This window comes from Acidobacteriota bacterium (genome assembly GCA_016712445.1).
In the GTDB taxonomy this organism is placed as follows: Bacteria; Pseudomonadota; Alphaproteobacteria; order Caulobacterales; family Hyphomonadaceae; genus Hyphomonas.
The window spans coordinates 1-55,926 of sequence record JADJRB010000003.1 but is presented as its reverse complement, the minus strand read 5'-3'; the positions used below and the strand labels follow the sequence as shown (position 1 = coordinate 55,926).

The following is a 55,926-nucleotide window of genomic DNA, read 5'->3' as shown; positions in this document are numbered from 1 at the left end:
GGTCGTGCCGGCTGGCCGCTACGTCCGCTATTACACGGCTGCCGCCGACGTGATCCATTCGTGGACCATCCCGGCATTCGCCGTGAAGACCGATGCGGTGCCGGGCCGCCTCAACGAAGGCTGGTTCCTCGTTGAAGAGCCGGGCATCTATTACGGCCAATGCTCGGAGCTGTGCGGCATCGATCACGCTTTCATGCCGATCGAAGTCCGCGTCGTGCCGCAGGCTCAATTCGACCGTTGGGCCGAGCTGATGAAGGCCGGCGACTTTGACGCCGCCGCAGCCTCCGTGCTGACGATCGCCTCGCTCGACGGCGAGACCCAACTCGCGTCCACCCACTGATTTCACGAAGAAGAGTACGACCGATGCCCATGGATGAAATCGCCCTCGATCACGGCCACGACGCACACGACCACAAACCAGGCTTCATCTCGCGCTGGTTCTTCTCCACGAACCACAAGGATATCGGGACGCTCTACCTGGTGTTCGCGCTGGTCGCCGGTATCGTCGGCTACTCGCTGTCCGGCCTGATCCGCTGGGAACTGGCAGAGCCGGGCATCGGCCCGATGCTGTGGATCCAGACCAACATCTTCGGCCTCTCGGGCGATGCCGCGATCACCCATGCCAAGCACTTCTACAACGTCGTGATCTCGTACCACGGCCTCGTCATGATCTTCTTCATGGTGATGCCGGCGCTGATTGGCGGATTCGGCAACTGGTTCGTGCCGCTGATGATCGGCGCGCCGGACATGGCGTTCCCGCGCATGAACAACATCTCCTACTGGCTGACGGTTGTTGCGTTCATCCTCGCCTGCTTCTCGATGACGGTTCCGGGCGGTCCCGGCGGTAACGGGTTCGGCGGCGGCTGGACGATCTATCCGCCGCTGTCTTCGGCCACTGGTCACCCCGGCCCGTCGATGGACCTGCTGATCCTGTCTCTGCACACTGCCGGTCTCGCCTCGATCCTTGGCGCCATCAACTTCATCGTCACCATCCTCAACATGCGCGCACCGGGCATGACGCTGCACAAGATGCCGCTGTTCGCCTGGTCGATGCTGGTGACCGCGGTGCTGCTGCTGCTCGCCCTGCCGGTGCTCGCCGGCGCGCTGACCATGCTTCTCACCGACCGCAACTTCGGTTCGCACTTCTTCATCGCCAACGGCGGCGGCGACCCGGTCATGTTCCAGCACCTGTTCTGGTTCTTCGGCCACCCCGAAGTTTACATCATGATCCTGCCGGCCTTCGGCATCATCAGCCACATCGTCTCGACCTTCTCCAAGAAACCGATCTTCGGCTATCTCGGAATGGCCTATGCCATGGTGTCGATCGGCGTTATCGGTTTCGTCGTGTGGGCGCACCACATGTACACCGTCGGCATGAACGTCGACCTGAAGGCTTATTTCGTGGCCGCCACGATGGTGATCGCGGTGCCGACCGGCATCAAGATCTTCTCCTGGATCGCGACGATGTGGGGTGGATCGATCGACTTCAAGGTGCCGATGCTCTGGGCGATCGGCTTCATCTTCCTGTTCACCGTCGGCGGAGTCACGGGCGTCGTGCTCGCCAACGCCGGTATCGACCACTCGCTGCACGACACCTACTACGTGGTTGCCCACTTCCACTACGTGCTGTCGCTCGGCGCCGTGTTCGGTCTTTTTGCGGGCTGGTACTACTGGTTCGAGAAGATGTTCGGCGTGAAGTACAACGGCTTCCTCGCCGGCCTGCACTTCTGGCTGATGTTCGTCGGGTCGAACGTCCTGTTCTTCCCGCAGCACTTCCTTGGCCTGCAAGGCATGCCGCGCCGCTACATCGACTACAATGATGGTTTCGCCCTGTGGCACAACATCTCGTCTATCGGCTACGCGATCACGCTCGTCGGTACGCTGGTGTTCTTCCTCTCGATCGCCGAAGCCGCGATCCGTCGCCGCAAGGCCACGGTCGATGCACACGGCCACGGCAACCCGTGGGGTGAAGGCGCTACCACGCTCGAGTGGACCCTGCCGTCTCCGCCGCCGTTCCACCAGTACAACGAGCTGCCGGTCGTCACGACCAAGGGCGGTCACTGACCTGTTCCCGGCCGCTCCGGGCCGGACAAGACTTGAAACTCCGGGGCGGCCCTCACGCGACAAGCGTGTGGGCCGTTTCGACTAGGAAAGTCAGAGAAAAGATACGATGACCGAGGCAATCGCGCCTTCCCAGAAACGTCACGCCACTGCGGCGGACTACCTGAACCTGATGAAGCCCCGCATCATGATGCTGGTGGTGTTCACGGGGTTTGCCGGTCTAGTGGCCGCGTCCAGCATGACCGGCATTGCCATGCACCCGGCCATGGCGGCGATCGCGACGCTCGCAGTCGCGCTCGGCTCGGGCGCCGCGGGCGCGATCAACATGTGGTACGATTCCGACATCGACTCGGTGATGGCCCGCACCGCAACCCGCCCGATCCCGTCCGGCGCCGTGCCGCGTGAGGAAGCCCTCGCGATGGGCCTGATCATGTCCGGCGTGTCGGTGATGCTGATGTGGCTCGCCTCCAACTGGCTCGCCGCCACGCTGCTGGCTTTCTCGATCTTCTACTACGGCGTCATCTACACGATGTGGCTGAAGCGGGCGACGCCGCAGAATATCGTCATCGGCGGCGGGGCAGGGGCGTTCCCGCCGGTCATCGGCTGGGCGGCCGTGACCGGCAACATGCCGCTCGACGCCTGGATCCTCTTCGCCATCATCTTCTTCTGGACGCCGCCGCATTTCTGGGCGCTGTCACTGCTCGCCCACAAGGAATACGCCAAGGTGTCCGTGCCGATGCTGCCGGTGACGCACGGGGCGAAGGCAACGCGCGCGCAGATCCTGATCTATACGCTGGTGCTGGTGCCCGTGACGCTGCTGCCGCTCTGGACCGGTCTCGGCGGCTGGATCTACGCCGCCGCCGCCGCCGGTCTGGGCGCGGTCTTCCTTGCCTACGCCGCACGCCTCGTCCGCTCGCAGGCCGGGGATGACGGCGCGCCGGGCGCCGACATGAAACTTGCCAAGACGACTTTCGTCTTCTCAATCTTCTACCTGTTCGCCCTGTTCGGCGCCGTGCTCGCCGAACACGGCGCAGGTCTCTACTTTCCGCTGACCGGAGCCTGAGATGGCCAACCCGCCCGAACCCGCCCCCCAGCCGCTCGACGCCGAAGCCCTGAAAGCCCGCAAGCGCCGCAACCTGTGGCTCGGCTTGGCGCTGGGCGCGTTCGTCCTGCTCGTCATGGTCACCACGATCATTCGCCTCGCTACCGGCGACGGCATCGCGGAGCGCATGTAATGGCCGTTTCCAACCGTCTGATCGCGGGCATCGCCGCTGCGGGCGTCGCCGGCATGCTCGGGCTCGCCTTCGCGGCAGAGCCGCTCTACGCCGGATTCTGCCAGGTAACCGGCTTTGGCGGCACAACGCGTATCGCCACCAAAGGCCCGTCGGAAATCCTCGAGAAAACAGTGGATGTCCGCTTCGACGCCAACGTCGCGGATGCGCCGCTGCTGTTCCGGCCGCTGCAGGCGGTCCAGACGGTCAAGATCGGCCAGCACGGGCTCGCCTTCTACGAGGTAACCAACCCGACCGACGCCGAAGTGCGCGTGATCGCCAGCTACAACGTCACCCCGCACTATGCCGGGCCGTACTTCAACAAGCTGGAGTGTTTCTGCTTTTCCGAGCGCGTGATCGCGCCGGGCGAAACGCGCAAGCTGCCGGTGGTGTATTTCGTGTCGCCAGACATGATCGAGGACCATGTGGCGGCGCAGCTCGAGACGATCACCCTCAGCTACACTTTCTTTGACAGTTCGGCGTATTCAGGCCCCCGTAACCAGACGGTGGCAGAGGGTGCGGCGAATTCGGCATCACCCGGCTGAATCAGTTGCATCGTGGCCGGGGCGCACGTTAAACAGCCCCAAAGTTCAGGGATTCCATAGGGGATTTGACACTCATGTCCGGCGGCGAAGTCAAACACGACTACCACCTTGTAAACCCATCGCCCTGGCCGCTGATCGGCTCGATGGCGGTGCTCACGCTTGCGATTGGCGCGGTAACCTACATGAAAGGCCTGTTCGGCCTCGCAGAAGGCACCTGGTGGCTGATGGCCGTCGGCTTCGCGATGGTGTTCTGGACGATGTTTGGCTGGTGGGCCACCGTCGTGAAGGAAGGCCGCACCGGCGACCACACGCCCGTCGTGGAGATCGGCCTGCGCTACGGCATGCTGCTCTTCATCGCTTCCGAGATCATGTTCTTCGTTGCCTGGTTCTGGAGCTTCTTCGAATTTGCTATTTTCTGGGATGCCCGCACGGGTCACACTTGGGACGCGCTGAACCCGCTGTTCCAGGAAGGTCTGGACCAGTTCAAGCAGTTCCCGCCGTCAGGTGTCGTGACTTTTGACCCCTTCCACCTTCCGCTGATGAACACCCTCGTCCTGCTGCTGTCGGGCACCACGGTAACCTGGGCGCACCACGCGCTGCAGCACGGCGACATGAAGGGCGCCAAGCTCGGCCTGTTCATCACCATCCTGCTCGGCCTTGCCTTCACCGCCCTTCAGGCGCTGGAGTACAGCCATGCCGGTTTCGCGTTCGACACCGACGTCTACAGCTCAGCCTTCTTCATGGCGACCGGCTTCCACGGCGCCCACGTCATCATCGGCACGATCTTCCTGACCGTCTGCCTTATCCGCATGTATGCTGGCAACCTGACGCCGAAGAAGCACCTCGGCTTCGAATTCGCCGCCTGGTACTGGCACTTCGTGGACGTGGTGTGGCTGTTCCTCTTCGCGTTCGTCTACGTCACGCCTTACCTCGCCTTCGAAGCGGGCAAGTAAGCGGACAGGCTCTGCGATCCGATTGAAAGCCCGCCGGTGCGACAAGCCTCCGGCGGGCTTTTTTCTTCCCGAAGGAGACTGCCTCCATGACCTTCAAGCCTTATCCGGTGCTGACCCTGTTCTCGGCAGTGTGCGTGGTGATCCTGGTGATGTTCGGGAACTGGCAGTGGACGCGCTACACCGACAAGATGGCGGCGCGCGACGCGCCTCCGGAATGGGCAACCCTGTCCGGCTCGCTCACACCCGGCACCGTGCGCCAGGTCTATTCACTGACCGATGGCAGCGCCGCCTGGCGCGACGTGGTCCTTGTCGACATGGGCGACACCGCCGCCTTCGTCTCGCAGACACTGCACTACGGCATGGAGCCCCCGGCGCCGACCGAGATCACGCGCCCGCAATTCTTCTCCGCCCGCGGCATCTGGCACGATGCGAAACATCGCAACACTTTCTCGTCGCCTGACGAGCCGGAGAAGGGCCTGTTCCAGGCGTTCGACCCGGCCGCGCTTGCCGCGACGCTCGAACCCGAACTCGCCGCGAAGGTCGAGGACCGGATCTTCGAGCCGGAGACCCTGCTGCGCACCGACACGCCGATGCCGGAAGCGGTCGACAACCCGTTCATGCGGCCGGAGATGGACGACCGCCTGCCGCCCGAGCGCCATTTCGGCTATGCGCTGACCTGGTGGGGCCTCGCCATCGGCCTCGTCGGTGTGTATCTCGCCCTGCATCACCAGCGCGGACGCCTGCGCTTCAAGCCAACGGATACCCCGTGAAGTACATCTCCACCCGCGGCCAAGCGCCTGAAACCGGTTTCGCCGAAGCCTGCCTTGCCGGACTCGCGCCGGACGGCGGACTGTATGTTCCGAAGGAATGGCCCCAGATCGCGCCGGCCAAGCCGGGCGAGTCTTATACGGACGTGGCTGCGCGCATACTGTCCGCTTTCGCGGGCGATGCGATCCCGGCCGATGCCGTGCGCCAGATCTGCCGCGAAGCTTATGCCGGCTTCGCGCACCAGTCGGTCGCCCCGCTCACCCAGTGGGGGCCGGACAGCTGGCTGATGGAACTGCATCACGGCCCGACGCTGGCATTCAAGGACGTCGCCATGCAGCTGATCGGGAGGCTGTACGACTACCTGCTCGGCCAATCGGGCGAGAGACTGACCGTGGTCTGTGCCACGTCCGGCGACACAGGCGGCGCGGCTGCAGCGGCCTTCGCCGGGTCGGCGCAGGCGCGCCTCGTCATCCTGCACCCCGAAGGCCGCATCTCGCCGGTCCAGCGCCTGTTCATGACGACCACAGGCGCGCCCAACATCCTCAACATCGCCACCAGCGGCGACTTTGACGACGCGCAGGCGATCGTGAAGCAGCTGTTTGCGGACAAGGACTTCGCGCGGACAGTCAGCCTCTCGGGTGTCAATTCGATCAACTGGGCCCGCATCGCGGCGCAGTCGGTGTATTACGCCACCAGCCAGGCGCAACTGCGCGGCGCGCCGGTCCGCTATGTCGTGCCGAGCGGCAACATGGGCGACGCGCTCGCGGGCTATGTCGCGGCGCGCTGTGGCTTGCTGCCGGGCGGGTTCGAAGCCGTCTGCGCCGTCAACGAGAATGATGCCCTGGCGCGCCTCTTCGATTCCGGTCGCATGACCCGCAAGGCCGCCGTCGCGACGCCGAGCCCGGCGATGGACATTTCCGTGCCGTCGAACTTCGAGCGCATCCTGTTTGAAGTCACCGGCCGTGACGCCGACGCCGTTCGGGCGACTTACGCCGCCTACGCACAATCGGGCGATACGGCCCTGCCGGACGGCGCGCCGTCGCGGCTCGGCTGTTCTGGACTGTCAGCTGCGACCATCAACAATGGCGACACGCTGGCAGAGATGGAACGCTTCCGCACCGAAACCGGCTGGCTGATCTGTCCGCATACGGCGGTTGGCACCGCGCTGGCCCGCCGCCTTGCACGCAAGGATGCGGTCACGGTCGTCCTCGCGACCGCAGCGGCATCGAAATTCCCGGAAACCGTACAGCAGGCAACTGGCCAGGACGCGCCGCTGCCGGTGCGCTGCGCCGCTTTGAGCGCGCGCGGCGAAGTCTACGAACGCATGCCATCCGACCTGGGCGCGGTGCGCAGCCGCATCCTCGCCTTCGCGGATTGAGCAGGCCGGATGAGCGTTCCGCTCGACACCGTGATCGTCTCTCCGAGGCTCGTGCTGACGGCGGCCCGGCGGGCGGACTATGCCGATTGGGCGAAAGTGCGCGGCGACAGCCGGGCCTATATCGAGCCATGGGAGCCGAGCTGGCCGCTGGATGCGCTGTCGCGGCGCGACTGGAGCCGCCGCCTTTCGGCCTGGACCGCTGCCTGGCGCGCCGGGACCGCCTATGTCTTCCTTATCCGCCGCCAGAGCGACGAGGCGCTGGTCGGCGGACTGTCCTTCACCCATGTCCGGCCGTGGCCGGCGGAGAGCGCCAGTCTTGGTTACTGGCAGGGCGCCGCCTTCGAAGGGCAGGGCTACATGCGCGAAGCGGTGCAAGCGGCGTGCGACTGGGCGTTCGGCGAGCTGGGCCTGGCGCGCATCGAGGCCGGCATCGTGCCCGAGAATGCGCGCTCGCGCCGCGTGCTGGAAGGCACAGGATTTGCTGAAGAAGGGCGCGCCGCCGCCTACCTCGAGATTGCAGGCACACGGCGCGACCACATCCTTTTCGGTCTCGTCAGGCCGCAACCAGACCGCTAGGTATCCTGCCCATGGCACTTGCGAAACCCACTGAGGCTCAGGGCAGCTGGATCTGGCGCCCGGAACCGGGCCGCCTCGAGATCGAGGCGCCGTCCGGCACGCCATTGTCCGATCTGGGCGGCGTGTGGTCGCTGGATGCACTGGACAAGATGCTGGAAGGCCTCAGCCGAGGCCGGCTTGGCCGCGCCCTCGCCACGGGGGAAGGTTCGGTCCTGTGTCCGCTGCGCCTGTCTACCGGGCAGGACGTTCACCTCGCAGGCATGTTTACCAGCGAAGTTGAAGCGCGCGGCATCTTGATGACCGGCGAGAAATTTCCGGAGATTGATCCCTCCGAACTCAAGCCCGGCCCGGACCTCGTGCCTGTCTACCAGCCTATCATTTCCCTGCGCGATGGCCGCGTCGTCGGCTTTGAAGCGCTCGCCCGCTGGACCGGCCCCGCCCACACGGCGCCGCCGAGCCGCTGGGAGGACCAGGCGCTCGCCTCCAACATGCTGATCCGCGCCGCCGAGACGCTGGCCGACCTGCGCCGCGAAGCGAAGCGCGACGATCTTTTCATGCACGTGAACCTTACCGCGCGCGAGCTGACCAAGAGCACCATTCCGGCGCTGATCGATGCGCTGACGACGAGCTACCAGTTGCCCGAACGCGCCATCCGCATCGAGCTGACCGAACAGGCGGCGCTGCGCGACGAGACGAAGACGCTCGCCTCCGCGATGGCGCTGAAAGCCGTCGGCGCGGGCCTTGTGCTCGATGATTTCGGCACCGGCCATTCCTCCTTCGCCTGGCTCGCGGACCTGCCCTTCGACAGCCTGAAGATCGACCACGGGCTCACGGCAAAGCTCGGGCAGGCGCGCACCGACACCATCCTTTCGACCATCACGCTGCTCGCCAGCCGCCTCGGCATGTCGACGACGGCCGAGGGCGTGGAAAAGCGTGAGGACGCCGCGCGGCTGCGTGCGCTCGGCTTCGACAATGCGCAGGGTTTTGCCTTCTCGAAAGGCGTCGACGCGAAGGCAGCGCTGAAGTTCCTGAAGGGCTGACGCTCAGGCGAAGTCGTCGAGGCTGCGCTCCATGAACACCATCATCGGGCGCATCCGCTCCGGATAGTCGATGAACGGCTCGACGATGCGGAAGCCGAACGTCTTGTAGAGCCCGATGGCTTCGACCATGTCGCGCGTCGTGTCGAGCCGCATCCGTGTGAAGCCGTCGCGGGCGGCGGTCTCCATCAGCGAGGTGCAGAGCTTGCGGCCGAGGCCCCGGCCATTGGCAGTCGAGCGCACGAACAGGCGCTTCATTTCGCACGTGGACGGATCAACCCGCTTGTAGGCAACGCCGCCGAGAATCTCCAAGGCGTCCTCGGCCAGCAACATGCGGCCATTGGGCGGGCCATAGAGGCCGCTCAGGTTGAGCAGTTCGGCGTCCAGGCCCTGATGGCTGAACGCCATCTCGACAAGCCAGGGCTCATTCTTGTAGCGCTCGCGGCACCAGGCAACATATTCGGAGATGAGGCCGCCAAACGCGGCGATGTCGAGCGTCGTAGTCGCTTCATGAATGGACAGCGTGGACGGTTTCATGCGTTTCCCGTTCCCGGTTGCAGGCGTGAGAGATCGACACCGAGCCGCGTCATGGCGTGGCGCCATTTGTGTTCGAATGCCTCGCCGAACACGAGGTCGGAATCCGGTTCGCAGACCAGCCAGGCATTCTCCGCGAGCTCGCTTTCCAGCTGCCCGGCACCCCAGCCGGCATAGCCAAGCGCGAAGATCGACTGGCGCGGCGCCGACATCGACGCGACCATGCCGAGAATGTCTTTCGTTGCCGTCATGCAGATGTCGCCGTCGACTTCCATCGTGGCGCCGTCGCAGATCACATCATCCGTGTGCAGCACAAATCCGCGCTCGGTCGCGACCGGCCCGCCTTCCAGCACGGGCACGCCCCGCAGGGAAATCTCCATGCGGATGCCCATCTGTTCCATCAGGTCCTGAAGGTCGATGCCCTCCACCGGCTTGTTCAGCACGATCCCCATCGCAAACTCGGGCGTATGCGCGCAGAGCAGGATGACCGACCGCTCGAAGCGCGTGTCGCCGATGCCGGGCAGGGCAATCAGGAGCTTGCCGGTGAGGTCGTTCTCGACTTGCATGCTGGTCTCCGACCGCGAGGCTGGGCCAGCCGGGAAGCGATTGCAAGTGAAAATCCGGTGCGGGCTCTTGTGCACCGCAACCTGCCAATGCCTTGCGGGCGGGGGCACTCCGGCCTATCTCCGGCGGGCAAACAAGGAGACTGCCAGATGACGATCAAAGTCGGCGACAAGCTGCCCGAAGCAACCTTCATGGAAATGACGGCCGATGGCCCGAAACCCGTCACCACGGCGCAGGTGTTCGGCGGCAAGACCGTCGCGCTGTTCGCCGTGCCGGGCGCCTACACGCCGACCTGTTCTGCCCGCCACCTGCCTGGCTTCGTCGACAAGGCCGGCGAATTCAAATCGAAAGGCGTCGACGACATCGTCTGCACTTCGGTCAACGACGTGTTCGTGATGGGCGCCTGGGGCAAGTCTTCCCACGCCGACGAGGCCGTCCGCATGCTGGCCGATGGCAACGGGGCCTTCGCGCAGGCCCTCGGCCTTGAGCTCGACGCGTCCGGTTTCGGCATGGGCAAGCGCTCGCAGCGCTACTCCATGCTCGTGAAAGACGGCGTCGTGGCCGAGCTGAACGTCGAGCAGGGCGGTGAATTCAAGGTTTCGGCGGCCGACTACCTGCTCGGCCAGCTTTGAATCCCGGCCGTTAACGACTCTTAACCGAATTCCGTAATGATCGGCCTGCTCGGGGTATGGGCAGGCCGATTTTTATTGAATAACGGCAAATCCCTCCCAAATAACTGCTAGAGTAACTGTGGAGAGGGAACTCAATGGACATCGTCGCAGCCGCCTTCGTGCTGATATTTGCCGTGGTCGTCATCGGTCTGTTCAGCGCGCTGAAATTCGTGCCCCAGGGCTATAACTGGACCGTCGAGCGCTTCGGGCGCTACACCAAGACCCTGTCGCCCGGCCCACACGTCGTGAACCCGATCATCGACCGCATCGGGCGCAAGATGAACATGATGGAGACGGTGCTGGAAGTGCCCCAGCAGGAAGTGATCACGCGCGACAACGCAATGGTCTCCTGCGATGCGATTGTCTTCATCCAGGTGATCGACGCGGTGCAGGCCGCCTATGAGGTCAACAACCTCATCCACGCCATCTCGAACCTCTCGATGACCAACATCCGTACCGTGGTCGGCTCGATGGACCTCGACCAGGTCCTGTCGAACCGCGACGAGATCAACGCCCGCCTCCTCGGCACCATCGACGCGGCGACGCATCCGTGGGGCGTGAAGGTCACCCGGATCGAGATCAAGGACCTGACCCCGCCGGCCGACATCACCGAAGCAATGGCCCGTCAGATGAAGGCCGAGCGCCTGAAGCGCGCCGAGATCCTCACCGCCGAGGGTGAGAAGCAATCGGCGATCCTCAAGGCCGAGGGCCAGAAACAGTCGCAGATCCTGCAAGCCGAAGGTCGCCGCGAAGCCGCCTTCCGCGATGCCGAAGCGCGCGAACGTGAAGCCGAGGCCGAGGCAAAGGCAACCGCCATGGTGTCGGAGGCCATCGCCCGCGGCGACGTCAACGCCATCAACTACTTCCTGGGCCAGGCCTATGTGGCCGCTTTCGAGAAGCTGGCCACGTCGCCGCAACAGCGCACGGTCATCATCCCGGCCGAGTTCTCGTCGATCCTCGGCACCATCGAAGGCATCCGCGGCCTCACCGAGGGCGCCAAGCAGAGCAACACGCCGCGCCCGCCGGCCGGCGCCGTTCCGCCCACGACGCGTAGCTGATCCGATCATCTGCCTGCTGAAGGAGGCATCTCATGGAACAACTGCTTTCCCAAGTCACCTGGTGGCACTGGCTCGTGCTCGCCCTGATCCTGTTCGGGATCGAGATGGTCGCCGGCACATTCGACCTGCTGATGGCCTCGATTGCGGCGGCGCTGACGGCAGCCTTCGCAGCATTTGCCCCGGAATCTGCCACCGCCTGGCAGGTCCAGTGCGTGGTGTTCGCCGTCGCCTGCGTGGGGCTGATCGTTATCAGTCGCTACGTGTTTCCCGGCATGCGCAGGGTCTCGCCGGAGCACCCGACGCTCAACAAGCGTATGACACAACTGGTTGGCCAGCGCGGGGAGGTCACGCGTGATCTCGTCGACGGCAATGGCCAGGTGAAGATCGGCGACACGGTCTGGGGCGCCGAGCCGGTGGACGCATCAGCGACGCTGGTGGTCGGCGACAAGATCATCGTCGACTCGACCCGCTCCAACACGGCGGTTGTCCGCAAGGCCTGACGCGTTACTCCGTCCCCGGACGGCCCGGCTGTTTCGGGTCGTGCTTGGGGGCGGGGGCGAGGCGCATCACTTCAGTCTGGAAGCGCTCATCGTCGCCCGCAACGAGATAGGGCAGCGCCTTGCAGATGGCGTCGCTGAGCGGCACGAACCATTCAAGGTCCGCCTTCGAAAAGTCTGACAGCACGTATGGCATCACCAGCGACTTGTCGCCGGGATGGCCGACACCGACCCGCACGCGGCGAACATCGGCGCCCAGGTGCGCGATGGCCGAACGGATGCCGTTATTGCCCGAATGCCCGCCGCCGCGTTTGACCCGCACGCGGCCGGGCGCCAGATCGATCTCGTCATGCAGCACGGTCACCGCCTCGGCGCCGACCTTGTAGAAGGTGCAGGCCTTCGACATGGCGATGCCCGACTCGTTGTAATAAGTCTGCGGCTTCAGCAGCAGAACCTTCTGGCGCCCGCCCGGCGTATCCACCGCACCTTCGGAAATTTCGGAATCGAACTTCGCCCGCCACGGGCCGAACCCATGCGCCGCGTGGATCCGGTCCAGCAGCAGGAAGCCGGCATTGTGCCGGTTCTTCGCATACTTCGTACCCGGATTTCCCTGTCCGGCGAGGATCAGCATGGCGCTCGGGTCCTTCGTTCACTGCCCCCGGAATCAAAGAGGCCGCCCGCTTGTGACGGGCGGCCTCCTGATTGTCCAGAACGGATCACTTCTTCGGGGCGGGCTTCGCCGGAGCGGCGCCTTTTGCCGGAGCGGCGGCTGCGCCTGCAGCCGGGGCTTTCGCCTTGGCAGCCGGCACCGCATCAGCCGACGGCGCGGCTGCGGGCTCTTCCTCGGTCTTGCCACCGCGACCAGCGATCGTGGCGATCGTGAAGTCGCGGTCGGTGATGGCCGGGGAGGCGTCCTTCGGCAGTTTGATGTTCGAGATCTTGACGTTGTCGCCGACTTCGAGCGCCGAGATGTCGGCTTCGATGGATTCCGGGATGTGGCCAGCCGGAACGTTCAGCTCGACCGTGTGGCGCACGACGTTGAGCGTGCCGCCCTTCTTGATACCCGGGCAGAGATCCGCGCCCTTGAAGTGGACCGGAACCTCGACCTTGATGATCTGGTCGGGCTCGACGCGGCGCAGGTCAACGTGCCACGGCTGGTCGCTCACCGGGTGCATCTGGATGCCCTGCGGGATAACCAGTTGCTTTTCCCCCTTGTGGATCAGGGTGGCGGTGGTGTTGAGGAACTTGCCGGTTTCGATGGCTTTCACCACTTCCGGCTTGCGCAGGTTGATGGCGACCGGGGCGAGATCGCCGCCGTAAAGGACGCCGGGCACGAAGCCCTGGCGGCGTGCCTCACGGGCGCCGCCGGTGCCCACGCGCTCACGCACGTCGACGTTGAAAGTGATCTTGCTCTTGGACATGTGTTTTCCTTTCGCCCTGGACCGTGCCTTCTCTGAGGAAGGTCGGAACCTGACAGGTACGGCCTCGCGCCGTCCTTTCTGAACGGCGGCGTATAGGGCAGCGGGGAAAATCTGGCAAGGGCCGCTTGCCGGTGGTGAGGCGGGCCTGTTCCACGCTCCGCTGAATATTGTATTGCGATAAATCAACATATCGTATAACGATAAATTCCAAGTATCGAATCTAGGGCTCAGGTATGATCAGACACGCGGCCCGCTTTCCATTGATCGCCGTCGCTGCGCTTCCCTTGCTGGCCGGTATTGCTCATGCCGACAATCTGAAAGCCTTGCCGGGCTCGCCGCTCTGGATGCACCTTGGCGCCGACGCCTTGCTGTACGCGCACATCGGCGGCGGCGCGCTTGGCCTCCTGTCCGGCGCGGTCGCTGTCGCCGCGCCAAAAGGCAAGGCGCTGCACCGCGCTGCCGGCGGCGTGTTCTTTCTCTCGATGTTGGTCACCTATGCCATCGGGGCGGGCGTCGCGCCGTTCCTCGAAACCGGGCAGCGTCCGAATTTCGTTGCCGGTGTGATGGCGCTCTACCTTCTGGTCACCGGCTGGATGACGGCCCGCCAACGCGTCGAGACACGGGCCGGCGCCGCCCAGTATGCCGGTCTGGCAATCGCGCTCGCGCTCATCGCCGCCGGCGCAACGTTCGCCTGGATGGGATCGCAAAGTGACACCGGCACGATCGACGGATCGCCGCCGCAGGCCTTCTACCTCTTCATGATTGCCGGCACCTTTGCGGCTGCGGGCGAGCTGCATGTCATCCTGAGAGGCGCAATCCGCGGCGCGGCCCGCACGGCGCGGCACCTCTGGCGGATGTGCTTCTCGATGTTCATCGCCTCGGGCTCGCTGTTCTTCGGCCAGCCGCAAGTGTTTCCGCAATGGTTCCACGACACGACCCTGCCGCTATGGCTCGGCGTTGCACCGGTTCTGGCGATGCTCGCCTGGCTGGTGATCGTCCGTATGCCGCGCAGGCGGCGCGTGGCCGCTACCGCCTGAAGCAGTCCGCCGCGCGTTGCATCCAGCGGATCACCTCGTCCTTCTGTTCCAGCGGTGACTTGCCGTTGCGCACGAGGATCAGGTCCAGCTCCGGCACCAGCACGGTGTATTGGCCCTCGTATCCGTTGGCCGAGAAACTGCCCGGGCCGGCAAGGCCGAGCCACCAATGCGCACCATATCCGAAGGCCTCAGTGGCCGGCACCGGGGTTGGGGTGCGGGCATAGTCAACCCAGCCTTCCGGCAGGATCCGCCGGCCGTCCCAAACGCCGTCCCTCATGTAGAGCAGGCCGAAGCGGGCAAAGTCCCGCGCCGTGCAGTAGCAGAACGACGAGCCTATGAACGTGCCCGCCGCATCGAACTTGGGCGCCGCCGACGACATGCCCAGCGGCTCGAAGAGTTCGCGGAACATGAACGACCGGAAGTCGTCGCCCGCCGCGCCGAGCGCGCGCGCGGCGCACCGCGCCACGATGTTGGTTGTCCCGCTGGCATAGCTCCAGTGCGTATCCGGCGTATGCGCCAGAGGCAGGCTGGCGGCATAGGCGGCAACATCGTCTTTGCCGGAGCCGAACAGCATCTCGATCACGTCCGACACACCGGCATCCACATAGTCCTCGGAGAACTTGAGACCGCTAGACATGCGCAGCAGCTGGTCGAGCGTGATGTGGCGGCGCGGATCGTCCGTGCCCTGCCATTCTGGCACATCCGCCGGCGCATGGATATTCAGCTTGCCCTCGCGCACCAGAATGCCGACCAGGGCCTGCGTCATGCTCTTTGCCTTTGACCAGGACGGATGCGTGCTGGTCTCGCCGAAACCGCGCCAATAGCGTTCCGCCACGATCTTTCCGCCCTGCACGGCGAGAAATGCGTGCGTCTCGCCAAGGCTCTCCGGGCCGGGGTCGCTGAAGGCAAAATCCAGCATCGGTTGCAGCCGGGCGCTGACCGCTGCAGTCAGCGGCGCTTCCGGCCAGACCAGCGTTGGCCATGAAACGCCTCTCGGTTGCGGCGGCAGCGCCAGCAGGGCGCTCACAGCTTGTAGACCTTCGACGCCGTGCCGCTGAACAGGGCGGTCTTCTCAGCTTCAGAATAGCCGGCGGCGATTTTCTTCAAGCCGTTCCACAGTGTGCGATAGCTGATCGAGAGCCGGTCGACCGGGAAATTGCTCTCGAACATGCAGCGCTGCGCGCCGAACACCTTGATCGCGTGATGGTACCAGGGCGCCTGCGCGTCGGCGAATTCGTCCGAGGTCGGAGGTTTGTCGCGCCCGGCCCAGCCGAAGCCGTTGTCGGGCATCGCCAGCCCGCCAAGCTTGGCATGGACGTTCTTGTTCTCGGCGACGGCGGCGATGTCATCCTTCCACTTCGCAAAGATCTCCGCGCGCTTGCCGGCATACTTTCCAACGCCAAGCGGCGTGCCGAAATGGTCGATGATCATCGTGGTCTGGGGCACGGCCTTGGCCAGCGCCGCATAGTCCGGGATCTGGTGATGGTAGATCCATGTATCGAAGGTCAGGCCTCGCTCGCCCAGCCGGGCAACTCCGCGCCGGAAATCCGGATCGGCAAACAGGCCGGCCGGCGCCCGGCCGGGGATGAGCAACGGCACACCCGTATCCGGCTCGAACGAGCCGGCATGCCGGATGCCCCGGAACAGACCCTTGGCTGCCGTCGTGTGTGCGTCGAGGATGGTGTCCAGATCGTCCCGGCGCAGGTCCGCATGCGCCACCAGCGCCGCGATCTGTGCCTTGCCCGGAGACTTCGCCGCTTTCGCGGAGGCCGCCGCAATGAACTCCGTCTCGCCGACGGGCTTCATGTGTTCCGGACCGTCGGCCCGGTAGGACGATCCGCATTCCATGAACACGGTCTTCGTCACATTGTGCCCGTCCTCGGTGTCCGACCACAGCTCCTCAAGGTCATAGGAAAGGTGCGGCTTCGGCCAGAGATGGTGGTGCGGGTCGACAATCTCGCGCGCCGGATCGATGACGTCCTCGCGCACCTGGCTCAGCCACTCCGTATTGTTGAACACCGCTTCCTCCTCGCTGCTTTTCTCGCGCCACTCTGGCAGGGCGGAAGGCGGCAGCGCAAGGATGGCAAGGTTGTCATTCTCCGCTTTCCTTCGCCCGTGAAGCCGGTAAGGTGCGCCCCAAAACAGAGGGCAGGGAGCGCCAGATGACCGAAAGAACCGAGACACCGGACCGGAAAGGTTACTGGCCGGCGGTGATCCGCCTCACGCTGACGCTGCTGGCCATCTGGTTTCTCGTCTCCTTCGGCGCCGGGATCATCTTCCGCGCCTTCCTCGACCAGTTCCAGATTGGCGGTGCGCCGCTCGGTTTCTGGTTCGCCCAGAATGGCGCGATCTATGTCTTCGTGGCGCTGATCTTCTACTACTGCGCCGCTATGAACCGGCTCGAGAAGAAATTCGGGATCGAGGGCTGAGCGATGGACTGGACGATCTTCTGGGTTGTCGCGACCTTCGCGACCTATATCGGCATCGCGATCTGGGCCCGCGCCGGCTCGACCAACGACTTCTACGTCGCTGGCCACGGCGTTCACCCCGTGGTCAATGGCATGGCGACCGCCGCCGACTGGATGAGCGCGGCCTCCTTCCTCTCGATGGCCGGCCTGATAGCCGGCATGGGATATGGCGGCTCGGTCTACCTGATGGGCTGGACCGGCGGCTATGTCCTGCTGGCGCTGCTGCTCGCCCCGTTCCTGCGCGAATTCGGCAAGTTTACCGTGCCTGACTTTGTCGGCGACCGGTATTACTCGGACGCCGCGCGCCTTGTCGCCGTGATCTGCGCGCTGTTCGTCTCGTTCACCTACATCGCCGGCCAGATGTCCGGCGTGGGCATTGCCTTCTCGCGCTTCCTCGGCGTCGATTTCAACACCGGCATCTTCGCCGGCATGGGCATCGTCTTCGTCTACGCCGTGCTCGGCGGCATGAAGGGCGTCACCTACACCCAGGTTGCCCAATACGTCGTGCTGATCTTCGCTTACACCGTGCCCGCGATCTTCATCTCGCTGATGCTGACCGGCAATCCGGTCCCCCAGCTGGGCTTCCTGTCCAACATCAAGGGCGAGGATGTCTCGATGCTGCAGAAACTCGACCAGACCGTCCGCGACCTCGGATTCACCAGCTACCTCTCGTCCACCAAGACGAACTTCGACATCTTCTGCATCACCGCCGCGCTGATGTTCGGCACCGCCGGCCTGCCGCATGTCATCATCCGTTTCTTCACGGTGCCGAGCGTGCGCGACGCGCGCCTCTCTGCTGGCTGGGCGCTGGTCTTCATCGCGCTGCTTTACACGGTCGCCCCGGCGGTCGCCTCGTTCGCGCGCCTGAACATCATCCAGTCCGTCAACGAGACCACCTATGTTCCGCCTGCGGAGCATGACGCTGCAAGCGCTGCGCTGGCCGAGGCGGGCGAAACGCCAAGCCCCGCCTGGTTCGCGAACTGGGAGACCACCGGCCTCGTCGCCTTCGACGACCTGAACGGCGACGGCAAGATGCAGATCCGCGGGCCCGCCGCCCCGGACGGGCTCGCCAACGAAGTCACCGTCAACAACGACATCTACGTGCTCGCCAACCCCGAGATCGCGCAGCTGCCGGACTGGGTGATCGGCCTCGTTGTCGCGGGCGGGCTCGCCGCAGCCCTGTCGACGGCAGCCGGTCTCCTGATGGTCATCTCCTCCGCGATCAGCCACGATCTTTGCCGGCGCACCTTCTTCAAGGACATGTCCGACAAGGCCGAGCTGCGCGTCGCGCGCCTGGCCGCCGCCGGCGCCGTGGTCGCCGCCGGCTTCATGGGCATCTTCTCGGCGCAGATGGCTTTCGTCGCACAGGTCGTCGCCTTTGCTTTCGGTCTGGCAGCGGCCTCGCTGTTCCCGGCGATCCTGCTGGGCATCTTCTGGAAGCGCATGAACCGGGAAGGCGCGATTGCATCGATGCTGGCCGGCCTCATCCCGACCTTCGCCTATATCTGGCACTTCAAGATCGGCGCCGGAAAGGCGGCAACGGCGCAGGACTGGTTCCTCGGCGTCTCGCCCGAGGGCATCGGTTTCGTGTTCATGCTTGGCGCGATCCTCGTCGGTGTTGTGGTTTCCCTCGCGACAAAGGCGCCGCCGCAGGACATTCAGGATCTGGTCGAGGACATCCGGATTCCGGGCAAGCGCGAACGCCATGGCATTGCAGACTCCGGCATGGCCCCGGTAGACTAGGGCCAGCAAAACAAGTCAGGCGCCTTCCATGACCGACACGTCGAAAACCTATCCCGTTCCCGAAGCCTTTGCCGCAGCGGCCAATCTCACGCCGGAGAAATACCGGGAGATGTACGCCGCCTCGATCGCCGATCCCGAAGCCTTCTGGGGCGAGCAGGGCAAGCGGCTGGACTGGATGACACCCTACACCAAAGTCAAGGACGTCTCCTGGGAGACCGGCGACCTGCACGTGCGCTGGTACCATGACGGCGTGCTCAACGTGTCCGCCAACTGCCTCGACCGCCACCTCGAAAAGCGCGGCGACAAGGCCGCGATGATCTGGGAAGGCGACGCCCCCGGCGAGACCTACACGATTACGTACCGGCAGATGCACACCGCCGTCTGCAAGTTTGCCAACGTGCTGAAGGAACTCGGCGTCAAGAAAGGCGACCGCGTCACCATCTACATGCCGATGATCCTCGAGGCGGCCTACGCCATGCTCGCCTGCGCGCGCGTTGGCGCAGTGCACTCGGTCGTCTTCGGCGGCTTCTCGCCGGACGCGCTCGCCGGCCGCATCACCGACTGCGCCTCCGAAGTGCTGATCACCGCCGACGAGGGCCTGCGCGGCGGCAAGACCGTGCCGCTGAAGGCAAACGCCGACCGCGCGGCCGAGATTGCCGGTGGCATGGTCAAGAAGATGCTCGTCGTCCAGCGCACCGGCGCCGACGTGAACATGAAGGAAGGGCGCGACCACTGGCTGCATGAGATCGGCGCCAATGTTTCCGCCGACTGCCCGCCCGAGCCGATGAATGCCGAAGACCCGCTGTTTATCCTCTACACGTCCGGTTCGACCGGAAAGCCTAAAGGCGTGCTGCACACGACCGGCGGCTATCTCGTCTGGGCCTCTATGACGCATGAATACGTCTTCGACCTGAAGGAAAACGACGTGTTCTGGTGCTCGGCGGATGTCGGCTGGGTCACCGGCCACACCTATATCGTGTACGGACCATTGGCCAACGGCGCGACCAGCCTGATGTTCGAAGGCGTGCCGACCTATCCGGATGCCAGCCGCTTCTGGAAAGTCTGCGACCATCACAAGGTCACCATCTTCTACACCGCCCCGACCGCCATCCGCGCCCTGATGCGCGAAGGCGAAGGCCCGGTGAAGAAAACCCGGCGCACCTCGATTCGTCTCCTCGGTACAGTCGGCGAGCCGATCAACCCGGAAGCGTGGGAATGGTATTTCCATGTCGTCGGCGAGGGCCGGTGCCCCATCGTCGATACCTGGTGGCAGACCGAAACCGGCGGCACGCTGATAGTGCCCCTGCCGAACACCACAGTCATGAAACCCGGCGCCGGATCGCATCCATTCTTCGGCGTGAAGCCGATGCTGGTCGATGCCGAGGGCAAGGAACTGCACGGCGCAGCCGACGGCAACCTCTTGATCACCGACAGCTGGCCCGGCCAGATGCGCACCGTGTACGGAGACCACCAGCGCTTCATCGACACCTATTTCACAGCCTATCCCGGCTACTACTTCACCGGCGATGGCTGCCGGCGCGACGAGGATGGCTTCTACTGGATCACGGGCCGCGTCGACGATGTGATCAACGTCTCCGGTCACCGGATGGGCACCGCCGAAGTCGAAAGCGCCCTCGTCAGCCACGACGCCGTCGCTGAGGCGGCGGTCGTCGGCTATCCGCACGACATCAAGGGGCAGGGCATCTACGCCTACGTTACCCTCGTCGCCGGATGCGAAGCGAACGACGCTCTGCGCAAGAACCTGGTCCAGCACGTCCGCAATGAAATCGGCCCGATCGCGTCGCCGGACCTGATCCAGTTCGCCCCCGGCCTGCCGAAAACCCGCTCGGGCAAGATCATGCGCCGCATCCTGCGCAAGATCGCGGAGAACGAGTTCAGCGCGCTTGGCGACACGTCAACGTTGGCCGATCCCGAAGTTGTCACCGACCTGATCGAGAACCGGCAGAACCGCTAGACCGCTGGCAGGTCGACCGTGAACTTCGCGCCGCCGTCTGGCTTGTTCTCCGCCCAGACCTTGCCGCGGTGCGTGGCGATGATCTGTTTCACGATGGAGAGGCCGAGGCCGGAGTTGTTGCCGAAAGCTGTGCCCTTGGGACGGTCCGTGTAGAAACGGTTGAAGATCGTCTCCAGCTTGTCCGGCGGGATGCCGGGGCCGGAATCCTCCACCGTCAGGCGCGCGATGGTGCGGGGGCCTTCGTTGGTCTGGTCAAGGCGCACTTCCACGGTGGTGCTCGCTGGCGAGAAGGAGCGCGCATTGTCGATCAGGTTGCGCAGCACCTGGCCCAGCGGCCCCTCGCGGCCGCGCACGATCAGGCGCGCCCCCATGGTCGCATCGGTGAAGGACACATGCACCGCCGTCTCGCTGTCGCCGATGCCTTCATAGGTGCGCACGACGTCGCGCACGAAGCGGGCAATGTCGATCTGTTCGCTGGGCAAGCGTGTCATCTCGGCTTCAAGGCGCGAGGCATTCGAGATGTCCGTGATCAGACGGTCGAGCCGCTTCACGTCGGAAGTGATCACCTGGCGCAGGCGAGTGGCCGCGTCCGGATCCTTCACGCGCTCCAGCGTCTCCACCGCCGAGCGGATGGAGGTCAGCGGGTTCTTCAACTCGTGCGCCACGTCGGCGGCGAATTGCTCGTTCGCCTCGATGCGCTCCAGCAGGGCGTCGGTCATGCTCTGGATCGAGGAAGCAAGGTCGCCGATCTCGTCGGTGCGCTGCGTCAGGACAGGCACGTCGATCCGGTCAGAGGCGCCGGACTTGATACGGTCTGCCGCCAGTGCGAGACGTCGCAGCGGGCGGGCGATACCCAGCGTCAGCATCACGGACGTGATGAACGCCATCAGCACTGCGACGCCAATGAAGGGCACCAGCGCCACCCGTTCGGCGCGGATGATCTCGTCGATATCGCTTGCCTCAAGCACCAGCACGCCGACGACCGCCGACACGCGCTGCACCGGCATCGACACCGAGATGACCCGGTTGCCCCGGTCGGAGAAGCGCTGGCTGGCGGCCTGACCACCGAGGGCGGCAATCTCGAACTCTTCCTCGAAACTCTGCGTGCGGAGCGCTTCCGAACTGCGCCGCGGGGAGAAGAAGTCGAACGCATCGCTTGACCATTCCGACAGGTCGCGTCCGGTGCGCGCCAGCCAGCCGGGTTCGCTGAGCGGGGGCAGGGCGGTGACGTCCACCCGTTCTGAAAGGTAATAGCTGTCACCGATCAGTTCGCCGTCCGGCGTGAAGATGCGCGCGCGCACGCGCTCGGGCAGGTTCAGGCGCTGCAGCGTCTGGCGCGCGGCGTCTGCATTGAGGCCCGGCTCCGGGGTCGTGGCGTCATCGGACAGGAGGCTCGAGAAGATTTGCGCCTGCGCTTCGAGGTCCTGCTTCTTCGAGGCGACGAAGCCCGCGCGCATTTCGTTCAGCACCATTGCGCCAATGATCAGGATCGCAAGGCCGGCGAGGTTCGAGGCAAAGATCAGCCGCGCAATGCGCGAGCCGAGGATGGTGGGATTGCGCCGCGTGGCACGCCGGCGGGGGGCTTTCGGTTCTGCCATGGCCCTGTCCCCCCGTCCGGTCGCCGCGCCTCAGGCGTCGGCAGCGACGCGCATCGTCACGATGCGGTCGGGGTTGCGAGGCGGCTCGCCTTTCGCCAGCGCGTCGATGGCATCCATGCCTTCGGTCACCTTGCCCCACACGGTGTACTGGCGGTTGAGGAACGAGGCGTCGCCAAAGCAGATGAAGAACTGGCTGTTGGCCGAATGCGGCTGGTTGGTGCGGGCCATCGAGCAGACGCCGCGCACGTGCGGCTCGGCGTTGAACTCGGCCTTGAGGTTCGGATATTTCGAGCCGCCCGTGCCGGTGCCGTGCGGGCAGCCGGTCTGCGCCATGAAGCCGTCGATCACGCGGTGGAACAGGATGCCGTCATAAAACCCCTCACGCGCGAGTTCCTTGATGCGCTTGACGTGTTCCGGCGCGAGGTCCGGGCGCAGCTCGATCGTCACCTTCCCCTTCGAGGTCTCCAGCAACAGCGTGTTTTCGAGATCAGACATCCGGTAACTCCTTCGTTTCTTTCTGTAATGTAGGGATCAGGCCCTTGGCTATTCAATCACGGGTCTGGCGGCAAGCTTGGCCTGCATGTATTGTCCCGCCTGCAACAAGGCAGGAGCGGGCCGTATTGGCAGAGATTGTGGGCAATTGTCTGGCGGTCGTCCTCGGCGCCACAAGTGTGCTCTACCTGCTCTGGGCGGCAGGGCTTACCTTTCCGTTTGCCAACGAACAGTCGCTCGCCCGCTCCCTGATCGGCCGGCGCGGCATCACCCGCATCCCCTCGCGGGCCACGTTTGTCTATCTCGCCGTCCTCTTCCTCGTGGCGGCCACTGCGGCGTTCATGCTCGGCGGCTTCAGCGAGCATGTGCCCCGCGCCAAGCCGTTCCTGGCGCCCGTCGGCCTGCTGCTGACGCTGGTTTTCCTCGGCCGGGGCGTCGCCGGCGTGCTGCCGGCGTTCGAGCGCGCGGCGCCTGAACAGCCTTATCTCTCGCTGAACCGGCGCATCTATTCGCCGCTCTGCGTGCTTGCGGGCCTCGCTTTCCTGTTCCTCACGGTGGCGCTTCCCAACTGGACCTGGCGCTTCAGCCAGCTGTTTGGCTGAGCCGTTCCGGAAACATCGCCAGCCAGTCTTCAGCCGTCTGCCCGTCATCGCCGGGCGCCTGCATCATCGCACGGAAATTCCAGTGGTTGAGCCGCGTGTCTATCTTTGAATCGGCGGCGGCAAAGGCGCGCGGAATGCCGCCGCCGGTGAGGAAGCCCGCAGCTTTCACGAGATCCGAGCGGTCGTAGGACGCTGGGCTCGCATCGACATGCAACACCAGCGCGGCGGAAGGGGGCCGGCCGTCGCGCGCCGTGATGCGCGAGACGGGCTTGGCCACGGGGTCGGCGCCGATCAGGAACAGGGCGGCGTCCACCACCCGCGCCGCTTTCAGCACCGTGTCGGCGCCCCAGCTGTGGCCGATCAGGGCAACCGGATGCCCGTGCGCCGACAAGTCCCGTGCAAGCCATCCGGCCGCCGTGATCTTCCAGTGGGGCAGGTAGTGTACATCGCGCCGTCCGCGCATCTTTTCACGGCGCAGTTCGGCATAGGAAAGAACGAGGCGGGAGCTCTCATCTCCCGCCCCGCCGATGTAGATCTCCGAGGGAAGGCTATTCCGTATAACGGTAGCCGACGCCGTAGAGCGTTTCGATGGCATCGAACTCGTCCGTCACTTCCCGGAATTTCTTGCGCAGGCGCTTGATGTGGCTGTCGATCGTGCGGTCGTCGACATAGATCTGGTCGTCGTAAGCGGCGTCCATCAGCTGGTCGCGGCTCTTCACATAGCCGGGGCGCGAGGCGAGGGCCTGCAGGATCAGGAACTCGGTCACCGTCAGGCGCACGGTCTTGCCGTCCCACGTGCAGGCGTGGCGGTTCGGGTCGAGCACCAGCTTGCCGCGCACGATCGGCTTGGAGTCGCCTTCCTCGGGGCCGGCCACACCGCCGCGGGCGCGCCGCAGCACGGCCTTCACGCGCTCGGCCAGCAGCCGGTTGGAGCAGGGTTTGCGCACGAAATCGTCGGCGCCGATGTTGAAGCCGATCACTTCGTCGATCTCTTCATCCTTCGAGGTCAGGAAGATCACCGGCAGCTCGGAAGTCTGGCGCAGGCGGCGCAGCAGTTCCATCCCGTCCATCTTCGGCATCTTCACGTCGAGGATGGCGATGTCCGGCGGCGACTCGGTGAGGGCAGGCAAGGCAGCTTCGCCGTCATGATAGGTGCGCACCTGGTAGCCTTCGGCTTCGAAAAACATCTTGAGCGAAGCCACGATGTTCTCGTCGTCGTCCACCAGTGCCAAAGTCGTCATTGCCTTGTCCTTCTCCGCGAGCCGGCAGGATGTGGTCGCTTCGGCCCGATTTGCAAAAGGTTCAATCACAGCTCGGTTCATTTCAAAAGCCCTCCAATGGTGGAGCTTCAACAAAATCAACGGAGTGCGGCGGGCATTTGCGCGGATTGAGGCGCTCTTGCGATTCATTGCGGCGGATTGCGCCGCAAGTGTGAAGGGTGGGGCGAGTCCGGGCGGCCGGATTTGTCGCGCAAGTTTGGGCTTCTGCAACCAAATCTGTCCCGCCTTGAGATTTTCAGCGTGTCATCCTGGCGACAGCCGGGCGCCGGAACACCTTGCACGACTTGAATTTACGGGTCCCGGCCTTCTCCGGCATGACAAGGACCTGCAGATTTTTGCGCCTTTCCAATCCGGCCGGGTCCTCACCGGGGTTATTCTCCTGCCATGCGTGAGGCGAAGGAGGTGGAAGCCAGCCCTCACGCGGGTCCGGCGGCGGCGGGAAATTCCGTGGCCGTTGGAAGCGGATGGGATGACGTGCCTCGCGGCCGCGGGGACACTGACTACCCCTCATACACCACGACACGTCCCCGGACCTATGGGCACCGCCCATCCGCAGGACCCGAAACTGACCCAAAACCGGAAGGCAACCGCCTGTCCGGCTTTCGGTGTTCTCTTCGGCGCCCCCGGCGCCTGTTGGCTCAATGCGCGGCTGCCCACGTCTTTGCCGCCTTCGCGTCCACCACCAGCGGCACCGACAGCTTCAGCGCCGGGCCATCGGCGCTGGCCATCGTGTCCTGAGCGACCTTGATCAGGGCCGGCGCTTCCTTCTCGGGGCATTCGAAGATCAGCTCGTCATGCACCTGCAGCAGCATGCGACCCGTCAGCCCCGCCTCGACCAGCGCTTGCGGCATGCGGATCATCGCGCGCTTGATGATGTCGGCGGCGGTGCCCTGCAACGGCGCGTTGATGGCCTGGCGTTCGGCGAAGGCGCGCGACGGCCCCTTTGCCTTCATGTCCGGCAGGTTGATCTTGCGGCCGAAAGCCGTGCGCACATAGCCGGTTTCGTGGGCGAAGGCCTTGGTTTCGTCCATGTACTGACGAATGCCGGGAAAGCGTTTGAAGTATTCCTTGATATAAGCGGCCGCTTCAGCTTGCGGGATGCCGAGCTGGCGGGCGAGGCCAAAGCCCGAGATACCGTAGATGATGCCGAAATTGATCGCCTTCGCTTGCCGGCGCACCATCGGGTCCATGCCTTCCACCGGCACGCCGAACATTTCACTGGCAGTCATCGCGTGAATGTCGAGGCCGTCCTTGAAGGCCTTCTTCAGCGCCGGGATGTCCGCCATATGGGCGAGAATGCGAAGCTCGATCTGCGAATAGTCGGCAGAGACGAGCACGTTGCCCTCCTCGGCAATGAAGGCTTCGCGGATCTTGCGGCCTTCTTCCGTCCGTACCGGGATGTTCTGGAGGTTCGGGTCGGTCGAGGCGAGCCGGCCGGTCTGCGCGCCGGCCATCATGTAGCTCGTATGCACCCGGCCGGTATCCTTCTTGATCGCCGCCTGCAGCGCTTCGGTATAGGTCGAGCGCAGTTTCGACAGCATCCGCCAGTCGACAATCGTGCGGGGCAGGGCATGACCCTCGGCCGCGAGACCCTCCAGCACGTCTGCGTCCGTCACCCAGGCGCCAGTCTTGGTCTTCTTGCCGCCCGGAATGTTCATTTCGTCAAACAGGATTTCGCCGAGCTGTTTGGGCGAGCCGATATTGAATTCGCGCCCCGCCTGCTCGTAGGCCTGCGCTTCGAGGCCGGCCATACGCTGCGAGAAATCGGCCGAGAGTCGAGACAGCAGGTCCCGGTCCACCTTCACGCCTGCCTGTTCCATCGCCGCCAGCACGGGCACCAGCGGGCGCTCCAGCGTCTCGTAAACGGTCGTCACTTCCTCTGTTCGAAGGCGCGGCTTCAGGACCTGCCAAAGGCGCAGCGTGACATCGGCGTCCTCGGCGGCGTATTCGGTCGCCTTGTCGAGCGCCACCTGCGCGAAGGTCTTCTGTGTCTTGCCGCTGCCGGCGACATCCTTGAAGGCGATCGTCTTGTGGCCAAGGTAGCGTTCGGACAATTCGTCCATGCCGTGCGAGTGTACGCCGGCGTTCAGCGCGAACGAGATCAGCATCGTATCGTCGATGGGGGCAACGTTCACCTTGTGCCGGGCGAACACGCTGAGATCGTACTTTATGTTCTGGCCGATCTTCAGCGTGGCTGGATCTTCCAGCATCGGCTTCAGCGCCTTGATCGCATCGGCCATCCGGATCTGGCGCGGCGGGTCGGCGCCGAACATGTCGCCGTCACCCTTCGCATCCGGATCGACATGCGCCAGCGGAATGTAGCAGGCCTCGCCCGGCGCCAGTGCGAGCGAGACGCCGACCAATCCTCCGCCTACGGAATCCAGCGCGTCGGTCTCGGTGTCGACGGCCACCCAGCCCTGCGTCATCGCGCGGGCGACCCAGTCTTCCAGTGTCTTCAGGTCGCGGATGCAGACATAAGCGGCCCGGTCGATGGCGGCGGCTTCCGGCGGCGCAGCTTCGAGGGCGCCTTCCTTCTCCATTTGCTCGCGCACCCGGCGGGTGATCGTGCGGAACTCCATTTCCTCAAGGAAGGGAAGCAGGATTTTCGGGTCCGGATCCTGCACCGCCAGGTCTTCCAGCGATATCTCGACCGGCACATCATCTTTCAGCGTCACGAGCCGCTTCGAGATCAGCACCTGTTCGGCGAAGGTCTGCAGCGTTTCGCGGCGCTTCGGCTGCTTGATCTCGCCCGCGCGCTCCAGCAGCGCTTCGACGGTGCCGTATTCGGAGAGCAGCTGCGCTGCGGTCTTGATGCCGATGCCGGGCGCGCCCGGCACGTTGTCCACGCTGTCGCCCGCGAGTGACTGCACGTCCACAACCAGTTCCGGACCGACTCCGAATTTCTCGATCACGTCCTCGCGCCCGAGCAGCTTGTTCTTCATCGGATCGAGCATCAGCACCTTGTCGGAGACGAGCTGCATCAGGTCCTTGTCCGACGAGACGATGGTGACCCGCGCGCCTTTGGCTTCGGCCTGGCGGGCATAGGTGGCGATCAGGTCGTCGGCCTCGTAGCCATTGAGTTCCACCGCATGGGCCGCAAAGGCAATCGAGGCCTGCCGGACGAGAGGAAATTGCGGCACAAGTTCTTCCGGTGTCTCTGCGCGGTTCGCCTTGTAGGCGGGAAAGAAGTCATTGCGGAACGTCTTGGCCGAAGCGTCGAAGATGCACGCAAAATGCGTCGGCCGCTCAGCGCCCTTGAGGTCTTCCAGCAGCTTGAACAGCATGTTGCAGAAACCCGAGACCGCCCCGATCGGCAGGCCATCGGACTGACGCGTCAGCGGGGGCAGGGCATGGAACGCGCGGAAGATGTAGGCGCTCGCATCAATCAGGTAGAGATGGCTCTTGTCGTTGACTGGGGCCGTGGCCATGGGCGATTCCTCTGTGCTGCAGAGGGGTTTAGCTTCATCCCTGCGAGAAATCACCCTTTGCCACGTTACGTCGATTTATCGATTCGGCATATTCCGGCCCGGGCGAAATGTGGTAGCTTTGTGGCATGCAACGTGACCTCGCCTTCGATGAAGCCGTGGCCCTAGCTCCGCCGGTGCAGAAGCCCGCGCTCAAGGCGCCCTGGCATCTCTACCTGATCGGTACGCTCGCCGTGCTGTGGAATGCCGTCGGAGTCTTCGATTTCCTCGCCACGGCGACGCAGTTCCCGCCCTATATGGAGCGGTTCCCCGAAGCTGCGCGCCAGTATTGGGAAACCCAGCCGGTCTGGGTCTTCGGTGTCTGGGCGATGTCGGTGTTTGCGTCGCTGATCGGGTCGATCCTGATCATCCGCCGCGAGGCCCTCGCCGTGCGTGTGCTGGCAGTGGCCACCACAACGACCATATTCGCGATGGCGCTGAGCTATGCCCGCCCGGCGCCGGACGGCGATGCCACACGCGTGTTCGCCGTGTGCATCATCGTCGTGTCGCTGCTGATCCTGAACTACGCCTACCATCAGGCCAAACGCGGCGTGCTGCGCTGACCTCTCTTCTTCTGCGAGGCCGATTGGAGACGCGCGTGAAGCGGCGTAGTCTTCTCGCAAACGGGACGGGAGGCCCCAATGACTGACGATACCAACGCACCGGCGAAGCCCGGCTGGCATTTCTGGCCGGTCGGCATCCTCGGATCGCTCTGGAATGCATTCGGCTGTTTCGACTTCACCATGACGGCCACGCGCAACGAAGCCTACCTCAAGCCCTATCCGCCGGAACTCCTGCAGTACTGGTTCAACATGCCGTGGTGGACCTGGGGCATCTGGGCGGTGGGCGTGTTCGGCGGCCTTGCAGGCACGGCGGCGCTGCTGATGCGGAAGTCGGCGGCGGTCACCCTGCTGGCGGCTTCGTTCCTTGCGGCGCTGTTCAGCATGATCATCGGCGCAACGGCGACCGATGCACCGAAGATGGAAGGCGCCGAAATCATGCCTTTGGTCATCATCGGCATCGCGTTCCTGCTGCTCGCGTATGCCTATTGGCAAAACCGGCGCGGTGTCTTGCGCTGACGGCATTTCGCTCTAGCGTTCCTCCCAACGAAACCGGGAGGACGCCATGACGAACGAGATGAACAAGACCTGGGTGCTGCGCAAGCGCCCCGTGGGCGACCTGAAGGAAGGCGATCTCGAACTCGTGGAGAGCCCGCTCGTGCCGCTGGCCGATGGCGAGGTGCGCGCGAAGACGATCTACCTCTCGCTCGATCCGACCAACCGGATCTGGATGAGCGACATGGATGCCTACCTGCCGCCGGTGCAGATCGGCGACCCGATGCGTGGCGGCGGACTGAGCATCGTCACGGAGAGCCGCTTCGACGGCCTCGCGCCGGGTGACATCGTGAACACCGGCCTTGCGGGCTGGGCGATCTACAACACGCTGCCGGGCGCCTCGCTCGCCAAGTTGCCCCGCCTGCCGGGCGTGCCGCTCACCGCCTATATGGGCCCGCTCGGCGCCACCGGCATGACGGCGTATTTCGGGCTGATGGATATTGCCAAGCCGAAGGCAGGAGAGACGGTTGTCGTCTCCGCAGCGGCCGGCGCGGTCGGCTCGATGGTCGGGCAGATCGCCAAGATCCAGGGCTGCCGCGTCGTCGGCATTGCCGGCGGGGCGGAGAAGTGCCGCTGGCTGACAGAGGTCGCAGGCTTCGATGCCGCGATCGATTACAAGAGCGAGGATGTCGGCAAGGCGCTCGACAAGCATTGCCCGAACGGCATCGACATCAACTTCGAGAATGTCGGCGGCAAGATCATGGACGCCGTAATGGCGCGCCTGAACGATTTCTCGCGCATGCCGCTTTGCGGCCTGATCTCGACCTATAACGACACGGCGCCGGCGCCTGGGCCGTACAACTTTGCCAACCTGCTGATGCGGCGCACGCTGGTGAAGGGCTTCATCGTGATCGACTATTTCCCGCGCTTCCCGGAAGGCATCCAGCAGATGGCGATGTGGCTGATGGAGGGGAAACTGAAGTTCGAGACGGACATTGTCGACGGCTTCGAGAAGGCGCCCTCGAGCCTCTCGCGCCTGTTCGAGGGCAAGAACCTGGGCAAACTGGTCGTGAAGGTCAGCGACGAACCCGCCTGAGCACGGTTCAGGTTGCGTTCAGGCGCTGGGGCCACACAATAACTCCAAGGGAATCGGGGTCTTGCGGGGTGCTGGGATGATGAAACTTGTGGGCGCGAAGGCGCGACTTCTGCTTGCGGGCGCAGGGGCCTTGGCGCTGGCGGGATGCGAGACGGCGGACCTCGAGGCGTTTGCCGCCGGGCTCGACATAGCGGCGGAAGAACTCTCCATCACCATGACGATGACGCCCCAGTATGGCTGCGACTACAACACCAATGGCTACCTCGTCTGCGACGATACCGGCGATGGCTATGCCGACCGGTACGGCGATCCGGCCTGGGATTATGTTCCGGCCTACTATTCGGGCCCGCCCGTGCGCATCAACGACTACGGCGAGGCTTACCAGTATGAAGGCGGCTGTGACTGCTGGCGGCGGGAGCCGTCGCTGGACACGTATCCCGAGTGAAGCGGTCAACGGCGTCCGCCGTCTTGCGCCCGGCGGGGCGGCCTGATCTTATGAAGGCCGTGTAACGGGTTCCCGGGGAGTCGCCGATGCGGTTGCCACGTCTGTTGGTTACAGTCCTTGCCCTGGCGATCAGCTGGGCTGGCCCGGCGATGGCTGAGGAGGGCGCGCCCGAGGCCGGCTTTGGCAACTGGGCAGTTGGCATCCTCGCGGCCGACTGGCGCGACAGCCAGGGCAAGCCGATCGAAGCATTCGAAAATGCGCGCGTGGCCCTGACGACGGCATTCGAATCGGTCGGGTTCAGGGCGGAGAACATCGCCGCCCTTTCCCTGCGCCCGAACGCGACGAACGGCCGGGCGCTTGCGTCCGACATCGCCTTTGCCTCGATCGCCGCCAAGGCCAAGACCGCACAGGATGGCTGCCTGCTGTATTTCACCTCGCATGGCTCGCCCGACGGCATGGTGCTCGGCCGCGAAGGCCTGCTGCCACCCGCGCGGCTCAATTCGCTGGTCGATCAATGGTGCGGCGAGCGGCCGACCGTGGTCGTGGTGTCGGCCTGCTATTCCGGGGTGTTCGTGCCGGCCTTGTCGCGGGCGAACCGGATGGTGCTGACCGCCGCACGGCCGGACCGGTCATCCTTCGGCTGCCATGCCGACGCCGACTATCCTTACTTCGATGCCTGCATCCTGGAATCGCTGCCGGCAGCAGACGACTTCGTGGACCTTGCCAGCCGGACACGCCGGTGCGTGGCCTGGCGTGAGTATCAGGAGGGGCTGGCGCCCGCATCGGAGCCGCAGGTCGAAGTTGGCGCGGATGTCGAAGACCTTTTCATCTTCCAGAACTTCGAACACGCGCCGCCCTGAGGCGGTTGCTCAGCCTGCGGACAGAGCTGCGAAGGCTGCGGAGAGGTCCGCCTTCAAGTCGCTGACGGCTTCAAGGCCGATATGGAACCGCAGGAGCGGGCCCGCTCGCTTTTCGGTCCAGCTGCCTTTCATGCGGGTCAGCTGCTGGTCGCACGGGATCACCAGACTTTCGAAGCCGCCCCACGAGAAGCCCAGGCCGAAGAGGGATAGCGCGGCGAAGAAGCGTTCCATCCCGCCTTCGCGTACGGGATTGAGAATTACCCCGAACAGGCCGTTGGAGCCAGTAAAGTCGCGCTTCCAGACGTCATGGCCGGGGCTGGAAGGCAGGGCGGGGTGCAGCACAACGGCGACTTCCGGACGGGCCGCGAGCCAGTGTGCCATTTCCAACCCGGCCGCCTCATGCGCGCGCAGACGGGTCGCAAGCGTGCGCAGGCCGCGCACCGCCAGGTAGGCATCATCCGGCGCCAGGCCGATGCCCCATTCCTCTGCGGTGGCGAGGACCTTGCCGGCGAGCGCGCTGTCATTTGTCATCACTGCGCCGCCGAAGGCGTCGGCATGGCCAACGGCATATTTGGTCAGCGCCTGCACACAGAGGTCAGCGCCCAGCGCCAGTGGCTGGTGCAACAGGCCGGCGCCCCAGGTATTGTCGCAGATCGTCCGTATGCCCCGTTTCCGGGCAGCGGCGATGATGGCGGGTGTGTCGGACACCTCGAACGTGAGCGAGCCGGGCGACTCGATGAAGATGGCTTTCGTTTCCGGTTTCAGCAGCGCTTCGATCCCGGCGCCGATGAGCGGATCATAACGGTCGGCCGACACGCCGGTCTCGCGCAGGCGGCGCTCGCAGAAGCGAGCGGTGGGGCCGTAGGCGCTGTCGGGGAACAGGACATGGTCGCCGGCAGAGACGCAGGTGGTGATCGCCAACGCGCAGGCCTGCAAGCCGTTGGAGGCGAGCTTGGCATGGCGGGCGCCCTCGAGCGAACACATTGCCGCTTCGAGTTCGCGGTGAACCGTCAGGCCCATCCGGCCATAGGTTGGCTTGACGCCGTAGAGGCCGGCTTCGTCGCGGAAGACCACGGTCGAGGCGCGCTCGACCGGCGGGTTGACGGTTACCCGGTCCAGCCGGCCCGCGCGCGTGTGGATCAGGCGCGTTTCGGGCGCGGTGTCGTCCTTGCTCATGCGTCGGCCGTGGCGACCGGGCGCGAGGGATCGGAGGCCCATTCCGTCCACGAACCGTCATAGACGGCGACGTCCCAGTTGCCGAGGCGCGCAAGCGCAAGCGCCGTGATGGCGGCGGTGACACCGGAGCCGCAGGTCGTCACGGTGGGCGACAGCGGGTCCTTGAACAGCCGCTTGAGGTCGCCGGCCGGTTTCATGTGGCCGGTCTCGGTGACGAGCAGGCTGCCGGGCACGTTGACGCTGCCCGGAATGTGGCCCGAGCGCAGGCCGGCGCGCGGCTCGGGCATGCGCCCGAAGAAGCGCCCGTCTGGCCGGGCATCGATGATAGTGGTACGGGCGGAGCCGACGAGGCCTTCCAGCGCCTTGGCATCCATCACGAGGTCGGTGCGCACGCGCGGCGTGAAGTGGCGTTCGCTGGTGATCGGCGGCATGTCGTCGATCTCGCCGCCTTCCTCGACCCAGGCGTTCAGGCCGCCATCGAGGACGTGGACGTCCTTGTGGCCCATGACGCGGAACATCCACCAGACGCGGGCAGAGGCGAAGAAATTGTTCTGGTCATAGACGATGATGCGGTTGCCATCGCCCAAGCCGAGCCGGCGCACGCGCGATGAGAACTTCACGGCGTCCGGCAACATGTGCGGCAGGTGCGAGGAGGTGTCGGCGATATCGTCGATATCGAAATAGACGGCCTTCGGGATATGGCCGCGCATCCAGGCCTGACGGCCGGTTTCCGGGGGATTGGTGAAGGGCGCGAAGAAGGTGGCGTCCACGACGCGCACGTCGGGGGCTTCGATATTCTTGATCAGCCAGCTGGCGCTTACGAGGGGATCACCGGTTTCCATACGCCTATTTCTCCATCCAGGACGGCACGGGCAAGCCCTTACTGCGAAGGAATTCGGGATTGTAGAGCTTTGACTGGTAGCGGTTGCCGTAGTCGCACAGGATCGTCACGATTGTGTGGCCGGGGCCGAGATCCTGCGCGAGGCGCATGGCGCCGGCCACGTTGACGCCGGACGAGCCGCCGAGGCAGAGGCCTTCCTGCTCGACGAGGTCGAACAATACCTTCAGCGCCTCGTCGTCATTGATGCGCCAGGCCTTGTCCACCTCGATGCCTTCGAGGTTTGCGGTGATGCGGCCCTGGCCAATCCCTTCGGTGATCGAGGTGCCTTCGGCCTTTAGCTCGCCGTGGGTGTAATATTCGTAAAGCGCTGCCCCGCCGGGGTCGGCGAGGCCGATGCTGATCTTCTTGTTCTTTTCCTTCAACGCCAGCGAAATGCCGCCGAGCGTTCCGCCGGAGCCGACCGCGCAGATGAAGCCATCGAGCTTGCCGCCGGTCTGTGTCCAGATTTCCTGACCGGTCGTTTCGCAATGGGCGCGGCGGTTGGCCTGGTTGTCGAACTGGTTCGCCCAGATCGCGCCGTTCGGTTCGCTGGCGGCCAATTCCTCGGCCAGGCGCCCGGAATAGCGCACGTAGTTGTTCGGGTTCGCGTAGGGCAGGGCGTCGACCTCGATCAGTTCGGCGCCGAGAAGCCGGATCGCATCCTTCTTCTCCTGGCTCTGGGTGCGCGGCATCACGATAACGACGCGGTAGCCGAGCGCCTTGCCCACGAGGGCGAGGCCGATGCCGGTATTGCCGGCGGTGCCTTCGACAATCGTGCCGCCGGGTTTGAGCAGGCCGGCCGCCTCCGCCTCGCGCACAATCCCCAGTGCCGGGCGGTCCTTGACCGACTGGCCGGGGTTCAGGAACTCGCACTTGCCGAGGATTTCGCAGCCTGTCGCCTCAGAGGCGCCCTTCAGGCGCAGGAGCGGCGTATTGCCGATCAGGTCGACGATCGAGGCGTGGGCGGTCATACGGGGGCGTTCCTGTCGCAATTCGGGATTGGCCAGACTTAAGGGCCGCCGGCGCCGGCGGCAACGGCTGCACCCCGAAATGATCCAACCTGCGTCTCGCGCGTATAGCTGGCACGATCCTGTTTGCCCCGGAGACCGCCATGTCCTTCAAGCACGCCGTCTTGTCCCTCGCCCTGCTGGCCGCCGGCGCCGCGCCCTCGCTTGCCGAAACAACCGCCCGCTGGACACCCAAATCGGGCGATGTGGTCCGTTTCAACGTGCTCCGCGAGGGCAAGCCCTTCGGCAGCCACACCGTGAAGTTTTCGAAGGACGCGGACGGGAACCTGACGGCGCAGACCGATGTGTCGCTGAAGGCGGGCCTCGGGCCGGTAACGCTGTTCCGGTACACGCTGGACGCGACCGAGACCTGGGTCGATGGCAAGCTCGTGGCGGTCACTGGCGCCGTCAATGACGATGGCAAGAAGCGTTCGGTGAAGGCGGTGCGCAAGGGCGCCGGGCTGGCGGTTGACGGGACGGACTTCAAGGGTACGGCGCCCGCAGGCATCATCCCGGCGAGCCACTGGAACTTTGCCCAGACCAGGGCCGGCAAGCTTCTGTCCACCGAAGATGGCGAGATCCTGGACGTCAAGGTGTCAGAGATCGGCCGTGAACAGATTAATGCCGGCGGCCAGAAGATCGAAGCAAACCACTACCGGCTCGACTCCGCGATCGATGTCGACCTTTGGTATGATGACGAAGGTCGCTGGGTGAAACTCGCTTTCGAGGCGCGCGGACAAGAGATCGAGTACGTGCTCGACAAACTTTACTGACCGGCACGTCTGGCAAACAGAGTGTAAACGCAATCACTCGAATTCGCGCAGGCGCGCATCCCTGAATTTTACGCGAGGCTGCTACTTTTGGTCTCTGAGAGCCTGCTCCAGCAGGCCGGAGATGTTCGAATGGATAAGCCGCCTGCGCGTTTCGCCGCTGCCTGGTCGTTTGGCCAGTACTTCCGCGATGTTCCTGTGCCGGCGAAGTACCGTGCGAGCCTGCTGTCGAAGCAGCTGAACTCGGTTGGCCGCATGGTTTTCATCATGCTCCTGTCGAACTTGCTGAACGTTGCCGTCGTGCTGCAATCGTTCCGCTCATCTCAGGTCGGCAGTGTGCTGACGATCTGGGGGTTCTGCGTCGTGTTTTTCACCGGGCTCGCGCTGCTGCGGCATATCCGGGCGCGCAATGCCATCCAGCCGGCCCGGCCGTCGGCGCAGCATGTGGATTCGGTGACGCGGGGCTCGCTTATCTTCGGCCTGTTCTGGGCGGTTGTGCCCTTGCTGGTGGTCCATGCCGTCGACCCGCGCGGCCAGATGGTCATCGGCATCGTCATGGCCGGCATGATGTTCGGCGGCGCGTTCCTGCTGTCTCGCCTGCCGGCGGCAGCCATGTCCTTCATCCTGCCGGTGGGCCTCGGCCTGATTGTGTCGATGCAGCTGCAAGGCGACTCGGCGCACCAGTTCATTTCCGTGCTGACGATCGTTTACATGAGCGTGCTGACGCTCGCCTTGCGCGGCGCGCATGTGCAGTTCGTGGAGCAGCACCTCAGCGAAGCGGCGGTGCAGGAACAGACGCAGCTGATAGGCCTGCTCCTGCGCGACTTCGAGGAGAGCACATCCGACTGGCTCTGGCAGACGAACGCGGACGGTGTGCTCGAAGATATTCCGCTGGCCCTCAGCGGCGGATCCGAGCAGGCGGGCTGCATGACCATCGGCGCGGGTCTCGCGGGCCTGTTCGAACCTGGCGACACCCGCAAGAAGCTCGAGCAGGCGCTGGCGCGCCACCACGGTTTTCGCGACATCGTTCTCAAGGTGGTGGGCAAAAAGGATGAGGAATGCTGGGTATCGCTGACCGGCAAGCCGATCTTCGAGGGGCCGGAATTCCGCGGCTTCCGAGGCGTGGCGGCTGATATCACCCAGTCCAAGCAGATCGAAGACCGCATGGCCTACATGGCCCACTATGATGCGCTGACCGGCCTGCCCAACCGGGTGACGATGCAGGAGCATCTCGAGAAGACGATGCGCAAGCCGGTGCAGCCCAACACGGTGCGCGCGCTTCTCTGGCTCGATCTCGACAATTTCAAATGGGTCAACGACACGCTCGGCCATCCGGCTGGCGATGAGTTGCTGCGCCAGGTGGCGGGGCGGATCGATGCGCTGTTGGAGCGCGGCGACATGGTCGCGCGCCTCGGCGGTGATGAATTTGCGCTGATCATCGAGCGCCCGGCCGGCGGCGCCCTGGAGGCCTTCTTCAACCGCCTGACCGAGCACATGCGCCGGCCTTACAATATCTGGGGCTCGACGGCCCATTGTTCGGCCTCGTTCGGCGTGCGCGTATTCGATGCGATCACGACCGACCCGCGCGAAGTTCTCAAACACGCAGACCTTGCGCTGTACGATGCGAAGCGAACGGGCAAGGCGCAGTGGTGCATGTTCACGTCCAAGCTCGAGGCGAACGCCCAGGCGCGCGCGCAGATCGAGAACGAGCTCGAGCGCGCCATCGACAACAATGAGCTGCGTGTGTTTTTCCAGCCGCTTGTCGATGCGTCGTCGCGTTCGATCATCGGGGTCGAGACGCTGCTGCGCTGGCAGCATCCGGTCAGGGGCCTTGTCTATCCGGACGAGTTCATCGAGCTTGCCGAAGACAATGGCCTGATCACGCGTATGGGTGAATGGGTGATCCGTGCGGCGCTGGAAGAAGCAGCGCGCCTGCCTGAGCATATCAAGGTAGCCGTCAATATCTCGCCGCTGCAGATCCACTCGGCGACGCTGATCTCGACCATCGTCAACGCATTGGCTGCAAACAATATCTCACCGAACCGGTTCGAGCTGGAAATCACCGAGTCGGTGCTGATGACCGACACCGAATTCACGCTGCGCCGCCTTCACCAGATCAAGGATCTGGGTGTGCGCATCTCTCTGGATGATTTCGGCACCGGCTACTCGTCGCTCAGCTACTTGCGCGCATTCCCGTTCGACAAGATCAAGATCGACAAGAGCTTCGTGAAGGACATCGAGTCGCGTCCGGAAAGCCGGGCGATCACGATGGCCACGCTCACTCTCGCGAAATCGCTTGGCATGCGGTGCACGGCGGAAGGCGTCGAGACGCTCTACCAGGCGGACTTCCTGCGCGACCATGGCTGTGATGAACTGCAGGGCTTCTTCATCAGCCGGGCTCAGCCGCTCGAATTCCTCACCCACGTGGTGCCGGTGCATGCGCGCGGTGAGAACGGCGAAATCATCTTCGCGGCCGAGGAAGAGCCGGACGATGCGAACGTCGTGCCGTTCAGCGGAGAAAAGCGCGCCTGACCGGGGTCAGGGCGTCGCCTCTTCTTCGTCCGGTTGAGGGGCAGGGTCAGCAGGCGCCGGCTTGGCCTTCTTGCGGCCGAACAACCCACCGAGCGCGTCCTTGGCCGCCTGTTCGGCGGCGTCTTCCAGCTGCTCTTCGGTTGATTTTGGCGACGTGGTTTCGGCGGGTGTCTCCGTTCCGGTTCCGGCCGGCGTGCCCGTGGCGGTTTTCGGCGGCACGCCGATGATTCCGCCGACGATGCCGCTGACATTGTCACCTGCCTTGCCGGTGATGCCGTCCACCAGCTTGCCCTTAAGTTCGGCCTCAAGCGCCGCCTGGACGCCCGAGAAGTCCGGCGTGACCTTGAGCTGGTTCCAGCTGCCCGACAGGCGCACCGGCACCGGGATGCCGTTCAGCTGAACCACGGCGCCCTGGCCCTGGCCTTTCTTGTCGATGGCGGTAGCGAGACGTAGGTCGAGTTTCTGCCCGCCGATGTCGATGTTGCCGGTGCCGTCGATGCCGAGAGCCGGGCTGATCAGCTTCATCAGGTTCACGTTGGCGACGCCGTTCTGGATTTTCAGCACACTGTCGAACTTGGTGAAATCTGTCTCCGCCGTCGGCGAGAGCACGCTGCGGAAATCCAGGTTGTTCAGCTTGCCGGTGGTGAAGGCGGTCTGCAGCGACTGGGCACTGCGCACGAGTTGCGTGACGTTGAGGCCTTTCAACGCGCCTTCGCTTAGGTTGGTTGAAACTTCCCCGTTCAGGCCGTGCATCAGGGCGTCAAGCGAGTCGCCGCGCGCGCTCGCCTCCACCTTGAACGCGCCGGTGCCCGCCAGCTTGTCGAAGCCGGCGAGCGTGCCGAGCAGGTTCGACATCGCGACGCTGTCGCCATTCATCGCGAAAGAGACCGCCGGCACCGCCGACGAGGCATCCACGGTCATCCGGCCGTCCCAGTTGCCACCGAAGGCCTTGAACTTCGAGAGATCGGCATTGAGCTTGCCGTCCGTTAGGTTCGCCGTCAGCGCCGCGTCGGTCAGCTTCACGCTGCCGAGCGTGATCTGCGAGGTAGTGATCTGCAGGTCAGCGTTCGCGGCCGAGAGGCCGGCGAGGTCCAGCTTGTCCTTGCTCCAGGCTTCCATCGGTTTGGCAGCCTGCGGTTTCTGGTCGGCAGGGGCGAGGAAGGGCGACAGGTCCAGTGAGCCCATGTTGAGCTTGCCGGTGAGGCGCGGCTTCTCGCCGGTCAAGTCGATGCCGGCTGTGCCCTTGGCGGTGATCTGGTCGAGCTTCAGGTCGAGCGCCGAGAGGGCAATGTTGGTGAACGAGCCGCTGACATCGCTGGTTGCCGCGAAGGTCTGCAGGGTCGAGCCCGGTGCCATTTCGATTTCAGCGGCGGCGAGCAGGTCGCGCAGCTTGTCACTCGAGGCGTTCAGCTTGCCTTTGAAGGCGCCGGGTTCGGCCAGCGCGACTTCACCCGTATAGGCGGCCTCGAGCAGGTCGCCCGTGTGCTTGAAGTCGATGGCAGTGAGCTTGAGGGCGTCCGCGGCGCCGGCGATGTTGCCGGTGAACGACACTTTTTCGAGGGCGCTCGCGGCGGGAAGGTCGAACTTCATCTGCTGCGCCAGCTCGCCAGCTTTCGGCGTGTCGAAGGTCAGCTTCCCCGCGAGCTGCGGCGCGGCGCCGAGTGCGACCTTGCCGGTGTAGTTTGCATTGATCAGCTGGCCCTTGATGCGCAGCTTCTCGAATGACAGGTCGGGCTCGGCGAGCTTGCCGCTGACCTTGCCTTCCACATCCAGCGCGCCGAGCGGTGCGACGTTCAGGGGCAGTTCGAGCGCGGCGAACTTCGTCAGGGCGTCAATCTTCGGGGCATCGAAGGTGAAGGCACCGTCGATGACCGGTTCGGGGCCCATCTTGATCGTGCCGGTGAAGCCGGTCTTGGCGAGGTCGGACGTCTGGGCAAACCGTTTCACGTTGACGGACAGCGCATCGAAGGTGCCTGCAACGTCGCCTTCCGCGTTGATCTTGCCGAGCTTCTTGAGGTCGAACGGGACTTCGATGTTGGCATAGTCGAGCAGGGAGCTGACTTCCTCCGAGCTGACATTGAACGTGCCATCCAGCGACGGCGTGGTGCCGAGCGTGATAGCGCCGTCATAGCGAGCCTTGATGAAGGCGGTGCCGAGGGTTGCGTCCAGCGTGGCAGGCTTGCCTGTGGTCGCCGCGTCGAGCGAGTCCAGGTTGGCCGCGATGTCGAACCGCTGGCCCTGGAACAGTCCATCGGCGTTCAGCTTGAACGGCTCATCGAGGGCGGTCATCGCTGCGGTCAGATCGAGCTCGCGCAGTTCGTAGCGCGCGCCGGTCTCGTCATCCTGATAGGTCAGGCTGGCATTCTCGAGGCGCACATGCTCGACCGCGCCGTTGAAGCCGCCGCCTTCGCCGGTTCCGCCTTCAGCCGGTTTCTTTTCCTCGAGCACCCAGTTGGTGGTGCCGTCGGCCTTTTTCTGCAGCGAGACCGAGGCGTCGACGAAGGCGAGTTCGTGCACTTCCACGCGCTGGCCGAACAGCAGCGGCGCCCACTTCACGGCGCCGCGCAGTTCGCCGGCTTCGATCATGTAAGGGCCGTCGAATCCGTCAGGGTTGGCGACCTTCATGCCGCCGACGCTGGCCGCAATCCGGGGGAACAGGGACAGGTGAACGTCGCCGTCCAGCGTGACCTTGCGCTGCAGCGCTTCGCCGGCGGCGCGCTCAATCTGGGTGCGATAGACGGATTTCGGAATCAGGAACGGAACGGTCAGCACGCCACCGATCAGGATGACAAAAATTCCGCCTGCAATCAGGGCGATGCGTTTCATGGTTCGAATCCCTCTTTGGGTCTCGCTATCACATGGTTAGACAGTATGTCGCTTGAATGGCAGCTGAAGGGCAATTGGCAGGAAAATGGCCTTTTCGGGGGTACTGCAAGGCGCCCGACAGGACCGCTTGACCCGGCAGGGCGGGGCGATTAGAGAGGCGCTTCGCTCGCAAGGGCGGCCAGCAAAATGCGCGGGTGTAGCTCAGTCGGTTAGAGTGCCGGCCTGTCACGCCGGAGGTCGCGGGTTCGAGCCCCGTCACTCGCGCCATTCCTTTCGGAATGAAATCCTCCTAAGTCCTTGAAAATTAAGAACTTAGGGCGCTGTTAAGGAGCGTTTTTGGGTTCGACGCCGCTTGTTGCACTACAGTTTGCACTACGGATTGCATACTTTTTGCACTACAATTCGCGATGAAACAGAATGGTCTTGGATTAAGATATCTAAAGTCGCGCGGTGGCTGGTGGCATTACCAGAGACGCGTGCCGAGCCGCTTCGAAGGCGTTGATAACCGGGGTCTGATTCAGGTCGCCCTGCGAACCCAGTCACTCGAGATAGCGATGATGCGGCGGGACGCGCTTGCAGAGGCTGATGCTGCCTTGTGGAATGCGCGCAGTCTTGAATTGTCAGGCGGTAACCGGCAGCAGTCGAGTTGGCGCGCGGGCGACCAAAGATACCGCGGCGCTGTTGCCCGGGCCCTTGCTCAGGGCTTCGTTTACAGACCAGTGGAGGAGATTGCGGCGCTCCCGGATGTCGAAGAGATTGTCGCCCGCCTGAAAGCCGCCGATTTCGGCAATGCGCCGACCCTGGCTAAGACTGAAGCCTTGCTCGGGGGCGTTCCGGCGCCCGCAGACAAGACCACAGTTTCGGAAGCCTTCGAACTCTATGTTTCAAAAATCGCGTTTGACGATCAGTACAACAAATCACAGGCCCAACGCGAAGCCTGGGAAAAGACAAAGCGCACATCGATCGAATACTTTATCGCCCATGCCGGTGATATCCCACTGAAGGAGATCAGCCGGGAAGTGGCGACCAGCTACCGCGACTGGTGGCAATCGCGGATGCTGCCGCAGAATGACGGCTCCAAGCCAGCGACGCCAAACACCGCGAACCGGCATGTGGGCAATATCCGATCCCTCTATCAGCGCTACTTCAAATATCGCGGCGCGGATGACGTTGAAGATCCGTTCCGGGGTTTCTTCTTTGCGGGCAAATCCACCGTGAAACGCGCTTCGTTCAGCGATGACTTCGTGCGTTCGAAAATCCTCGCCCCCGGCGTCTTCGATGGCCTTCGCCTGGAGCTGCGCGTCATCATCCATCTTCTGATTGAAACCGGCGCACGGCTCAGCGAGATTGTGAACCTGCGACCCCAGGATATTCGGCTTGAGCACGATATCCCGCACATATTCATCCGAGCGGAACAGAACCGGGAGCTCAAGACGGATGACTCTGAACGTGAAATTCCGCTCGTTGGCGTCGCTCTCCCCGCCATGCAGCTCTGCCCTAAGGGCTTCGACCATTACTATGATCGTAGTACATTGGTCTCTGCCAACCTCTTAAAGGCATTCAAGCAGCGACATCTTTTTCCAACAACCGACCACGTCATTTATTCCCTGCGACATTCCTTTGAAGACCGAATGCTCGAAGGCGGGTTGGACTATGGGCTTCGCTGCGCGCTTATGGGACACAAGAACAACCGGCCCGAATACGGGCAAGGTGGCTCGCTGGCGTATCGGAAGGAACAGCTCCTGAGGATCGCACACCCGTTTGATCCGCTCGTATTTGCGAATTCCAGCGCATGGAAGCGATAGGAATGTCGGGAACGCTCCGGTTTGGCCATAGCTGCCCTCTCCAGAGCTTCACGCATCCTCGCCGAGTTTGCGCTTAGTCCAGCTTCAGGAAGTACCGGGTGGATTTGAGTTCCCCCTCGCGGACGAGCGCACCTTTGGCGACCATGTCGGCAAGGTCGCGCGTTGCGGTTGCTGTCGGGGCTCCCGTGATGGTCATGTAATTTTTCGCGCTGAGGCCGCCCTTGAAGCCGTCAATTCCTTCCGCGAACATGCGCAGCAACGCTTTCTCCTGCCTGGTGTTCAGCTGCCCTGCGAGGCGGTCGAAGAGGCGGGCCTTGCCCAGCATGAATTCGACCTGACTCAGGCTTCGGTCCTGTGCCTCGAGCGCGATGTCCGCAAACCAGCTCAGCCACCGATCCGCGTTCAAGGTTGCGCTCGCCAGCTCCAGTTCGCGGTAGTACGCCTTGCGGTGGCGCAGCAGGGCGCCGGCCAGAGATGTAAAGACGGGCCGCTGCCTTCCTTGGGCGAGCGCCTTTTCCGAGATGGCACGTCCGATCCGGCCATTCCCGTCTTCGTACGGATGGATGCACTCAAACCAGAGATGCGCAAGACCGGATCGCTCGATCGGAAGCAGCGGCGCAGCGCCTGTCGGCGCCGTCTGGTTAAACCAGTCGATGAACGCTGCCATATGGCCAGGGACGGCGCTGGAGGGAGGCGCTTCATAGTGAACCTTTGGCGCATAGGAAGCGCCCGATATGATCTGCATCGGTTCTTCGTGCTGGCGGTAGCCGCCGACACTCTTCAGGTCAGTGCGACCGGTCAGCATCTTCCTGTGCCAGCGATGAAGCATTTCGTCCGAGAGCGGTTCACCTGTTGTCTGTAGAAGATCGACCATCATGTCCGCGATCCCGCTTTCGGCGGGGCGGGCGGATGTTCGGGCGGCCTTCAGACCGAGGGCGCGCTGGATAGAGGACTGCACACTTGCCCGGTCCAGCGTTTCCCCCTCGATCTGGGACGTATCGATCGCTTCCAGGCTCATTACCGATATACCGAGCTCGATCCTGTCTTCATCGGAAATATGACGGGATGTGCCGATCAGTAGGCCTGCCTGCTCGAGAAAACGGGCCTCGCGGGCAGCGAGTTTCTGGCGGTCCCGAATGAAGTCCGGCCAGTCGCGAAGCTGCCAGTTCCAGTTCATGATCGATAAGGTCCCATTTTTTAGATCACATTATTCGGCAAAAGTGATTAATAAAAGGGTGTTTTATCGATCATTTCCTCTTTTGAGGGCCTGGAGCGGCGTCTGGGGGGCAGTTGAAGGACAGAAGGGTGTGGTCTCGAAGGCGGACACACCACTTCCCCCTTGGTTGCCTTGTGAATTCTCAATTCCGTCGCCGTGGAGCCTGCGGGCTGGTCTTGGCCCCTTTGTGGGCTTTCCCCGAACAGGTCGAGACCGGCTGAGCCGCGCCATGACCCTCGATCGTCTTTTGTTGCGTTCTGTCAGTTCCGTTTCCAGGCGCTCGAAGACGGGCCAATAGGTGTAGCCATAAAGATCAATGATCTTTGCGGCGATGCCGAGGGCTTCTTCGAGATCCTGGTCGCTGATAGGCATGGCGTTGCTTATTTGGGCCGGTTCCAGACCATGACGCCGGTGCCTTCCTTTTCGTTTTCGAAGAAGGCGGCGCGCATCGGCTGCGCGAAGCTCGGATCATCGAGTTTCACAGCGAGGTAAGGCGTTTCGCCGTCCTTGGAATCCTGGCGCCACGCCGCGCCGAGTTCGGCGCCGCCGGCATAGAGCCGGAAGTCGGGTGCCCCATTTGCCTTCTCCTTGTTGGGAACAAGCTGTGCCTTGACGTTGATGGTCATGGTACGGATGGTCCCGGTCCAGGCTCCGTCCTTCAAGGTAAATGCGCCGATCTGTGCCATGGGTCAGTCTCCTTTGCTGGCAGTGGTGGGCAGGGCCTTACGGGCCCGTCTGAACCCGGCGTCTGACGCCAGGAACATGTCGATCATGGCAGCGGCGAGCGTCTCGCTACGCTCGGCTTCGCCATAAGTCTCTTGGTAGACCGCGGCATAATCCTGCAGCGCCGCGGCTGTTTCGGGATCAAGTGCCAGGGTGAGCCTGACCGGCGTGCGATCAGCGAGTTTTCCAAGGCGGAGGTTCATGGTGCAGCGTCCTTGAACGGACGAAGGACGAGATCTTTGGTCACGATGACACGGACGGGCCAGCCGGGACGGATAGTGATCGAAGGCTGAACGCTGAGGCTTCGATCAACGGCCCGCTGGCCGGCTTCGTTGATTGTATCGGTGGTGCCGCGGCGGATCGCGCGTTCAATATCGCCGTCCTCGCCAGGACCGAGCTCCGCACCGATGCCAAGCAGCGTGGCGAGACCGGCAGCCGCAAAGACCTTGTCCCAATGGTGATCGGTCCGGTCTTTTAGCCCAGCATAACCGGAGGCATCGCTTCCCGGTTCAGAGATGGTGATTGATGCCCCGTCCGGGAACAGGATTCGGTCCCAGACAACCAGCGCGCGGTCCTGCCCGAAAGAGACCTCCGATTGGTAGCGCCCGAGGAGCCGGCTGCCTTGCGGGATCAGGAGGTGCTGGCCGCGGACCGTGTCGTAAACGTTCTGGGTGACCTGCGCGATGACCGTACCTGGAAGGTCAGAGTTGATGCCGGTGATCAGGCTCGCCGGGATCAGGGAGCCTGCCATCAGCTGGTAAGGCGAAAGCGGGTCCTGCACCCGGTCCGGATTGTAGACCGGGCTGGACGCCGGTTCACGGGCAAACCCAGCCTTGCGAGACTGGAGGTTCGGGTCTGGTTCAGGACTTGGCCCGGCGGTCGTGGACTGTCTGTTGAGCGCAAGCAGCTCCGATTCCAGATCGAAGCCGGGTTCGTGTGTCTGCTGTGTAGAGCTTGGAGACGCACCGGCGCCGCCGAGACGGAACAGGATCGGCGCGCGGGCCGCTTCTTCGGCCTGGGCGGCGGCTTCAAGCCGCGCGGTCCGGACCGCCTCGTCTTCCGGACGCGTGCGAAAATCTGTCCTGTATTCAGTCTGGAACTCTGTTTCGATACCGTAAGCCTGCTCCGCCGCAAGGATGGTCGAGCCGAGATCGCCGGAGAGCGGCGCCCCGAGCACCGGCACATCCGCAAGCGCTGTATAGTCCGCTGGCAAAGCCGAGAACCCATCTGGCTTGCGCTTGCTGGCGGTGACCAGCTCTTCCTGTTGGACCGGCTCTGCAGGACGCGGCGGCGCGAGTGCAATCGAGGTTGCCGCAAAGAGGCCAAGCGCGCCGAGGCCTGCGCCAGCCATCAGCAGTTTGCGGTTGATCCGTGTGGCGGGCTTCGGCGCCGAGCGGATCTGCAACTGCTTTGCTGCTTCCTTGAATGGTGGAGGCTCGGTCATCGGCTCAGCCCCCGAACCAACGCGACCTTTGCGCCGCGCTTACTTTCGAAATCCGTACGACTGTCTGGGGCCTTGTCCCGTGGCGCAGCTCGGCCGCGCCAAAGAGTCGGTCAACAATGTAGTAGTTCCCGCGGACCCGGTAGTTGACGAGTTCGGCCTCTCCTGCGGATGACAGGACAAAGAGCGGCGGCATCTCGGAGGCAGAAATCGACGCCGGCATCTGGATGAACACCTGGCGCCCGTCATCGAACACACGGACGGGTTTCCAGTCCGGCGTGTCGCCTGTGACGCGGTAGTCGAAGTTCAGGGTCTCGAGGCTGAGGCCGCGTTTGACCGAGATGGCGTCCTCTGCGGCAGCGCTCGTGTTGCGGGCCGTGAGGCCCGCTAGCTCATCCTGAGGATAGCGCCAGGAGAGCGCGGCCATGTAAGTGGAGGCGGTCGATTCCAGTTCGAGGTGATAGGTCCGCCGGTCGGTCGCGATCATCAGGTTGGTGCGCAGGCCCGTCGCAACAGGCTTGACCAGGATATGCGCCCGCGCGCTGCTGCCGGAACCGGACGCGGTGTCTCCGACAACCCAGCGCACTGTGTCTCCCGCCGAGACCGACACAAGGCTTTCTCCCGGCTGGAGCGCAATGTCCGTGACCTGGCCGGGGCTCGCATAGAGGCGGTAGAGCGCGCCTTCCGTATAAGGATAGATCTGGACGGCGTTGACGAAGCCTTCCGAGGAAGGCTCGATCACGGCTCCGGCGCGGCCTTCCCTGATGGTGGCCGCCGGGCTTTGTGGGGGCTTTGTTTCAGCCTCGGGCGGGGTCGGCTTGAGCTGGCCTGGCAGGGGCAGCGCGATCGCTGTTTCGACAATCTCCACCCGCTCAGGCTTCGGCTCTTCCAATGCCATGGCCGCGATGAAATCACCGCTATCGATGACTGTCTCCGGTGGTGGCGGCGTGGCGCAGGCCGCGAGCAGGGCGGTCGCCGAAGAGGCGAGCAGGAACCGGGTCATTGTCTTTCTCCTGTGACAAGGTCTTCGCTCCAGCTGAGCGAGCGGACATAAAGGCCGAGGGGGTTGGCGCGCAGGGTCTCAGCATCCTTTGGCGGCTGGAGCGTGATCGTGAAAACGCCGGTGAACCGCTTTGCGCCGGTGAGCGCGCCGCCCTCATAGGTCTTCTCGATCCAGCGGCCCTGGAAGCTTTCGCCCGAGACACGCACAATGCTGACGACATCCACCGTGCGCGATCGACGGCCAATCGCGGCAAACGGGTCATTCTCGCGGGCGTATTCCGAAAGCGTTGTGGCGGCTGCAGGTCCGGCAAAGGTGTAGGCTTTGAGCCAGCTCTCTCGAACAACAACCGGATCGATCGACAGGCTACGCACAAAGGTGATGAACCCGGCGAGGTGATGCGCAATCTGCGCGTCGGACGGCGTGTAGAGCTCGGTTACCGGGCCGACGGCTTTTGCCGCGCCGGTCTCGTCAACTTCGACGACATAGGGCGTCACCGTCGACTGCAGGCTCCGCCAGATCAGCGCGCCGGAGGTCGCGAACGAAAGCGCGAGGCACCCAAGCGCCATCAGCCGCCAGTTCTTCGCCTGGACCCGGGCCGAGCCGACCCGCTCATCCCAGACCTGTCCGGCTTTCTGGTAGGGCGTCTCGGGATAGGGCGACGTGCCATAGTGAGCGGTTGGGCGTTTGAAGCGCATGGTGTTACTCGTCCTTGTTGTTCAGGGAGGGGGCGGCGCCCGAGGAGCCGCGATCGCCGTCGCGCAGGCTGTGCATTGCGAGCTGGCGGGCCTCGCCGACGCGCTGCGAGGTACGCATGCCCCGCGCCCAGCCGGGGCTCTTCTCCGGCGGGGAGGAGGACGGAGTTTCGGAGGGTGACGAACTCGAGCCGCCGGTGGATTCGAACGCGCCGCGCGCGCCGCGCCGGTAGGCATCGCGCACGGCGCTGGCCGGGCCAGAGGCCGCGCGGCGCACGGTGTCCCCAGCCGCCTGGGCAACGCCGCCAAGGCCGGCGGCAAAGCCTGCCGTACCACTCTTTCCAGAAGCCGTTGACCCGAGATCGAACGCCGTGCGGGCGCCGCCGGCCATCGAGGCGCCCGCCTTGACGGCGCTTGCCGCGCCGCCTGCGGCGGCGCCCAGCGCAGCCCTGGCACCGAGACCTGCGGCGACCGTTCCGGCCGCGACACCTGCCGCCGCGCCGATGGCCGAGCCCGCGCCCAGCTGCGGGGCGCCGGTGATGCGGCCGCTTGCCCTGCCGGGGCCGACCACGCCCATCCAGAGGAAGACCGTCGCGGCGAGCACCGTCCCCATGACTTCGGCGAGCGTGACATCCTCGGTGCCCGCGAACGCCTCGGTGATCGTCGAGAAAAGCGTCGAGCCGATGCCGATGATGATCGCCAGCACCATCAGCTTCAGGCCCGAGGTGATGACATTGCCCAGGACGCGCTCGGCGAGGAACGAAGTCTTGTTCCAGAGCGCGAAGGGCACGAGCACGAACCCGGCCAGCGTCGTCAGCTTGAACTCAAGGATCGACACGAAGAGCTGCACGGCAAGCACGAAGAAGGCGATCAGGATCACGGCCCAGGCGATGAGCAGCACCGCGATCAGGATAAAGTTCTCGAAGAAAGCGATGGGTCCCATCATCTCGCTGGCCTCTTCAAGCAGCGGCAGCGCGGCGCCGTATCCGACGCCCGCGATATAGCCGGGCCGCATTAGGTCTTCGGCTGTGATCAGGCTGGAGCCCGCCTTCAGGCCGAGCCCGGCAAAACTGTCGAAGATGATCTGGGAGAGCCCCGCGAAATTGCCGAGCAGGAAGGCGAAGAAGCCGACATAGAGGACTTTCTTGATCAGCCCGGCGATCACATCGGCGTTCTGTGAGAGAGCCCAGAAAAGGCCCGCCAGCGTGATGTCGATCACGATCAGCGTGGAGGTGAGGTAGGCCACATCACCCTGCAGGAGCCCGAACCCGCTATCGATGTAGCGGATGAAAGTTTCCAGGAACCGGTCGATGACATCCATCTCTTCCATGGGCTTTACTCTCCGGTGCCCAGGAAGGTTTGCAGGCGCGCGCGGCCGCGTTCCGCTTCGGCCAGCTTGCGGGCCTCCTCCAGCGCTTCGGCCCGGTGCTGGGCGGCAAGCATTGCCTCGATCTGCATCAGCTGCTGGTTGGTCATGGCGCTGAGCTCATTGCCGGCCTGCGCCGCCTGCAGCGCGCCGACGGCGTCCTGGCTTTGGGTGACGAGGCTGCGGATGGCGCCCGCATCCGTCTCGTTATCTTCGAGTGCGGCGGCTGACACCGTCAGCGTTTCGCGGAATGCGTCCCGCGACTGGCGCCAACGGGCCCGGGCATCCTCGATAAGCACGGAGCCCGGTATCGCGGCGCCATACTCTTCCGGATAGGCGGTCTCGTAGTCCCGCTCGATCTCATCGACAGAGTAGCCGATGCCCTGCGCGCGGCGCAGCAATTCCTGGATACGGAGGACCCGCTGGCCGATGATGCTCTCGGCGACAGAGACGGGGAGGGTTTCGAGATTGCGGGCCATGTTCTCCAGCATCTCGATCTCATGGGCGAGCTGCTGGACCTGGCCTTCGAGTTCCTGCAGGGCGCGCACCGCCTGCAGGATGTTCTGGGCATGGTTTGCCGGATCATAGACAGCGAGCTGCGCCATCGCAGGCGGCGCGAGGAGTCCGGCAACCGGTATGGCCATCAGGGGCGCGGTTGTCATCAGCAGGCAGGCAAGGCGGCGGCGCATGGGGCGGCTCATTCGGCAGCGAGGATCTGTGGGCGGAAGGGTTGGCTTGGGCTCCGGTCAGCGGAGGAATGACCCGGCCATCGGCTAAGGAGGTCTGCCGCCCAGGCGAGGCCCTTTTCGTGGAGCCAGGTCTCCGCGAACCCTTCGCCTTCGGTCTCGGCCATCACGCGGTCTATTGTGGCCTGGTCTTCCGGCGTGCCGGCAGCGGCAAAGGCGAGCGCGACCGGGCCTAGCCCCAAGTCAAACAGGCGGGATCCTTTCGGTGACTGGAAATAATAGTCCCGCTTCGGCGTCGCCCGCGCGATGATCTCGATCTGGCGTGCGTTCAGTCCGAACCGCTCATAGGTCTCCCGAAGAGCCGGCTCTTGGGCACGTTCATTGGCGAGGAATATCCGGGTCAGGCAGCTTTCGAGGATCGCCGGGGCAATGGCGCTGGCGCTGATGTCGGAAAGCGACTGGGTCGCGAACACCACAGCGACGTTCTTCTTGCGCAGGGTCTTGAGCCAATCTCGCAGGCGCGCCGCAAAGACGGGCGCATCCAGGAAGAGCCAGGCCTCGTCCAGCATCAGCAGTGTGGGGCGCCCATCAAAGCGCGCCTCGAGCCTGTGGAAGAGGTAAGTGAGCACCGCGGTTGCCGCCGCGCTTGCTGCATCAGCTCCTCCATCTCGAAAGAGGTGATGGAGGCGAGGGCGAGATCTTCTTCGTCTCCGTCGAGGAGGTGCCCGTGCGGGCCCGCCAGTGTGAACGGATGCAACGCGGTCTTCAGCGCCTCATCCTGCAACAGGAGGACGAGGCCCGTCAGTGTACGTTCGGATTGCGGCGCAGAGGCAAGAGACGTGAGCCCCTGCCAGAGACGCGCCTTGAGCTCCGGCGTAAGGTTGACGCCCTCGCCGGCAATCAGGCCTGCCAGCCAGTCCGCCGCAAAGCTCGCCTCTGCTGGTTGGTCGATATCTTTCAGCGGCTGGAGCCGGGGGCGCCGGGCGCCGCCGGGATCGAGATGGAGACCGCCTGTTGATTGCCGTTGAGAATTGACCCTGGGAGGGCAGAAATTTCCACTGAGAAGTGACCATGTTTGAACCGGTCCCGAGCTTTGGCGAGCGGGGGACCATGGAGTGTTGGACATGGCATTATTGAGCGTTATCCGGCGGTGGTATCACCGCGACCAGATGTCGATCCGGGAGATTTCCCGGCGGACGGGCCTTTCTCGAAACACGCTGCGCAAGTATCTGCGATCCGAGGTGGTCGAGCCGCGTTTCAGGACGCCGGACAGGCCGAGCAAGCTGGATCCTTATGCGGACCGGCTGTCGGCATGGCTGCGGCGGGAGATGACGCGGCCGCGCAAACAGAAGCGCACGATCAAGCAGCCATATGCCGATCTGGTGAGCCTTGGCTATGATGGTTCGTATGGCCGGGTTGCGGCGTTTGCACGGGCCTGGCGAGACGAGTACCGCGTCCAGCAGCAGACAAGCGGACGAGGGACTTTTGTGCCGCTTTCATTCGCGCCGGGCGAGGCATTCCAGTTCGACTGGAGCGAGGACTGGGCGGTCATTGACGGTGTTCGCACGAAGCTTCAGGTCGCGCACTTCAAGCTCAGCTACAGCCGCGCCTTCTTCGTGCGCGCCTATATCCTTCAGACGCATGAGATGCTGTTCGACGCGCACAACCATGCGTTCCGTATGCTTTGGCGGCGTGCCGCGGCGCGGGATCTACGACAACATGCGCACGGCGATCGACAAGGTCGGGCGCGGCAAGGCGCGGACAGTCAACGCGCGGTTTGCGGCGATGGTCAGCCACTACATGTTCGAGGCCGAGTTCTGCAATCCGGCAGCCGGCTGGGAAAAAGGCCAGGTCGAGAAGAACGTTCAGGATGCGCGTCATCGTCTATGGCAGCCTATACCGCATGCGGAGAGTCTGGACGCCCTGAACCTCTGGCTTGAGCAGCGATGCCGTGCGTTGTGGCAGGACATCCCGCATGGCACCCAGCCCGGTTCTGTTGCCGATGCCTGGGCTGATGAAGCCGGCAGCCTGATGCCGGCGGGTCGGCCGTTCGATGGCTTCGTGGAATATGGCAAGCGGGTCTCTCCCACCTGCCTCGTGCATCTGGAACGCAACCGCTACAGCGTCCCGGCGTCGTTCGCCAATCGTCCTGTGAGCCTGCGGGTCTACCCGGATCACTTCCTCGTCGTCGCAGAGGGCCAGGTCGTGTGCGAACACCGGCGCGTCATCGAGCGATCTCACGATGGCCCGGGGCGCACGATCTATGACTGGCGCCACTATCTCGCAGTGGTCCAGCGCAAGCCGGGCGCGCTGCGCAATGGCGCGCCGTTCCTGGAGCTGCCAGACGACTTCCGGCGGCTTCAGCGGCAACTTCTGCGTTCGCCGGGCGGTGACCGGGAAATGGTCGAGATCCTGGCGCTGGTGTTGCAGCACGATGAGGACGCGGTTCTGACGGCCGTGTCGATGGCGCTGGAAGCAGGCGTTGCAACCAAGACCCATATCCTGAACCTGCTGCACCGGCTGGTCGATGGCAAACCCATCAGTACACCACCTGTGACGGCGCCGCAGGCGTTGCGCCTCGCCAGTGAGCCACAGGCAAATGTTGATCGTTACGACACGTTGCGTGCAGTGGGGGAGACCCGTCATGCGTCATGATCCAGCCAGCGGCGCGATCGTCGTCATGTTGCGCGGCCTGAAGATGCACGGAATGGCGCAGGCCGTCACTGATCTCATGGCTCAGGGCTCGCCCGCGTTCGAGTCGGCAATCCCCATGCTGTCCCAGCTCCTGAAAGCCGAAACCGCAGAACGGGAAGTGCGGTCCGTGGCCTACCAGCTGAAGAGCGCCCGGTTCCCCGCTTACCGCGACCTTGCGGGCTTCGACTTTGCCAGCAGCGAAATCAATGAAGCCCTCGTCCGCCAGCTTCATCGGTGTGACTTTATCGATGTGGCCGACAATATCGTCCTGGTCGGCGGGCCTGGCACCGGCAAGACGCATATCGCAACGGCGCTCGGCGTACATGCGATCGAGCACTATCGACGCCGTGTCCGGTTCTTCTCAACCGTCGAGCTGGTCAACGCACTCGAACAGGAAAAGGCTCAAGGAGAACCGGTCAGATCGCGAACCGTCTGATCCACTCCGATCTCGTGATCCTCGACGAGCTGGGCTACCTGCCGTTCAGCGCATCAGGCGGCGCGCTCCTGTTCCATCTGCTGAGCAAACTCTACGAGCGCACCAGCGTCGTCATCACGACCAATCTGAGCTTCAGCGAGTGGGCCAGCGTGTTCGGCGATGCGAAAATGACGACCGCGCTGCTCGATCGCCTCACCCATCACTGCCACATCCTCGAAACCGGCAATGACAGCTTCCGGTTCAAGAACAGCTCGGCGCAGAAGCCGAAATCGAAAAAGGAGAAGGCATCATCTTGACCCGGAAATGAAACCCGAAAGATAGTCACAAGGCGGGTCAGTTCTCGATGGAAATCCCGGGTCAGTTCTCAGCAGAAATCAACAACCCTTGGCCAGTTCGTGCTCTACTGGCTGACCCGCACCGATCCGATCCCAGAAGGCGAGCGCGAAATTGCGCACGCGCTCGGTCAGAGACGGTTCGATTACTTCATTGATCAGGTGGTGCGGAAGGTTCGCCGGGGCGAGGGGATCGGGAGCCAGTTTGGACTTACGGCTGAGGCGAGCTCGACCGACCGTTGAGCCTCTCACTTGTTGTTCAATTTCTACAGGGGAACTTCAGCGTCCCTCAACAGAGTGATGCATGTTGAATCACCCATGAAGGTAGAGGTTTTATCGGGATCGTCTCCGCTCAGGCGGTGGTCGCCGTAGCGCCGTGGTCCCTCTAACAGTCGGGACGACTATTTCCCGAACCTGATAGCAGCGCTGAGCCCGCTCAACGTCGTGCAGATTGCCCATCACTGCGGTGCCAACGCGTATTTCTATCGTGTCCTCCAGGCTGCTGCCCCGCAGGTCAAACTCACCGGGCGTAGTTTCTGTTGTCGCACGTGCTAGCGTCGAAATCTCGACCGTCGCATGCCTTCCGGCTGTTCCTCGAAATGTGCGGGGGGCGGAAGCGGTTCCCAGGTTGCTGTTTACGAGTGTCCCGAACCTGTCGAATGTTCTTGACTACGAAGACCTGATCTACCCGGTCGCCATACGAGACGGGCAACATTGTCCTGTGGTATGAATCAGGCGGTTGGAGCGTGGACTCCCATCCAGCTGACTCTGAACGGCTAAGCGGATGACGGTTCGGGCTGTCCGGCGGTCTGATATGTCGCTATGTCCACTTGTGGCACCCTCTTCGAAATAGACGGAGCGATGACGGGCTTACAGGCGATGCACATCAGCTCTTTCGCCTAGCTCGTCGAGGCAGCACCGGCGGAACAGCTGGCCGAAATCTGTCAGGGCCAGCACGCGCCGGTTGACGCTGGCCTTCAGGCCCGGGGCGACATTTGCTTCGAAGACGCGCGACGAAGTCCTGAGCGAGGAGGTCCCGGTAGAAGCGTTCATCACTGATCGCAAGATGCCGGCGCGGAGATGATGTTCAGGCGAAGAAGGTCGATATAGCCGCCCAATGCTTTCGGGCGCTCACAGACGCGGGCGACATGTTCGGGGACAATGTGCCGGAGCGATGAGAGAGATGCGGCCGGTACGGTCGAGGTAGTTGATATTGGCGCAGGGAAGGACCTGGCCGACATCGGGGAAACTCATGACGATGCGTACTTCATCGATCGTCAGCTGCTTGAGATCCGATGAAGGACGGTGAGCATCATCGGCAAGCCCGGTGTCCATCGTCGAGGCGATGAGGAGCGCAAACTCGCGCTTCAGTCCCGAATACCGCATCGCTTCAATGGCCGGGATCGCAATGTCCAGTCGCGGGCTGGTCATCCGGTCGGGCGGCACGGTCCTGCTTGCGAGGATCTCCTGGATCGCGCCAACCGTGTATTCCTGAATCTGGGACCAGTCCCAGGTCACGGCGGCAAACCCGGCCAGCTTGTCTGCGACCAGCGCCTTGTGGGCCTCAGGGTTGAGGGCGGGGACGGGCGGCTCCAGCGCGCTGTCCGTACTGGCTGGCTTGCGGGGCGTCAGGCCAGCGCGGCGCGGGCCTCCGCGCGCGTAGCGGGACGAATTCGGACGCTCGACAGGTTCACGCATCTGAGCTTCGCCGTGCACACCCGGACGCCGCGCTTCCGGTCACCTCGCACTTTGCGCAACATGCAAGGCACGTAAAGCCTTGATTGCGGCGCGACCGCCTGAAAATCACCCCAACGGCGAGAAGCATTGGATGCGCTGGCCATGCGGCATACGCGGCAGGGTTGCTGCGCACCACCGGTGCAGGCTATCCAGACGGGAGACAGACTATTCAAGCGCCACAGGGCGGTTCATGTCGCGGGGAAAATTGCATTGCGCTGTTCAGCCTGCCTGATCGAAATGCGCCGGCAGCAGGGCGGTCACGTGTGCCCGAGATGCGGCGCGGCGGGGGCTGTCATGTTGGACGATGGAACCGAGGCTCAGTTTGAACTGCCTAGGAAAGGTGCCGGCGGCGCCGCGCGGCTCGCGGGTCTTGTTGCGCTCTTCCTTGCCGCGGCCGGGTTGGCTGGCTGGTGGGTCAGGGACGAGCTTCCGTTCGGCTTCCTGCAGCCGGCAGCCGGGCCTGAGTTGGTGGCGCCCGCGCCGCCGGATTGGCGCATGGCCCGGCTCGGGGAGTTCGGGGAAGACCTGCGGTCAGGAGTCATCGGCATTTTCGGGACCGACGGCGGGGACCGGATGCTGGCCTATACGGCGCTGGGCGGCGGAGAAATCGTTGCCATCCTTTCGCATGGCGAAGCCGACGAGCCGGTGACCCGTGCCTCGATCGTGAGGATCGATGGGGGCGCTGACCTGAGTACGGCGGACCTGCCGGTGCCGGATGGCATCACGGGTGCGTCGCTCGCGCCAGCAGGTGTCTCGGGATTCTATCTGGCACAGACAGGCCCCGAAGGGGTGACCCTTTCCGCCTACGGAGAAGGTGTAACGCCGAAATGGGAACGCCGGTTGATACGCACGGCAGTCCCGAAAAGGTCCGCAATTGTCCTGTCTGGTGACGACGGCTTGATCCTGATCGGGCCTGCCGAAACAGAAGGCCGCCTTTCCGTTGCGGCCTATGACACAACCGGCGCGCAACACTGGCAGAGAACATTTGAAGCGCCCGAAGACGGCCGGTGTTCGGGCAGCTTCTGGACGAGGGGGATCTTCCTGGCGTATGAGAGCCTGGTTTCTGCCGGGGCGCCGAGGCGAACGCCGCTTGGCTGGCGCCTGGCGGCGAAACTCTTCAGCAACCGCCGGCCTGCGCATCGATGGACGCCTTGG

The 55,926-nt window shown here is 64.1% G+C and carries 54 protein-coding genes, 1 tRNA gene and 2 pseudogenes (1 of these 57 only partly in view); 31 read left to right on the top strand and 26 right to left on the bottom strand.

What is annotated here, in order from left to right; genetic code table 11:
- From coxB to IPK75_16475, 10 genes are all read left to right on the top strand, one after another.
- Positions 1–340, top strand: partial view of a cytochrome c oxidase subunit II gene (gene coxB / locus IPK75_16520; protein MBK8199952.1) — the end only. The gene continues 659 nt to the left of window position 1, outside the view; the window shows 340 of its 999 coding nt (coding positions 660–999); the start codon falls outside the window, past its left edge; the stop codon is at positions 338–340.
- A gap of 29 nt (positions 341–369) precedes the next feature.
- Positions 370–2,064 (top strand): cytochrome c oxidase subunit I, encoded by a 1,695-nt coding sequence (gene ctaD / locus IPK75_16515; GenBank protein MBK8199951.1) that lies wholly within the window; start codon positions 370–372, stop codon positions 2,062–2,064.
- 106 nt (positions 2,065–2,170) lie between these two features.
- Complete coding sequence (locus IPK75_16510; protein ID MBK8199950.1) at positions 2,171–3,124, top strand: protoheme IX farnesyltransferase; 954 nt, start codon at positions 2,171–2,173, stop codon at positions 3,122–3,124.
- Between the two features lies 1 nt (position 3,125).
- Positions 3,126–3,296, top strand: coding sequence for a protein CoxF (locus IPK75_16505; protein ID MBK8199949.1), 171 nt, complete (start codon positions 3,126–3,128; stop codon positions 3,294–3,296).
- The gene (locus IPK75_16500; protein ID MBK8199948.1) at positions 3,296–3,877 is read left to right on the top strand and encodes a cytochrome c oxidase assembly protein; all 582 of its coding nucleotides are present in this window, start codon (positions 3,296–3,298) and stop codon (positions 3,875–3,877) included. The genes IPK75_16505 and IPK75_16500 overlap by 1 nt, the downstream gene beginning before the upstream one ends.
- Positions 3,878–3,951: 74 nt before the next feature.
- Positions 3,952–4,830 (top strand): cytochrome c oxidase subunit 3, encoded by an 879-nt coding sequence (locus IPK75_16495; GenBank protein MBK8199947.1) that lies wholly within the window; start codon positions 3,952–3,954, stop codon positions 4,828–4,830.
- Positions 4,831–4,916: 86 nt separating this feature from the next.
- Positions 4,917–5,600: a hypothetical protein gene (locus tag IPK75_16490; protein ID MBK8199946.1), complete on the top strand. Its 684-nt coding sequence runs from the start codon at positions 4,917–4,919 to the stop codon at positions 5,598–5,600.
- Positions 5,597–6,976 carry a threonine synthase gene (locus tag IPK75_16485; protein MBK8199945.1) on the top strand — a complete coding sequence of 460 codons (1,380 nt, stop codon included), beginning with the start codon at positions 5,597–5,599 and terminating at the stop codon, positions 6,974–6,976. The genes IPK75_16490 and IPK75_16485 overlap by 4 nt, the downstream gene beginning before the upstream one ends.
- Positions 6,977–6,985: 9 nt before the next feature.
- Positions 6,986–7,552, top strand: coding sequence for a GNAT family N-acetyltransferase (locus IPK75_16480; protein ID MBK8199944.1), 567 nt, complete (start codon positions 6,986–6,988; stop codon positions 7,550–7,552).
- Positions 7,553–7,563: 11 nt separating this feature from the next.
- Positions 7,564–8,592, top strand: a complete 1,029-nt coding sequence (locus tag IPK75_16475) for an EAL domain-containing protein (GenBank protein ID MBK8199943.1) — start codon at positions 7,564–7,566, stop codon at positions 8,590–8,592.
- 3 nt (positions 8,593–8,595) lie between these two features.
- On the opposite strand, the gene IPK75_16470 is transcribed toward IPK75_16475, so the two are convergent.
- Positions 8,596–9,126 (bottom strand): GNAT family N-acetyltransferase, encoded by a 531-nt coding sequence (locus IPK75_16470; protein MBK8199942.1) that lies wholly within the window; start codon positions 9,124–9,126, stop codon positions 8,596–8,598.
- Positions 9,123–9,689: a YqgE/AlgH family protein gene (locus tag IPK75_16465; GenBank protein MBK8199941.1), complete on the bottom strand. Its 567-nt coding sequence runs from the start codon at positions 9,687–9,689 to the stop codon at positions 9,123–9,125. Before IPK75_16465 ends, IPK75_16470 begins: the two co-directional genes overlap by 4 nt.
- A gap of 147 nt (positions 9,690–9,836) precedes the next feature.
- On the opposite strand from IPK75_16465, the gene IPK75_16460 reads away from it, so the two are divergent.
- The 3 genes from IPK75_16460 (at position 9,837) to IPK75_16450 (ending at position 11,916) form a co-directional block, all read left to right on the top strand.
- Positions 9,837–10,319: a peroxiredoxin gene (locus tag IPK75_16460; protein MBK8199940.1), complete on the top strand. Its 483-nt coding sequence runs from the start codon at positions 9,837–9,839 to the stop codon at positions 10,317–10,319.
- A gap of 134 nt (positions 10,320–10,453) precedes the next feature.
- Positions 10,454–11,416, top strand: a complete 963-nt coding sequence (locus IPK75_16455) for an SPFH/Band 7/PHB domain protein (protein MBK8199939.1) — start codon at positions 10,454–10,456, stop codon at positions 11,414–11,416.
- 32 nt (positions 11,417–11,448) lie between these two features.
- Complete coding sequence (locus IPK75_16450) at positions 11,449–11,916, top strand: NfeD family protein (GenBank protein ID MBK8199938.1); 468 nt, start codon at positions 11,449–11,451, stop codon at positions 11,914–11,916.
- A gap of 4 nt (positions 11,917–11,920) precedes the next feature.
- Here IPK75_16450 and IPK75_16445 read toward each other — a convergent pair whose 3' ends face one another.
- Both IPK75_16445 and IPK75_16440 read right to left on the bottom strand, forming a co-directional pair.
- On the bottom strand, positions 11,921–12,544 hold the full coding sequence (locus tag IPK75_16445; protein MBK8199937.1) for an aminoacyl-tRNA hydrolase: 624 nt from the start codon (positions 12,542–12,544) through the stop codon (positions 11,921–11,923).
- A gap of 85 nt (positions 12,545–12,629) precedes the next feature.
- Positions 12,630–13,334 (bottom strand): 50S ribosomal protein L25/general stress protein Ctc, encoded by a 705-nt coding sequence (locus tag IPK75_16440; GenBank protein ID MBK8199936.1) that lies wholly within the window; start codon positions 13,332–13,334, stop codon positions 12,630–12,632.
- 233 nt (positions 13,335–13,567) lie between these two features.
- On the opposite strand from IPK75_16440, the gene IPK75_16435 reads away from it, so the two are divergent.
- The gene (locus IPK75_16435; GenBank protein MBK8199935.1) at positions 13,568–14,371 is read left to right on the top strand and encodes a hypothetical protein; all 804 of its coding nucleotides are present in this window, start codon (positions 13,568–13,570) and stop codon (positions 14,369–14,371) included.
- Here IPK75_16435 and IPK75_16430 read toward each other — a convergent pair.
- Together IPK75_16430 and IPK75_16425 are read right to left on the bottom strand one after the other, a co-directional pair.
- A complete protein-coding gene (locus IPK75_16430) occupies positions 14,361–15,290 on the bottom strand; it encodes a serine hydrolase (GenBank protein MBK8199934.1) in 930 nt (309 codons plus the stop codon). The two genes, IPK75_16435 and IPK75_16430, sit on opposite strands and share 11 nt — an antisense overlap.
- 104 nt (positions 15,291–15,394) lie before the next feature.
- Positions 15,395–16,390 carry an amidohydrolase family protein gene (locus IPK75_16425; protein MBK8199933.1) on the bottom strand — a complete coding sequence of 332 codons (996 nt, stop codon included), beginning with the start codon at positions 16,388–16,390 and terminating at the stop codon, positions 15,395–15,397.
- 143 nt (positions 16,391–16,533) lie between these two features.
- Here IPK75_16425 and IPK75_16420 point away from each other — a divergent pair, with 143 nt between their 5' ends.
- The 3 genes from IPK75_16420 to acs are packed head-to-tail and all read left to right on the top strand — an operon-like array spanning position 16,534 to position 20,557.
- A complete protein-coding gene (locus IPK75_16420; protein ID MBK8199932.1) occupies positions 16,534–16,800 on the top strand; it encodes a DUF4212 domain-containing protein in 267 nt (88 codons plus the stop codon).
- Between the two features lie 3 nt (positions 16,801–16,803).
- Positions 16,804–18,582 (top strand): cation acetate symporter, encoded by a 1,779-nt coding sequence (locus IPK75_16415; GenBank protein ID MBK8199931.1) that lies wholly within the window; start codon positions 16,804–16,806, stop codon positions 18,580–18,582.
- Positions 18,583–18,610: 28 nt separating this feature from the next.
- Positions 18,611–20,557 (top strand): acetate--CoA ligase, encoded by a 1,947-nt coding sequence (acs, locus tag IPK75_16410; GenBank protein ID MBK8199930.1) that lies wholly within the window; start codon positions 18,611–18,613, stop codon positions 20,555–20,557.
- Here the strand turns inward: acs and IPK75_16405 are convergent.
- Both IPK75_16405 and IPK75_16400 read right to left on the bottom strand, forming a co-directional pair.
- Positions 20,554–22,155, bottom strand: coding sequence for a stimulus-sensing domain-containing protein (locus IPK75_16405; GenBank protein ID MBK8199929.1), 1,602 nt, complete (start codon positions 22,153–22,155; stop codon positions 20,554–20,556). The genes acs and IPK75_16405 overlap by 4 nt on opposite strands.
- 30 nt (positions 22,156–22,185) lie before the next feature.
- Complete coding sequence (locus tag IPK75_16400) at positions 22,186–22,650, bottom strand: peptidylprolyl isomerase (protein MBK8199928.1); 465 nt, start codon at positions 22,648–22,650, stop codon at positions 22,186–22,188.
- Between the two features lie 125 nt (positions 22,651–22,775).
- Here IPK75_16400 and IPK75_16395 point away from each other — a divergent pair, with 125 nt between their 5' ends.
- Entirely contained in the window at positions 22,776–23,249 is a 474-nt protein-coding gene (locus tag IPK75_16395; protein MBK8199927.1) for a DUF3995 domain-containing protein, read from the top strand.
- Here the strand turns inward: IPK75_16395 and IPK75_16390 are convergent.
- The 3 genes from IPK75_16390 to polA all read right to left on the bottom strand — a co-directional run bounded on the left by IPK75_16390 (position 23,230) and on the right by polA (position 27,957).
- Positions 23,230–23,712, bottom strand: coding sequence for a hypothetical protein (locus IPK75_16390; protein MBK8199926.1), 483 nt, complete (start codon positions 23,710–23,712; stop codon positions 23,230–23,232). The two genes, IPK75_16395 and IPK75_16390, sit on opposite strands and share 20 nt — an antisense overlap.
- A gap of 85 nt (positions 23,713–23,797) precedes the next feature.
- A complete protein-coding gene (locus IPK75_16385; GenBank protein ID MBK8199925.1) occupies positions 23,798–24,490 on the bottom strand; it encodes a response regulator transcription factor in 693 nt (230 codons plus the stop codon).
- A gap of 677 nt (positions 24,491–25,167) precedes the next feature.
- A complete protein-coding gene (gene polA, locus IPK75_16380) occupies positions 25,168–27,957 on the bottom strand; it encodes a DNA polymerase I (GenBank protein MBK8199924.1) in 2,790 nt (929 codons plus the stop codon).
- A 125-nt stretch (positions 27,958–28,082) separates the two neighbouring features.
- Here polA and IPK75_16375 point away from each other — a divergent pair, with 125 nt between their 5' ends.
- The 5 genes from IPK75_16375 (at position 28,083) to IPK75_16355 (ending at position 31,449) form a co-directional block, all read left to right on the top strand.
- Positions 28,083–28,556: a hypothetical protein gene (locus IPK75_16375; GenBank protein ID MBK8199923.1), complete on the top strand. Its 474-nt coding sequence runs from the start codon at positions 28,083–28,085 to the stop codon at positions 28,554–28,556.
- 78 nt (positions 28,557–28,634) lie between these two features.
- Positions 28,635–29,072: a hypothetical protein gene (locus IPK75_16370; protein MBK8199922.1), complete on the top strand. Its 438-nt coding sequence runs from the start codon at positions 28,635–28,637 to the stop codon at positions 29,070–29,072.
- 46 nt (positions 29,073–29,118) lie between these two features.
- Complete coding sequence (locus IPK75_16365) at positions 29,119–30,144, top strand: NADP-dependent oxidoreductase (protein MBK8199921.1); 1,026 nt, start codon at positions 29,119–29,121, stop codon at positions 30,142–30,144.
- Positions 30,145–30,220: 76 nt separating this feature from the next.
- Positions 30,221–30,589: a hypothetical protein gene (locus IPK75_16360; protein MBK8199920.1), complete on the top strand. Its 369-nt coding sequence runs from the start codon at positions 30,221–30,223 to the stop codon at positions 30,587–30,589.
- Positions 30,590–30,675: 86 nt separating this feature from the next.
- Entirely contained in the window at positions 30,676–31,449 is a 774-nt protein-coding gene (locus IPK75_16355) for a peptidase C13 (protein MBK8199919.1), read from the top strand.
- Between the two features lie 9 nt (positions 31,450–31,458).
- On the opposite strand, the gene metC is transcribed toward IPK75_16355, so the two are convergent.
- The 3 genes from metC to IPK75_16340 are packed head-to-tail and all read right to left on the bottom strand — an operon-like array spanning position 31,459 to position 34,476.
- Positions 31,459–32,625: a cystathionine beta-lyase gene (gene metC / locus IPK75_16350; protein MBK8199918.1), complete on the bottom strand. Its 1,167-nt coding sequence runs from the start codon at positions 32,623–32,625 to the stop codon at positions 31,459–31,461.
- Positions 32,622–33,467 (bottom strand): sulfurtransferase, encoded by an 846-nt coding sequence (locus IPK75_16345; protein ID MBK8199917.1) that lies wholly within the window; start codon positions 33,465–33,467, stop codon positions 32,622–32,624. Before IPK75_16345 ends, metC begins: the two co-directional genes overlap by 4 nt.
- 4 nt (positions 33,468–33,471) lie before the next feature.
- Complete coding sequence (locus IPK75_16340; protein ID MBK8199916.1) at positions 33,472–34,476, bottom strand: cysteine synthase A; 1,005 nt, start codon at positions 34,474–34,476, stop codon at positions 33,472–33,474.
- A gap of 140 nt (positions 34,477–34,616) precedes the next feature.
- Here IPK75_16340 and IPK75_16335 point away from each other — a divergent pair, with 140 nt between their 5' ends.
- Complete coding sequence (locus tag IPK75_16335; GenBank protein ID MBK8199915.1) at positions 34,617–35,285, top strand: hypothetical protein; 669 nt, start codon at positions 34,617–34,619, stop codon at positions 35,283–35,285.
- A 129-nt stretch (positions 35,286–35,414) separates the two neighbouring features.
- The gene (locus tag IPK75_16330; GenBank protein ID MBK8199914.1) at positions 35,415–37,814 is read left to right on the top strand and encodes an EAL domain-containing protein; all 2,400 of its coding nucleotides are present in this window, start codon (positions 35,415–35,417) and stop codon (positions 37,812–37,814) included.
- A gap of 6 nt (positions 37,815–37,820) precedes the next feature.
- On the opposite strand, the gene IPK75_16325 is transcribed toward IPK75_16330, so the two are convergent.
- Complete coding sequence (locus IPK75_16325; protein ID MBK8199913.1) at positions 37,821–40,640, bottom strand: AsmA family protein; 2,820 nt, start codon at positions 40,638–40,640, stop codon at positions 37,821–37,823.
- 190 nt (positions 40,641–40,830) lie between these two features.
- Between IPK75_16325 and IPK75_16320 the strand changes: the two genes are divergently transcribed.
- A tRNA-Asp gene (locus IPK75_16320) sits at positions 40,831–40,907 on the top strand.
- 140 nt (positions 40,908–41,047) lie between these two features.
- Entirely contained in the window at positions 41,048–42,445 is a 1,398-nt protein-coding gene (locus tag IPK75_16315) for a tyrosine-type recombinase/integrase (protein ID MBK8199912.1), read from the top strand.
- Positions 42,446–42,518: 73 nt separating this feature from the next.
- Here the strand turns inward: IPK75_16315 and IPK75_16310 are convergent, their stop codons facing one another.
- The 9 genes from IPK75_16310 to IPK75_16270 form a co-directional block, all read right to left on the bottom strand.
- Positions 42,519–43,622, bottom strand: coding sequence for a Fic family protein (locus tag IPK75_16310; protein MBK8199911.1), 1,104 nt, complete (start codon positions 43,620–43,622; stop codon positions 42,519–42,521).
- Positions 43,623–44,041: 419 nt separating this feature from the next.
- A complete protein-coding gene (locus IPK75_16305; GenBank protein MBK8199910.1) occupies positions 44,042–44,347 on the bottom strand; it encodes a DUF736 domain-containing protein in 306 nt (101 codons plus the stop codon).
- Between the two features lie 3 nt (positions 44,348–44,350).
- Positions 44,351–44,587 (bottom strand): DUF2274 domain-containing protein, encoded by a 237-nt coding sequence (locus IPK75_16300; GenBank protein ID MBK8199909.1) that lies wholly within the window; start codon positions 44,585–44,587, stop codon positions 44,351–44,353.
- Positions 44,584–45,828, bottom strand: a complete 1,245-nt coding sequence (locus IPK75_16295) for a TrbI/VirB10 family protein (protein MBK8199908.1) — start codon at positions 45,826–45,828, stop codon at positions 44,584–44,586. The genes IPK75_16300 and IPK75_16295 overlap by 4 nt, the downstream gene beginning before the upstream one ends.
- 4 nt (positions 45,829–45,832) lie before the next feature.
- Positions 45,833–46,828, bottom strand: a complete 996-nt coding sequence (gene trbG / locus IPK75_16290; protein ID MBK8199907.1) for a P-type conjugative transfer protein TrbG — start codon at positions 46,826–46,828, stop codon at positions 45,833–45,835.
- Positions 46,825–47,523: a conjugal transfer protein TrbF gene (locus IPK75_16285; GenBank protein MBK8199906.1), complete on the bottom strand. Its 699-nt coding sequence runs from the start codon at positions 47,521–47,523 to the stop codon at positions 46,825–46,827. The genes trbG and IPK75_16285 overlap by 4 nt, the downstream gene beginning before the upstream one ends.
- Before the next feature lie 4 nt (positions 47,524–47,527).
- Entirely contained in the window at positions 47,528–48,841 is a 1,314-nt protein-coding gene (trbL, locus tag IPK75_16280) for a P-type conjugative transfer protein TrbL (GenBank protein ID MBK8199905.1), read from the bottom strand.
- 14 nt (positions 48,842–48,855) lie between these two features.
- A complete protein-coding gene (trbJ, locus tag IPK75_16275; protein ID MBK8199904.1) occupies positions 48,856–49,575 on the bottom strand; it encodes a P-type conjugative transfer protein TrbJ in 720 nt (239 codons plus the stop codon).
- 8 nt (positions 49,576–49,583) lie between these two features.
- The gene (locus tag IPK75_16270; GenBank protein ID MBK8199903.1) at positions 49,584–50,201 is read right to left on the bottom strand and encodes a hypothetical protein; all 618 of its coding nucleotides are present in this window, start codon (positions 50,199–50,201) and stop codon (positions 49,584–49,586) included.
- Between the two features lie 17 nt (positions 50,202–50,218).
- Between IPK75_16270 and IPK75_16265 the strand changes: the two genes are divergently transcribed.
- From IPK75_16265 to IPK75_16255, 3 genes and pseudogenes are all read left to right on the top strand, one after another.
- Complete coding sequence (locus IPK75_16265) at positions 50,219–50,590, top strand: hypothetical protein (GenBank protein MBK8199902.1); 372 nt, start codon at positions 50,219–50,221, stop codon at positions 50,588–50,590.
- A 106-nt stretch (positions 50,591–50,696) separates the two neighbouring features.
- Positions 50,697–52,227: pseudogene (locus tag IPK75_16260) on the top strand (IS21 family transposase).
- Positions 52,217–52,998, top strand: a pseudogene (locus IPK75_16255) (ATP-binding protein). The pseudogenes IPK75_16260 and IPK75_16255 overlap by 11 nt, the downstream one beginning before the upstream one ends.
- A gap of 906 nt (positions 52,999–53,904) precedes the next feature.
- Here IPK75_16255 and IPK75_16250 read toward each other — a convergent pair.
- A complete protein-coding gene (locus IPK75_16250; protein MBK8199901.1) occupies positions 53,905–54,087 on the bottom strand; it encodes a hypothetical protein in 183 nt (60 codons plus the stop codon).
- A gap of 78 nt (positions 54,088–54,165) precedes the next feature.
- On the bottom strand, positions 54,166–54,732 hold the full coding sequence (locus tag IPK75_16245) for a DUF4393 domain-containing protein (GenBank protein ID MBK8199900.1): 567 nt from the start codon (positions 54,730–54,732) through the stop codon (positions 54,166–54,168).
- Between the two features lie 333 nt (positions 54,733–55,065).
- Between IPK75_16245 and IPK75_16240 the strand changes: the two genes are divergently transcribed.
- The coding region (locus tag IPK75_16240) for a hypothetical protein (GenBank protein ID MBK8199899.1) at positions 55,066–55,926 on the top strand (861 nt) is incomplete at its 3' end.

Excerpts from the sequence above, each read along its gene's own strand:
- IPK75_16505 (MBK8199949.1), top strand. The coding sequence starts at position 3,126 with ATGGCCAACCCGCCCGAACCCGCCCCCCAGCCGCTCGACGCCGAAGCC.
- IPK75_16375 (MBK8199923.1), top strand. The coding sequence starts at position 28,083 with ATGCAACGTGACCTCGCCTTCGATGAAGCCGTGGCCCTAGCTCCGCCG.
- IPK75_16465 (MBK8199941.1), bottom strand. The coding sequence starts at position 9,689 with ATGCAAGTCGAGAACGACCTCACCGGCAAGCTCCTGATTGCCCTGCCC.
- IPK75_16460 (MBK8199940.1), top strand. The coding sequence starts at position 9,837 with ATGACGATCAAAGTCGGCGACAAGCTGCCCGAAGCAACCTTCATGGAA.
- acs (MBK8199930.1), top strand. The coding sequence starts at position 18,611 with ATGACCGACACGTCGAAAACCTATCCCGTTCCCGAAGCCTTTGCCGCA.
- IPK75_16430 (MBK8199934.1), bottom strand. The coding sequence starts at position 15,290 with ATGCTGGATTTTGCCTTCAGCGACCCCGGCCCGGAGAGCCTTGGCGAG.
- IPK75_16495 (MBK8199947.1), top strand. The coding sequence starts at position 3,952 with ATGTCCGGCGGCGAAGTCAAACACGACTACCACCTTGTAAACCCATCG.
- IPK75_16420 (MBK8199932.1), top strand. The coding sequence starts at position 16,534 with ATGACCGAAAGAACCGAGACACCGGACCGGAAAGGTTACTGGCCGGCG.
- IPK75_16435 (MBK8199935.1), top strand. The coding sequence starts at position 13,568 with ATGATCAGACACGCGGCCCGCTTTCCATTGATCGCCGTCGCTGCGCTT.
- polA (MBK8199924.1), bottom strand. The coding sequence starts at position 27,957 with ATGGCCACGGCCCCAGTCAACGACAAGAGCCATCTCTACCTGATTGAT.
- IPK75_16300 (MBK8199909.1), bottom strand. The coding sequence starts at position 44,587 with ATGAACCTCCGCCTTGGAAAACTCGCTGATCGCACGCCGGTCAGGCTC.
- IPK75_16415 (MBK8199931.1), top strand. The coding sequence starts at position 16,804 with ATGGACTGGACGATCTTCTGGGTTGTCGCGACCTTCGCGACCTATATC.
- IPK75_16400 (MBK8199928.1), bottom strand. The coding sequence starts at position 22,650 with ATGTCTGATCTCGAAAACACGCTGTTGCTGGAGACCTCGAAGGGGAAG.
- IPK75_16245 (MBK8199900.1), bottom strand. The coding sequence starts at position 54,732 with ATGCGTGAACCTGTCGAGCGTCCGAATTCGTCCCGCTACGCGCGCGGA.
- IPK75_16305 (MBK8199910.1), bottom strand. The coding sequence starts at position 44,347 with ATGGCACAGATCGGCGCATTTACCTTGAAGGACGGAGCCTGGACCGGG.
- IPK75_16340 (MBK8199916.1), bottom strand. The coding sequence starts at position 34,476 with ATGACCGCCCACGCCTCGATCGTCGACCTGATCGGCAATACGCCGCTC.
- IPK75_16510 (MBK8199950.1), top strand. The coding sequence starts at position 2,171 with ATGACCGAGGCAATCGCGCCTTCCCAGAAACGTCACGCCACTGCGGCG.
- IPK75_16490 (MBK8199946.1), top strand. The coding sequence starts at position 4,917 with ATGACCTTCAAGCCTTATCCGGTGCTGACCCTGTTCTCGGCAGTGTGC.
- IPK75_16480 (MBK8199944.1), top strand. The coding sequence starts at position 6,986 with ATGAGCGTTCCGCTCGACACCGTGATCGTCTCTCCGAGGCTCGTGCTG.
- IPK75_16405 (MBK8199929.1), bottom strand. The coding sequence starts at position 22,155 with ATGGCAGAACCGAAAGCCCCCCGCCGGCGTGCCACGCGGCGCAATCCC.
- IPK75_16450 (MBK8199938.1), top strand. The coding sequence starts at position 11,449 with ATGGAACAACTGCTTTCCCAAGTCACCTGGTGGCACTGGCTCGTGCTC.
- IPK75_16285 (MBK8199906.1), bottom strand. The coding sequence starts at position 47,523 with ATGCGCTTCAAACGCCCAACCGCTCACTATGGCACGTCGCCCTATCCC.
- IPK75_16475 (MBK8199943.1), top strand. The coding sequence starts at position 7,564 with ATGGCACTTGCGAAACCCACTGAGGCTCAGGGCAGCTGGATCTGGCGC.
- IPK75_16370 (MBK8199922.1), top strand. The coding sequence starts at position 28,635 with ATGACTGACGATACCAACGCACCGGCGAAGCCCGGCTGGCATTTCTGG.
- IPK75_16365 (MBK8199921.1), top strand. The coding sequence starts at position 29,119 with ATGACGAACGAGATGAACAAGACCTGGGTGCTGCGCAAGCGCCCCGTG.
- IPK75_16500 (MBK8199948.1), top strand. The coding sequence starts at position 3,296 with ATGGCCGTTTCCAACCGTCTGATCGCGGGCATCGCCGCTGCGGGCGTC.
- IPK75_16335 (MBK8199915.1), top strand. The coding sequence starts at position 34,617 with ATGTCCTTCAAGCACGCCGTCTTGTCCCTCGCCCTGCTGGCCGCCGGC.
- IPK75_16470 (MBK8199942.1), bottom strand. The coding sequence starts at position 9,126 with ATGAAACCGTCCACGCTGTCCATTCATGAAGCGACTACGACGCTCGAC.
- IPK75_16445 (MBK8199937.1), bottom strand. The coding sequence starts at position 12,544 with ATGCTGATCCTCGCCGGACAGGGAAATCCGGGTACGAAGTATGCGAAG.
- IPK75_16390 (MBK8199926.1), bottom strand. The coding sequence starts at position 23,712 with ATGCGCGGACGGCGCGATGTACACTACCTGCCCCACTGGAAGATCACG.
- IPK75_16355 (MBK8199919.1), top strand. The coding sequence starts at position 30,676 with ATGCGGTTGCCACGTCTGTTGGTTACAGTCCTTGCCCTGGCGATCAGC.
- IPK75_16345 (MBK8199917.1), bottom strand. The coding sequence starts at position 33,467 with ATGGAAACCGGTGATCCCCTCGTAAGCGCCAGCTGGCTGATCAAGAAT.
- trbJ (MBK8199904.1), bottom strand. The coding sequence starts at position 49,575 with ATGCGCCGCCGCCTTGCCTGCCTGCTGATGACAACCGCGCCCCTGATG.
- IPK75_16330 (MBK8199914.1), top strand. The coding sequence starts at position 35,415 with ATGGATAAGCCGCCTGCGCGTTTCGCCGCTGCCTGGTCGTTTGGCCAG.
- IPK75_16315 (MBK8199912.1), top strand. The coding sequence starts at position 41,048 with ATGAAACAGAATGGTCTTGGATTAAGATATCTAAAGTCGCGCGGTGGC.
- IPK75_16360 (MBK8199920.1), top strand. The coding sequence starts at position 30,221 with ATGATGAAACTTGTGGGCGCGAAGGCGCGACTTCTGCTTGCGGGCGCA.
- metC (MBK8199918.1), bottom strand. The coding sequence starts at position 32,625 with ATGAGCAAGGACGACACCGCGCCCGAAACGCGCCTGATCCACACGCGC.
- IPK75_16455 (MBK8199939.1), top strand. The coding sequence starts at position 10,454 with ATGGACATCGTCGCAGCCGCCTTCGTGCTGATATTTGCCGTGGTCGTC.
- ctaD (MBK8199951.1), top strand. The coding sequence starts at position 370 with ATGGATGAAATCGCCCTCGATCACGGCCACGACGCACACGACCACAAA.
- IPK75_16325 (MBK8199913.1), bottom strand. The coding sequence starts at position 40,640 with ATGAAACGCATCGCCCTGATTGCAGGCGGAATTTTTGTCATCCTGATC.
- IPK75_16250 (MBK8199901.1), bottom strand. The coding sequence starts at position 54,087 with ATGAACGCTTCTACCGGGACCTCCTCGCTCAGGACTTCGTCGCGCGTC.
- IPK75_16295 (MBK8199908.1), bottom strand. The coding sequence starts at position 45,828 with ATGACCGAGCCTCCACCATTCAAGGAAGCAGCAAAGCAGTTGCAGATC.
- IPK75_16440 (MBK8199936.1), bottom strand. The coding sequence starts at position 13,334 with ATGTCCAAGAGCAAGATCACTTTCAACGTCGACGTGCGTGAGCGCGTG.
- trbL (MBK8199905.1), bottom strand. The coding sequence starts at position 48,841 with ATGGATGTCATCGACCGGTTCCTGGAAACTTTCATCCGCTACATCGAT.
- IPK75_16310 (MBK8199911.1), bottom strand. The coding sequence starts at position 43,622 with ATGAACTGGAACTGGCAGCTTCGCGACTGGCCGGACTTCATTCGGGAC.
- trbG (MBK8199907.1), bottom strand. The coding sequence starts at position 46,828 with ATGACCCGGTTCCTGCTCGCCTCTTCGGCGACCGCCCTGCTCGCGGCC.
- IPK75_16385 (MBK8199925.1), bottom strand. The coding sequence starts at position 24,490 with ATGACGACTTTGGCACTGGTGGACGACGACGAGAACATCGTGGCTTCG.